The sequence below is a fragment of the Bacillus taeanensis genome (assembly GCF_003318295.1).
Lineage (GTDB): Bacteria > Bacillota > Bacilli > Bacillales > UBA6769 > Maribacillus > Maribacillus taeanensis.
Genome location: NZ_QOCW01000031.1, coordinates 1 through 57,671 on the forward strand (window position 1 = coordinate 1; position 57,671 = coordinate 57,671).

Here is a 57,671-nt window from a genome sequence, read left to right on the forward strand (position 1 = left end):
GTGGAAACCGCAAAAAACGAAGCCATCGAATGTATCATTGTCCATGCGGGTATAAGGAACACCGTGATCTTCATGGCGCAAGGAACATCCTCACCAAACATCTGTATGGGAAAATGATTTATTATCCCCTCCATGATCCCATGTATATAAGACCAACGTATCTACGACCTGCAGTTTCAGCTTAAGAAGACCTTTTTCTGCTGGAAGGAAGTAGTAGACGGGCAGAACCGCCCCTTGTTCGTTGTGAAACGCACAAGTTGCCTACGGTGGCAGTTTTCTGTCGGGAGACACGAAACGGAAAGACCACTATCCTCAAAAGGGATGTTTGGTTCCAAGCACAAAGGCAGTGTTGATGACACTTGTTCCAGCTGGGACGGCTTTTGGACTTGGAAACTTCAAACAGGAAACCCCTTCCTCAAGCGCGAAGCGGTAGGGAGGGGAGGTTCATGTTTTTCTAGTAAGTCTTGTCAAAAAGAATAATAAACACTTTGCCGCTCTCACACAAAAGTGAGGGCGGTATTTTTATTGAAAGATTTCAACATAAGGTATCTTCTTCAATTAAGTTAGTATCTTAAACAATTGCGAATAAATTCCAAATAAATGAAAAAACTAATTATAACATCTTTCATTGGACAGGAGGCATAAATGATGAAGAAACTTATTCTCTCAAGCGTACTTGGTTTGGCTGCTTTATTTGCAGTGATGCTTTTCAATTATGGAACAAATGATGTTCATGCGGAAAATGGGCAAGCTGTTTTTTCTGGAGTTAACCTTTCTTGTGAAGGGTGTGAACTGCAGGTAAGGGATGCTTTACAGAACATTGTTGGGATCCAAGACTTTCATTTAGATTCTCAAAAAGGGTTAATCACTGTCAGTTACAATGAAGCTGTTATGAAACCGGAATGGGTTGAAAAATCTCTTGAATCTTTTGGTTTTCATTCCATAGAATTAGAATGAAGACTAAAGTCTATAAACACTATTTGTAAAAAAAGATTGCAGCCAGCCATTAGGAGCTTCCTGCAATCTTTTTAAATTTAACTTACAAAAAAGTTAAAAATGGTTGACAAAAAAATGAAATAATATTATTATCAAAAGTGATAATAATGAATAAAATATAGTAAGTGTAAGGGTTCTATTTTTTTACTCTAATATTATCAAAAATGATAATATTAGAAAGGAGATATTCATATGGATAAATTGAAAGTGATGATGCATCCAGAGCGAATCAAAATTCTTCAAGAATTAATTGGAGGTAAGAAGTTAACGCCGTTAGAAATTTCGAAAAGACTAAAAGGAATTTCGCAAGCAACCTTGTATCGCCATATTAAAAAGTTAGAAGAAAACAGCATTATTACGGTTGCTGAAGAGAAGCAGGTAAGAGGAACGGTTGAAAAATATTATGTTGTAAACGAAAAAAACGCGAATTTAACAGAAGCAGAACTAAGAGTAATGTCTAAAGAGGATCATATGCAGGTGTTTATGATGTTTTTAATCAGTCATATGAAAGATTATGAACAGTACATTCAAGATGATGATGCAGACCTTTTAAAAGATGGTGTGTCGTTTCGTCAGGCTGTCATGTATATGACAGGTGAAGAGTTTATAGAGTTTGCTCACGATTTAAAGGAAGTGTTTATGAAGCATCTTTTTAATGAGCCGAGTAAAAACCGCAAAAAAAGAACATTTACAACGATTACCTTTCCGTTAGATCAAGGAGATGAGAGGGAAGAATAGGGGGAAATAGGGATGAAAACGATGATTGAAAAAGAAGTCGTATTAAAAGGGGATGTAAACATAACAGGGACGCTTACGGTTCCAGATAAAAGCAGTGAAAAATTTCCTGCTGTATTACTAATTGCTGGGAGCGGTCCTTTAGATCGAGATGGAAATGGTCCAAAAGGGAAGTTTCAGTTAAATCTTTATAAAGAGCTTGCAGATTTTATTTCATCACTCGGTTTTGTGACGTTTCGCTATGATAAACGAGGCACAGGTAAAAGTGAAGGAAACTGGCATGAAACAGGGATGTGGGATTTAGTAGAAGATGCAGAGCGAGCGGTCGATTTTTTGAAAAATGAAGCGTGTGTTGATCCTGAAAAAATTATTTGCGCAGGTCACAGTGAAGGAAGGGTTATTGCGACAGCATTAAATGAGAAAGTAGATTTAGCTGGTCTTATGCTGTTATCAGGTGGGGTTGATAATATTGAGCAGGCGTTAATCCACCAGCGCCAAAATGCTTACGGTGAATTAAAATCGCAACCTGGGCTAAAAGGATGGGTGAACAATAAGCTGAAAATTGATAAAAAAGGAGAAAAAGCGGCCGCTAAAATGCTTAATAAAGCAATAAATTCAAATAAAGATGTGATTCGCTACAATTTTGCGAAAGTAAACGCTAAATGGTTTAGAGAGCACTTTGCATTTAATACGAGAGAATCATTGAAAAAGGTGGCGATTCCTGTTTTTGTGATTCATGGCGATAAAGACGCGCTCGTAAATAGTGACGTTTTACTAGAATTAGAGCATTTAGTGCAGGGTAAAAGTGAGTATCATATTATTCAAAACATGGAGCACGGTTTAAAAGAACAAACCCATGAAAAATCGATTTTAAAAGCGAAGAAGCTCATGAATGAAAGCATTGGCAAACCGCTTCACAGTGAAGCAAAAGAGGTTATGGAAAACTGGTTAAATCAGTTTAAAACAGCAAATCAAAATAAAAAAATTTTAAGATAATAAATTCATTCAAAAGTAAAGAGTCAAACTAGATCGAGCAGTTGACTCTTTTTGTTTTTTAGAAATCGTTTATAATAGTTGAGAAACCGTTAATGAAAAGAGGTATGAAAGTGAAAACATTATGTATTGATATGGATTCTGTTATATGTGATTTAATGTCAGATTGGCATAAGCGCTATAACAGCGACTATGATGATGATTTATCCTTTGAAAAATTAAAATGCTGGAATTCTGAAAAATATGTAAAGCCTGAATGCGGGATGAAAATTTATGATTACTTAAATGAACCTGGCCTTTTTTTACATTTAAATCCATTACCAAACGCACTAGAAGTATTAGAAAGGCTGCATCACAAGTATGATCTTTTAATTGTAACAAGCAGTGTGTCTACTGCCTTTCGGGAAAAGGAAAGATGGATTGAAAAACATCTTCCGTTTATAGGAAAGCGCAATTTAATTTTCTCTCACCGTAAAAATATGATCTGCGGTGATTTATTATTTGATGACGCCCCGCACAATTTAAGAGAATTTTCCGCAACAGGTCGACTCGCCGTTGCAATGGATTATCCTTATAATAGAGAGGTAGATGTGCCGAGAGTAAAAAACTGGTTGGAATTCGAAAGCGCCTTAAACGATAAAAGCTGGGGAATATGAACCTCCCCTCCCTACCGCTTCGCGCTTGAGGAAGGGGTTTCCTGTTTGAAGTTCCCAAGTCCAAAAGCCGTCCCAGCTGGAACAAGTGTCATCAACACTGCCTTTGTGCTTGGAACCAAACATCCCTTTTGAGGATAGTGGTCTTTCCGTTTCGTGTCTCCCGACAGAAAACTGCCACCGTAGGCAACTTGTGCGTTTCACAACGAACAAGGGGCGGTTCTGCCCGTCTACTACTTCCTTTCAGCAGAAAAAATGCTTCTTAAGCTGAAACTGCAGGTCGTAGATACGTTGGTCTTATATACAAGGGATCATGAAGTGGATAATCGATCATTTTCCCATACAGCTGTTTGGTGAGAATGTTCCTTGCGCCATGAAGATCACGATGTTCTTTATACCCGCATGGACACTGATACGTTCGATGGCTGACTTTTTTGCGGTTTCCACAAACGGGACACGTTTGGGATGTAAAATGCTCGTCAACTTTTTCAATGGTTATGCCTCTTGCTTTTAGTTTATAGACAAGAAGGACATACAGCTTTCCAAACGACCAGTTGGACAGCTTTTGATTCGTCTTTTTGTTTTTTTTCTTTTTCGTGTTTCGCTGGACCCCTTCTACATCGCCGATTACTATATGATTGACGTCATGTTGAAGACACCAGTCCACGAATTGTTTTGTTGTTTTATGAAGCGCGTCCTTTAGTTGTTCCTCACTTTTAGACAGCACATATTTTTTGGCACGGTTGTATTTTCTCCATTGTCTGGATCCTTTTTTACAGCGGCTCATCAGCTTCTGCAGTTCTTTTACTTTTTTATTTCGTAAACGATGGATGCTTCTCAGATAGCGGCCGGTGATGACAAGGCTGTCACCGTTTTCGGTTACACTGGCAATGGTATGAATTTCTCCGGGGTCGATACTTGCGGTTATCCCTTGTTTAGGGGGTTCTTCTTGGATGTTGGTTTCATACGAAAGACAAATCAACCATTTTCGATCATAGACTAATTCGACTTCTTTTACGTTTCCTGGAGGGACTTTAGGGAGTTTAAGTGTTAATTTCGGCTGACGTTTGCCATTCCATATTCCTAATGAAAGAGTGATTTTCTTTCCTTGGAGTGTAAACGATTGTCCGACCCATTTGGGGTTGAATACAAATTTATGCTTCCAAAGGTAGCGGACATTGAATCCTGCTTTTCTCGCTTTTTGCGCCCCTTCTCTTGCTTGAAGGAATTTATGAGCGACAGCTTGAATCGTTTGACTGTGAAGACAATAGAGACCTTTTAGTTCCTTTTGAAGATCGCTTTTGGTGATCCAACCACCACCAAGCCGGTAATAATAACGAGCGATTTGGGCACAATCATTCCAAACAACGGCACAAAGACGGCGGATTTCAAACAACTTTTGAATGACAGCAACAGAAGCAGAAAACGGGACTTTCATTGTGCGATACATGGGTTTCACCTCCATACTTCTATTTTACTATCAAGAACAAAAGTTCGCCTATAGGAAGATGTGATTATTTTTTATTTTCAAACACCAAAACAAAAACGCCATTCATCCCCCACCTAAAATGCCATTGAATTTTTGAGGAAGGGGACTTCTGGCTGAATTTCGTTAAAACAGTCAAGTCAAACTAAGGAGTTTAAATCATGCTTCAAACAATGAACAGTTATTTACAAAAAGCAATGCCGTTTATTACACCGTCTGCGGTAGCAATTGGGGTGCTGTTGGCCGAATCGCTTCATACATACGTTTATTTAGTACCGTGGATATTTGCGTTTATGACGTTTTCAGGAAGTCTCAGCTCAAACTTTAGTGATTTTAAAAAAGTACTTCAGCATCCTCTGGCTATGATTACTTGTTTAATTGTGCTTCATGTATCAATGCCGCTTTTAGCACTAGGAATTGGAAGTCTTGTATTTAACGACGAACCTTATCTTGTGATCGGCCTAATCTTAGCATTTTTAATTCCTACGGGGATCACAAGTCTTATTTGGGTATCGATGTATAAAGGAAATGTGGCGCTTACACTTTCCATTATTCTTATTGATACATTGCTGTCCCCTCTTATTGTGCCGTTTTTTCTGCAGTTTTTTGTTGGAACAGCCGTTGAAATGAACGAAATTGAAATGATGAAAGGTCTTTTATGGATGATTGTGCTTCCTTCTTTAGCGGGAATGATCCTTAACCAAGCAACAAAAGGAAGAGTAAAGGAAACGCTCGGTGTAAAGCTTGCCCCGTTTTCAAAAATTGGTCTTGGGTTTGTTGTCGCCGTTAACAGCTCAACCGCAGCGCCATATTTTAAAAATATAAATGGTCAATTTATATTGGTTGCGAGCCTTGTTTTGCTTATTGCGATCATCGGTTATATGAGCGGCTGGCTTGCTGCTAAGTTGTTAAAAGCAGATAACTCTTCCACCGTTTCATTAATCTATAACAGCGGAATGCGAAATATTAGTGCAGGCGCCGTTATTGCGATTGCTTACTTTCCACCGCTTGTTTCTCTTCCTGTTATTATCGGCATGCTTTTTCAGCAAGTGCTGGCCGCGTTTAGCGGTTACTTACTGGAGAAGTATTACGCTTCTTCTGAGACAAGAAGTGTAATAAGAAAAAGAGCCTAAAGATAGAACGGCAGTTTACGCCGTTCTAAGAAATATCTTGCCCTTTTTATTTCATGATACAAGCAGCTTTTCTTTAACTTCGATTTGTTTCAAACACCGTATAAACCTCTCCCACTTACCTACAGTAATAGACTCATAAATTTTCAAACTATCAAATAAGGAAAAATATGTTAATATATAATTAGAAAAGTATAAAAGATAGTCTTATTAAATTTGAAAGGTGAGATGGTTATAAGAAAAAGTTTTTGAAACTTTTTTTAATTTGTTCTCGTTATGTATAGTGAGGAAAAAATAGGGGGTTGAGGTGTTGAAAAAATACATAATACAGCTATTTGTCATCAGTGTTCTTTTATTTTCACTGCTGCCGGGCTGGGGACAAACAGCCGCAGCTGACACAAAAAATCGGTTAGACATAAAAATAGAAGCTGGATTAAAAGGAAAAGCTCAATATCAAAGGGGATTTCCGGTACAGTTAACGATTACAAACAATGGAGAAGATTTTGCTGGTGATTTAGCAGTTACCATTCCTAAAAGCTACGGCTCAGTTGGAAACATGATTATCCCAATTGACATTGCCTCTGGAACAACGAAAACCATTTCATTTTCTATTCCATCAATTGAACGAGATTTTTTGCAGTCACAGAGTAATAATCAAAATGTTGAGATGTTTCATTTATATGAAGGAAGCTGGAAAGATGGAAAAGAGGTTACCATTGATTCTAAATTAGATCTTCTGCCAAACTATTTACCTGAAGATCGCTTAGTGCTTGGTGTATTAAGCACAAATCCTGATTCATTGAATTATTTAAAATTAAGTTCCCATCTAGGAAATAGTCCCGAACTTATTCAGCTTGATCAAGAAGATTTGCCAAAACAAAGTACCGGCTTTGAAGTGCTGGATGTGTTAGTTGTCCATGATTATTCAATTGCTTCGCTGGATCAGGATGTACAGCAAGCGCTGATGAAATGGATTGAAGAAGGCGGCCGCCTTGTTGTTGGTGATACGCCGAATTTATCTTCCAAATTAGGTGAATTAGCGAATTACTTGCCGGTAAATGTTACGGAAACGAAACCATTAACCTCTTTCACAACTTTAGAACAGCTCGGCCAAGAACCTTTTGGAGGTGCGGCGTTAGAAGCGGCTTTTGGAGAACTGCAGGAAGGAGCGGAGGTGTTATTTTCAGAGAACGATCTTCCTCTTATTTCTTCACTGCCGGTTGGCGAGGGTGCGGTGACCCAAATCGGTTATGATTTAGGAAGCAGTAAAATCATCGATTGGAAAGGTAACAAAGCATTATGGAACACATTGTTTGCGAGTATTATAACCGCTGGAGCACAAGATCCGAAAGCACAGCATATGTATGAAGACTTTTCACAGCAGCTTTCTGACATTACAAGTATGTTTCAATCACTAGCAAATATTCCATTATCAGTGCTTGTTCTTTTATTTGTCCTTTACATTGTGGTTGTGGGAATTCTTCTTTATTTCGTATTAAAACGCTTTGATAAACGGGAATGGAGCTGGATCATTATTCCGGTTATTGCAATTTTATCAAGTGTGTCTCTTTATATGGTGGGCGCAAAAGATCGAATTGGTCAAATTCAAACGAGTACAAGTGCGGTTGTATCGTTAAATGGAAGTGGTCAGGGAAGCGGTCATGGCGGTGTGTCGATGCTGTCTAATGATGCGGGCACTTATACGATGACAATTGATTCAAATCTTCATCCTTTTCCAACTGGGGCAAGACATCACTTTGCTCCTGGATCGGAAGCTTTTTATGATAGTGTGCCAATAATTGAAGTGAAGGAACAGCAAACTGTAACGTCATTTCGTGATGTTGAATTTTGGACACCACGAAGTCTCGGTTTTACCCTTCCGTTTGAGGAATATGGCGCGTTTGAAAGCAGCCTTGTTTTTGACGGTGCTTCAATTAGCGGCACAATTACGAACAATACACGGTACAGCTTTGATGAATTAATTGTTTTAAATGGGCCGAGTCACTTTAAAATTGACGCTCTTGAAGCTGGTGATTCAAAAGAAGTTTCGATAAAGACTTCAAAAACGAATTTATTTCAGCCGTTAAATGAACAAACAATCTTTTCTCTTTACGGTTATAACGGCGGACCATTTCTTGGAAACAGAGAAGAAGAAGCCAAGCGCCGTCTGCTTGAAATGAGCTTTTGGTCAGGGTTATTAAGTAATAATAATTCCGAAGGTCAAGCAGGATTATTTGTGATTGGTTTTACGAAAGATCATTTAGTCGATGTTTCAGTTAACAGTAAAGAAACAAAAGAAAGTAATCTGCACTTGTTTGCTCAGGCGCTTTCATTTGAGCTTCCTGCTGATCAAAGCATTTCTTTAAATGTTGCGCTTTCTCATCCTGATGTTAACGTCATCACTGGGCAGCTTCATTTTAATGGGGTATTACGAGGCGAAGGGTTTATTGATGGAACAGCAGGAACGTATGAATTTAATTATGAGGTTCCAAGTGTACTTCAAAAACGAGGGTTTGAAGTAAAAACATTTAAGCTTTCAAACCAAAGTTCTCATGGCAATATTGCATCCTATCAAATATTTAATAGAAAAACAAGCGCATTTGAACCGATTGAAATTAGTTTTGGAAATAACATCACAAAAGAACAAATCGATGCATTGATCGCCGAAAACAGGCAAATTCGTCTGCGCGCTGTAACGACAACAAATAATGGTCCAATTGCTGTACCGGCAGTAACGATTGAAGGGGTGACAAAACCATGATTGAAATTATCAATTTAACAAAACAGTACGGATCGTTTACGGCATTAAATAATTTGTCATTAAAAATTGGTAAAGGGACAGTGTTTGGCTTTGTCGGTCCTAATGGTGCCGGGAAAACGACAACTTTTTCGATTTTGTCAACCTTACTTGCCCCAAGTTCAGGAACGGCGTATGTAAACGGCTATGACGTGACAAAACAGCCAAAAATGGTTAGAAAACACATCGGCTATATGCCTGATTTCTTCGGTGTATATGATCAGTTTAAAGTTCATGAATACTTGGATTTTTACGGAGCGAGCTATGGTATTCCGCGCGCTGAGCGGGAGGCGTTAATGCCCCAGCTGCTTGAACTTGTTAATTTAAGTGCGAAAAAAGATGCTTACGTTGATTCGTTGTCGCGCGGAATGAAGCAGCGTCTCTGCCTGTCAAGGGCATTGATTCATGACCCAGATGTACTCATCTTAGATGAACCGGCTTCAGGACTTGATCCAAGAGCGCGGATTGAAATGCGAGATATTTTAAAAGAATTAAAACAGATGGATAAAACAATCTTAATTTCTTCTCATATCTTGCCTGAGCTTGCGGAAATGTGTGATGAAATTGGTGTGATTGAAAATGGTGAACTGCTTGCACACGGCAACGTAAAAGAAATTGAACAAAAGCTGCAGGGGAATAAAATAATTCGTGTAAAAGTGAATGATGAGCTCGAAAAAGCAGCAGCCTTTTTTAAAGAAGATGCTTCTGTTTATAATGTCGAAGTTGATGAGGAAGAAGAAGGTGTTCTTCATCTCACATATAATGGGACGAATGAAGAGCAAGTCTATTTATTAAAACGAGCGGTAGAAAACGGGCTTTTGATTTTAACCTTCTCACAAAAAGAAAGCAATTTAGAAGATATCTTTATGGAAATTACGAAAGGAGCGGGTTAAATGTCAAAGCTGTCAGCATTTTTTATTAATCCGATGTTAAATAAAGAAATAAAGCTGAGGTTTCGTTCTTTTAAAAGCTTTCTTGGTCTTTTCTTTTATTTAGCTGTGCTCGGTGCGGCGGCACTTGGTTTTATTTATATTGAAACCGGCTTTGGAATGGACTTTTTTCGTGCCGAAGACAGCAGAATCTTATTTATCGTGCTTTCTATGGGGCAGTTAGGGCTGATTTTATTTATGACGCCAGGCCTTACAGCAGGCATTATCAGCAGTGAGCGCGAAAAGCAAACACTGAACATTTTGCTTACAACAGAACAGTCATCTTTATCGGTTATTTTAAGTAAGTTAATTTCTTCGCTCGCCTTTTTAATCTTAATGGTATTTGCGTCACTTCCGCTTTACAGCATTGTCTTTTTATATGGAGGTGTTTCGCCAAATCTTGTTTTTATTACGTTTGGCATTTATCTTGTCACAATGCTTGCGGTCGGGAGTCTTGGTATTATGCTTTCAACGCTGCTTCGAAAAACAATGACAGCGACCATTACGACGTACGGGATTACCGCTGTTGTTGTATTAGGGATTGTCTTTTTGTTTCTCCTATTTCAAGAAGTTATGTTCGGTTATATTCCAGGACAGCAATCTCCAACAGAAACACCTTTACCATATTTATTAATGATGCTTAATCCGCCTGCAGTGCTCGTGTCCGTTTTAGAGCCGGGGTTTGAACAAGAATTTTTACGAAATTCATCAATTAAACTGCCGCTTACAACGGGATTTGTCATTACGTATTTAAGTGTTAGCGTGATTACGTTAGCGGTTAGTATAAAAAAGCTTCGTCCATCAATGAAAAAAGGTAGAAAAAAAGCATGAACCAAAAACAGCAATTTTTTACGTTGTTAGTAAAAATGCGAAACCGAATTTGGCTGCAAAATATCGTAATTTCTGCTTATGCTGTGCTTTTTACAGTAAGTGCTCCAGCCTTTCTTATTGTTATTTTTAGCCGCTTTGTTGTTGTAACACATCTTTCTTTTAAACTGCTGCTGCTCATACCAGTAGCGGTTCTCCTTTTTATTGGTTTAATTTTTTATCGGAAACCATCATTTACCGAGACAGCGAAAGCTTTTGATGTGTTCGTTTTAGGAGACCGTGTTATTACCGCATTCGAACATATCGATTCCGATCAAAAAATGATGAACATGCAGCGTGCTGATGCGATAAAGCGCATGAAGGAAGCAATGTCGGAAGTTCGCTCGCAAAAGGTTCAATTTTTCTATCTAAAAAAGCTAACTGCTTCTGTTGTATTAAGCAGTGTCATTGTGCTTAGCTTTCTGTTTCCAAACAGCATGATGGAAAAAGAAGAGCAGCTTGAAAGAGAAGAGACAATTGCTGTTGAAACGAAAGAAAAAGTTAAAAAACTTGTTGAGGAACAAAAGCCTAAACTAAATCAAGAAGCAGAAGAGGCACTTCAAAAATTAGAAGAAAATGTGAAGGAAACGAAAGATGCCGAAAAAATTCTTGAAAAGCTTCTCGAAACAGAAAAAAAGCTTGCTGAACTTCAAAAAGAAGCGCTGAACGAGAAAAACAACCTCCAGGAGCTTGCGCGTTCATTACAAAACCAAAAACTTAACGATACCGCGTCTTCACTAAATGAGTTAAATAAAGAAAAGCTTCAAAAAGCACTAGAAAAACTTCAAAAAGAGCTGAAAGAAAGTAACCCTGAAAATCGCAAAGAACTGCTGGCTGATTTACAAAAGCTTATGAATGCTGTAGGAGCAGAAAATCAGCCTTCATTAGAATCATTAAATGATGAACAGTTAAAAGAAGTACTCGTCGCCCTTGAGAAACAGCTGCAGGGAAAAATCGATCAAGCGGCCGCTGCAGGAGCGCTTGCAGATGCAAATTCCGAGCTTCTGGGATTGGCAGAAGGATTAAATAATGAAATGATTGCTGCCAATTTATCAACTGGTGCATTAACATTTTCAAACAATCCTTCTTCTCCAAATGGCAGTAATGGCGGGCAGCCTGCTGGTAATACAGCGGCCCCCGGAAACGGGAGACAGCCTAATTCCGGTCAAAATCCAAGTAATGGCTCAGGGAACGGGAGCGGACAAGGAAATGGATCAGGAAGCGGCTCTGGCCAAGGTTCTGGTTCAGGAAGCGGTTTTGGAGGAGGAACTGGTGGAACTGGTGCAGGCAGCGGACAGGGAGAACACAGTTTGTTAACCGTCCCAAAGCAGCTTGACGGAAAGCAAAATAGTGAAAGAGACGGCGGTCAATTAAACAGCGGTGACGGTGAACTGCAGACAGCGCCAAACTCGCCAATTTTACCAGGAGAAGCAAGAGAGTATGAAAGTGTATACGGAAACTATGAAACAACATATAGGGAAAGCATGGAACGAATGGATCTTCCTAATCATTTAGAAGAAGTTGTGAAACAATATTTTTCAGATTTAGAGCCTAGAGAGGAGTAAGGAATATGACAGAACGAAACGAAGAGCAGCTTGATATTCAAGACATTACCGAAAGAGCAGCATTGATTAAAGAAGAGCTCGGCAAATTTATCGTCGGCCAAAAGGATGTGATCGATTTTATTCTTTTATCAATTTTTGCCGGCGGTCACGTCTTACTCGAAGGACTGCCGGGACTTGGTAAAACGATGCTCGTTCGAAAAATTTCTGAAGTGATGGCACTTGATTTTTCAAGAATTCAATTTACACCAGACTTAATGCCGACAGATATTACCGGTACAAACATAATTCAGCCGGGCGAACGAGGAGAGCAAACCTTTGTTTTTCATAAAGGACCGCTATTTGCAAACATCGTGCTTGCTGATGAAATTAACCGGGCAACCCCGAAAACGCAAAGCTCTCTTCTTGAAGCGATGCAGGAGCAAACCGTCACAACGATGGGAGAAGTGAAACAGCTTCCGAAGCCATTTTTTGTTTTAGCTACACAAAATCCAATAGAGCTTGAAGGAACATATCCGCTTCCTGAAGCACAAATGGACCGTTTTTTATTAAAAATAAATGTAAGCTACCCAACGCGAGAAGAATTAAAAGAAATCGTCCAAAAAACGACGAGTTCCTCTAATGAGCAGCTTGAAAAAGTTTGTGATGGTGCGTTTATTAGAGCGGTTCAAAGCCAAGCACGCGATATTTTACTTGCTGATTCGGTGCTTGATTATGCGGTAAAGCTTATTATGGCGAGTCATCCTGACGATGAAAATGCTCCTGAGCGTGTCAAAACATATGTCCGTTATGGTTCAGGACCACGTGGACTTCAAAGTCTTATTTTAACAGCAAAAGTAAAAGCGCTTCTTGATGGGCGATACAATGTGTCAACTGCGGACTTAAATGATATGGTAAAGCCTGTTCTTCGTCACCGCATCTTTTTAAACTTTGAAGGAGAAGCTTCTGGGATTTTAACAGACAGTTTAATTGATAACATCATCGAAGCGGTACAGAAAAAGGAAAAAGTATCATGAGTGAACTGCTGTCACCAGCGATTTTGAAGCAGTTATCACGATTTTCATTTGCGGCACCGCCCTTTATTCGCGGAACCAATAAAGGCGAGCACCGTTCAACAAAACATGGCTCTTCTTTAGAGTTTTCTGATTTCAGACTTTATTATCCCGGCGATGATCTTAGGCAAATTGATTGGAATACGTACGCGCGCACGCACAAACATTACATTAAACGTTTTTTGGATGAAAAAGAGCTTACGGTAAGTGTTTATGTAGACGCGACTCGTTCAATGGGAGCACATGAAGAAAAATGGCAGCGCACCAAACAATTAGCAGCAGTTTTTTCGTTTATTACGCTTATGAACAATGATCGCTTAAGCTTGAAAGTACTCTCAAACAGCAATCAAACCTTTCATCCAATCATAAAAGGGAAAGCTGCTGTTCATAACATCTTCAATATGATCGCAAAGTTTGAGACATTGGCTCACGAGGAGTCTTTTGCTTCTGTTCTTCAGCATACGGTAAAAAATAGTAAAGGACATGAAGGAATTAGCGTCATGATTAGTGATTTTCTTGAAGCGCCTGAGCCAATCTTTGAAGGCATTAAACTGCTTCAGGCTCGTAAACAGAAGATTTTACTGATGCAGGTACTGCTTCCTGAGGAAAAATCACCAGCATATGCAGGTGATCTTAAATTAATTGATATTGAAAACGGCGCATCGCGTGATGTGTCGATGAATCGAGCTGTATTAGAAAGTTATGATCAACGGTTTCGCGAGCACGAAAAAACGATTCGAGCTTTTGCAGGAAAACGAGGAATTGGTTTTGTATCCTCTTTAACAAACGAACCGCTCGAAGAAGTTGTTTTTTCTCGTATCGCTGCGAACGGTTTTATGATGGCGAGGTGAAGAGATGGGCTTTTTATCACCATTTTCATTTTTATTTTTAAGTACGGTCGCTGTTTTAATCTCTTTTTACTTTTTTAAAAAGCAATTTGATCGGCAGACAATTTCTTCAATTTATTTATGGAATCAAACGGTGAAAGACTTTGAAACGAACCGCTGGCATAATAAATTAAAAACAAATTTTTTACTTTTCCTGCAGCTCCTATTTATGATTGCTTTAGTTTTTGCCCTCGCTCGTCCTTATGTAACGAGTGAAGGAATTAATAGTGATCATCTTGTCATAATTGTCGATACATCAGCAACGATGGCTGCAGCAGAAGAAAACGGTACACGCTTTGAACTTGCAAAAGAAGCAGTCGAAAAGATCGTGAATTCATTAAACAATGAACAGGTTGTTACCGTTATTGAAGCTGGAAGAATACCCGAACTTTTAACTGTGAAAGAAACCGATCAAGGAAAAATAAAAAGACTTCTAGATGAGCTGTCAATGTCGTATGAAGAGGCTGATATCAAAGAGAGTGTAAAGCTTGCACAATCGATGCTTCATAGTGCAAGCGGTGAAATTCACCTTTTTTCAGACAGCGTTCAAAAAGAAATGATGCAAAAGCTGACGTTAAGTCACTCAATAACCGTACATAATTTTGGAACAAACAATCGTAATATCTCCCTTCAATCGTTTGGAGTAAAGGCAGAAAGTGACAGCGTAAGCGGAGTTGTAACGATTTTAAATGAAGAGAAAAGTTCTAAAACCGTTTCATTAACAATTTCAAGTGATGAAAAAAAGCTGAAAGAGTTATCGGTAGAGCTTCCGCCGAACGAGGTAACGGTTGTTCGCATCAATGATCTTGCAAAAGAAGCAGTTTATGAAGCAGTGATCGCTGAAAAAGACGGTTATCAACTCGATAACAGAAAGTATGCTTTTTTAGGAAAACAGGAAGCACCAACTGTTTATGCGGCTGGCAATGTGAATTCTTTCGTTATAAAGGCACTGCAGGCGTTTGGAACAGAAGTTGTATCTGTATCTAAAAACGGTGCTGATCGTTACGTGTTTTCAGAAGAAGAGGAAGGAAGTATTTATCTTCTTTCAGGAGTTCCAGCGGAGCAGTGGCCAAGCGGACCAAAGCTTATCTTTTCACCAACAGAAGGAGGACCGCTTAAAATCGAAAGTAAAAAAGAGCTCTCGGTAACGTTAAGCGGAAAGAGCGATCCGCTTTTAGATTATGTGGATGTAAACTCTTTCTATCTAGCAAAAAGCTATCCGATTAGAGAAAGTGCTCATTTACAGTCTATTATTACAAGCGGAGACGAAACAATTGTTGCAAAAGGAACATCAGCAGGCGCACCGCTCGTGTTATATTCGTTTGATATGGAAGATTCTGATTGGCCGCTTCATCCTTCTTTTCCAGTACTTTTAAATAACAGCATCACTTACTTAGCTGAGCACCAGCAAGCGTTAGGAACCTTTTTACCGGGGAAAAGCGAAGAAGTAACATATTCTTCATCAACGAGTGAAGCATTTATTACGAGGGATGGAGAAAAGCTTATGGAAATAAATCTTTCAGATAGGTCTCTTACTCTGCCAAAGCAGCCTGGCTTATATGAGCTGCAGGAAGAAACAAAATCAGGAACACTATCACGTTATTTTGCTGTTGAACTTTCGAATAATGAACGGACAGCGCGAGTTGAGCCTTCTTTTTCATTATCTATTAATCATGAAGAAAACAGCAGTGCAGGATTTTCGCAGCAGGACATTTGGCACTGGTTTGCAGTCCTCGCATTAATCGTGCTTTTTATCGAATGGGAGGTGTATCGCTATGGGATTAGAGGTCGCTAACCCGTTATGGCTGTTTGCTTTCATTCCAGCGCTTTTCGTTTTAATACTTTATTGGAAAGAACAAAAAACAGCACGGAAATCTAAGAAATTAACAATTCTCGTTTTGCGTTCACTCGTTTTTACATTCCTTATTTTAGCGCTCTCCGGACTGCACGTGCTTTGGTCTGTAAAAGACGTCTCGACCGTCTTTGTTGCCGATACGTCCTACAGCATGAATGGACAGGAAGAGGAAGTGCGGTCTTTTATAAACAAGGCAGTTACAGGGAAGGATGAAAGTGATAAGGCTGCTGTGATTGCGGCAGGTGATGAAGCGATCGTTGAACGTCCTCTTACGAAGCGAGAGTTATCCATTCAAGAGTTTCAAACAGAGATCAGCTCTCACTATACAAATCTTGCCTCAGGTTTACAGCTTTCAAGCAGCTTGTTTTCTGCTGAAGATCGCGGTCGGGTTGTGTTACTTTCAGACGGAAATGAAAATATCGGTGACGCAAAAAAACAGGCAAGCTATTTAAAAGAGCAGGGCTATACGGTTGATGTTGTGCCGTTTTCACCCCTGAAAAGTGCGGATGTTTCACTCGAAGCACTTCACGTGCCGCGAACGATGTATACCGGAGAAAACGCAAAACTAACGATTGAAATGATGAGTAATATTGAAAGTAACAGCCGCCTTATTCTTTATGAAGATCATGAGGCGATTTTAAATGAAGAAATTAAAATAACGAAAGGGAAAAATAGCTTTACATTTCCTCACCTTGTTACTAATTCAGGATTTCACACCTATAAAGCAGAAATCGTCTCAAAACAAGATACAGTGATTGAAAACAATGTAAGTTATGCTTTTTCTGATAGTAGAGGATTACCAAGCATATTAATTGTCGAGGGAAACGAAGGAGCTGCCGAAAATTTAAAGCGAGCACTCGATGCTTCTTTCGCAAACACTGATGTGATTTCACCAGAGCTTTTACCGTCAGAGCTTAGTGCTTATCTAAACTACAACGCAATTGTATTTAGTAATGTTTCTGCTCCTGATGTAACCGAAACACAAATGCTCTTAATCGAAGAAGCGGTGAAAAATTTTGGTGTTGGTTTTATCATGACAGGCGGTAATGAAAGCTACGGACTTGGCGGTTATTTTAAAACACCGATTGAGCGGCTTCTCCCTGTTCATATGGATGTAAAAGGAAAGAAGGAGCTGCCGTCATTAGGATTAATGATTGTGCTTGATCGTTCAGGAAGTATGGCTGGTCATAAAATTGAACTTGCTAGAGAAGCAGCTGCCCGTTCAGTAGACCTGCTTCGCGAAAAAGATACGCTCGGTGTGATTGCTTTTGACAGCGAGCCGTGGCAAATCGTTGAAACAGGTCCGATTAAAGAGAAACAAAAAGCAATCGACCAAATTCGCTCGATTACTGAAGGGGGCGGAACAGATATCTTTCCGTCACTTTCAATGGCATACGATCAGCTTAGCGATCTTACGCTTAAGCGAAAGCATATTATTTTATTAACAGACGGCCAGTCATCGACAGCACCAAACTATCAAGGAATGATTCAACAAGGAAAAGAAAACGGCATTACGCTTTCAACCGTTGCAGTCGGCCAAGGTGCTGATGTTGCGCTGTTAGAAGAATTAAGCGGTCTTGGCGGCGGACGCTTTTATAACGTCCATGATGCTTCAACTATACCGACAATCTTTTCAAGGGAAACAGCACTCATTACACGAACATACATTGAAGACGACCCGTTTATCCCCAGCCTTGTTAACGGCTATGAGTGGGACCGTTTGTTTACAAATGGTGTGCCGCAGCTGAATGCCTATATCGCAGCCTCTTCAAAAGGAAGAGCACAGCAAATTTTTGTTAGTCATAAAGAAGATCCTGTTCTTGTGCGCTGGCAGTACGGCTTAGGTAAAACGATTGCTTGGACGAGTGATTTAAACGAGTGGGCAGGAAGTTGGCCGGCTTGGGAAAATTGGTCACCGCTTTGGAATGAAATGGTTTCATGGACATTTCCGCAGTACAACAAGCAGCAGTATGATGTAAAAGAAACGATGAACGGAAATACAATGACTGTCGAGATTTCGGCTGTTGATTCGAGTGCAGGAGAGGTGGAGGCTGGTCTTTTAAACAGTGAAGGAAAGCCTCTTGATTTTTTTCTTCACATGAAAGCTCCTGGTGAATACGAAGGAACGTTTACAGCAAATGAGCCGGGTGCTTATTATTTACAGCTTTCTGAAAAAGAAGGGGAGAACATTACCGGCACATTTAAAACAGGCGTTGTTGTACCATATTCCGAAGAATACAAATTTCAAGAACAAAACATGAAGCTGTTAGAAGAAATTGCATCAGCAGGGGGAGGGAAGGTTATTGAAAATCCAGAAGAAGCTTTTTCAAAAGATCTTCCAAAACACTATGAAAAACAAGACATCTTTTACCTTCTCCTCGTATTCGCACTGCTTCTTTTCCTGCTTGACGTGGCAGCAAGGCGGTTTGAACTTTCATTTGCATTTCTAACTAAAATGAAACGAACGGTTGAAAAGCAAAATGAAGAAAAGAAAAACGTCATCCAAAACAAGAGCTCACAGCTTGAACGATTAAAAAAAGCGGCAGGAAGTCATACGGAAAGTGTAAAGAAAACGCCAACAGAATATGCTTTTAAACGAGAAAAATCAGAAATTGAAGCTCCTGAGCGAAAAGAACAAAAGAAAGAAGGATCAAAACAAAAGGACATTACAAAGAAAACGCAAACTCAAGAAGAACGAAATGAGCGGATGAATCGTTTATTAAATGCGAAAAATCGGCGTAAATAGAAAAAAGTGGAGGGGGGAATCCTCCGCTTTTTTAATACTTAATATGGCTTAGAAGCATGGCCCATTTCTTCTGCCTGCTGCACTGCTTCTTCCATTTTATTGTCATTATCCGCCATTTCTAAACCATCCACAACTCGTTTATCATAAATCTTTATCACATTGTGTAAAGATATCAATTCATGTGAATCTGACAGATTTTCGTTGTCTTCATTTTGCATCCTCCTTTTTCATAACTTTGGATTATTACCCGAATTTTCCTTGGGATATTCATGTTAAAAGTATAATTATTGGTAATAATAATTTTTGCGTGCTAAATTCTTATTGTAAGATTAAAAATGAAGAGGAGTTGAAAGATGTATGGAATTACAAAACGTGCTTAATAAACAAATTGCCAATTGGAATGTCTTGTATGTAAAACTTCACAATTATCACTGGTATGTAAAAGGTGAACAGTTTTTTACGTTACATACGAAATTTGAGGAACTTTACACAGAGGCTGCCGTACATATTGATGAATTAGCGGAACGTCTTTTATCAATCGGTGGTGAACCAATCGCGACAATGAGAGAATACATTGAAACTTCTTCTGTAGAGGAAGCAACAGGGGAAGAGGAAGCACAGCAAATGGTGCAGTCAATTATCAGTGATTTTTCAACAGTGATTGAAGAATTAAAAGCAGGTATGGCACAAGCTGAAGAAGCCAATGATGAAACAACGGGTGATATGCTGCTTGCGATCCATTCTAGTCTTGAAAAACATGTCTGGATGTTAAAAGCATACTTAGGTAAATCTGTATAATATAATATTAAAAGTGCTGTCTCAAAATTGGGATCTGATCCCAATTTTGAGACAGCACGATTTTTACTACCATAAAACCTTTAAAATTTCGCCTTTAAATAGATTTGTATCAATATTACACGCTTTGGCGTCAATTCCGTACTGCCAGCCTGCTGTTAGTGAACCTTCAGGTGATTCCGGTTTGTACTCGGGGGCATTCGCTTCTGTCGTAACTCCAATGTTTGGTGCTGCTGTCCAGATATAGGTATTCTTTTTTATGTTTTCGTTATTTTTAGCTGCCGCATTGAAAGCTGTAACTAAAGCTTTTTCTGAATCAAAAATCCCGTAAATGCCTGGTTTATAAGGTGAAGCTGATATAACGTCATACCAGCCGTTAATAAAGGCCGAATCGACAGGGTAACTAGGCTCGATATCTGCAAAAATGGCTACATCTTCAGGAACTCCTAAATTTTCGGCGAGACGAATCGCTTCATTTGCTTCCGTTTTTCCTTTCTCATAGCCGATCGCTTCTGTAAAATGATTAAAAATTAGCAGCACTTTAGCTCCCTTATTGTGGATTAATTGTGCTTCTTCTTTTGAAATTCCTTTTGAGACATCCTCTTTCGTCCCTAAATAACGTCCCCAAACAGATGGTGTTCCGAAGTTTTCTTCCACACAAGCACACATCTCTTCAGTCGTCACACTTGCAGAATCGACACCCCAAACGAGTTCAGGGAAGTTTTGCTGTTTTTCATTTTTTTTTTCATCATTATTGTTTTGATTTTCGGAGTTTTTATTAGAGTTGTTGTTTGAACTGCTGCTTTTTTCGCTGTCCGTGGAGCTGTTTTCTTGTTCATTGCTTTTTACATTATTTTTAATGTTATTTGAGATAGAAACATCCACATTTACTTCAATATTATTTTTAATATTGTTGTCGATTTCGTTTTCGCCATTACTATCAATGTTGTTTTCAATTGAATTGTCTATTGAACGATTTCCATTTCCATCAACGTTATTTTCCACATGATTTGAAATGCTATTTTTTTCTTCAGTATCTTCAGCCGATTCGTTTGTGTTTTCACTTACGTTGGATTGGACAGCTTCCTGCATATGAAGCAGCGTGGACTTAATAGTATTTAATTGATTATACGAAGAAAAAGTAATTATTGAAATGAACAATAAGAAAGTTAAACCAACAATTGTCGTATACTTTCCCCATTTCATCTTCTCACAACCTTTCCTGCTGTACGTTTGCAGTCTATGTGAGAAGATAAATGGCTGTGTGGGCGTTTTTCTATTTATTAAGGGAGAAAATGGTAATCATAACTAATAGAGGGCTTTTGTTAAATCGCTGTATAGAATTTCTTCTTTCGAGGCAATATACATATTTTTAAGTTAAAAGAGGAAGGGGGAAAACTGAAAATGTTAAAAAAGCTGCTGGCTGTGTTACTAGCTGTTTTTCTTTCTGTAAGTGTCGCTGCCTGTGACGATGCACCAGGTGAGGATGAAATCGGTGATGGAGAAATTAATGATGAAGAATAAACATGAAAAACGGGCTAATTAGAAGTATCAAAGGTTCTAATCAGCCCGTTTTATTTAGGATACAGCCGCTCGTCAGCCTATTATTTCACCAGGATTCACATTATTTGTGACAATAGTACCCGCTTTAATGACAGCACCTTTTCCAATTTGTATTCCTTCCATAATGACAGCATTTGGTCCAATGATAACATCATCTTCTATTATGACAGGAGAAGCGTGGGGAGAGGAGATTACGCCTTTAATGACAACACCTGCACCAATGTGACATCTTTTTCCGATTGCAGCACGGCCGCCAATTACCGCATTCATATCAACAAGGGTTTTTTCTCCAATCGATGCGCCAATATTAATGCATGCGCCCATCATTACGACTGCATCACCTTCAATTGTTACACCTTCACGAATAACGGCGCTCGGTTCAATGCGTGCGTTAAGACCTTTTGTATCCAATAAGTCAATCGCAGAATTTCTACGGTCATTTTCAATGTAGTAATCTTCAATGAGTTCGGCATTGTTTTCAAGTGCTGTTTTAACATCATCCCAGTTACCGATAACGACGCCTCCCGCACCCATATTGATTACTTTACTCGTCTGTCCAAAGTTAATTTCGGAAATGTTCCCTTGAATATAAGCTTTTACAGTTGTTTTCTTTTTCGCATTTTTAATTAAATTAAGAATATCAGTATTGTCCATGTTTCCTCCAATAAAGGTTGTAATAATAAGTAATTAAATGATGTAAAAATAAAGTGAATGAAACCACAGCTAATATCATATTATCAGATCGAAAATGAACAAAGATACTATTAAATAGAAAATTTTTATAAGAGATAGAAAAAGGAGAAGCGGCTGATACTTCTCCTTTCATTCATTGAAATTAAATTTATTTCAAGTTGTAGTTACGATAAAAATTCATTCGGATTTAGTTGCAGTTCATGGCATATTTCACTTACAATCTGCTGTTCACGAGGCTCAAAGTGCCCATCGGCAAAACCGATTGCAATGCAGTAGCGGACAACTAAACGAGCGATTTCTCGTTTATCATTTACTTTCCCGACAGCCCTCATTGCTTCACCTTTTCCGACAATCGGATCAAATTCGAGCTTTCTAATAAAATCATTAAAGCGCTGAATGACAAGATTTGTATCAAAAACACGCAGCTCATCGCTTTGATGAATAAAGTCCATCATTTTTTGCCTTTCTGACGGATCTAAACGTCCATCTGCCATGCTGACAAGCGCGCATCCAGCTACTACGGCATCTAAGACGTCTTGACTTTTATAACGTTTAAAAAGAGTCATGGCTTTTTCTTTTTGTTCATTGGCAAGCTTCATAAAATCGGTTTGATCAAGCGACCATTTGTAGGAGCAGGAGGTGCAGGTAAACTGCATTTTTTTACTGCCAACAAATCCTCCCAATAGCCCAACAGGACCTAAAATAAGTCCGCCAATTGCTGCTTTTCCAATGCCAAAGCCTTTTTTTCCAGAAGTAATATTTGTTGATTGACAGCGCGGACATTGAACGTCACCATTTCCAGTATGAGGGTAATTTCCTTGATTCATAGGAGAAGCAGGTTGACTAAATGGCTGTGAGGGCTGTTGATTGTTTTGAGTTTGCACGTAACTCTGGCTATTCAACTGTCCGCTGTTTTGTGTTTGAAAAGGAGCCGCAGCGGCTTGACTATAAGACGGACTCGGAGCGGCAGAATTGGTGGATGGGCTTGCTACCTCTAATCCAAAATTTCTGCATAAAGCTTCTAAACCGCCTTGAAAGCCGCTTCCAATCGCATTAAATTTCCATTCTCCATTATGTCGGTATAATTCTGCTGCAACGATAGCTGTTTCAACTGTAAAAGTTTCTCCTAAATTATAGCGTATTAATTCTTCTTGGGAATTTTCATTGAATACGCGCACATAGGCATTTGAAATTTGACCAAAATTTTGTCCTTTTAGCTGTGCATCGTGAATAGTAATTGAAAAGGCAACTTTTTCTATGTAAGAAGGGACGGATTGTAAGGAAATATGAATTAGTTCATCATCATGATGTCCAGCGCCAGTTCTATTGTCTCCGCTGTAAAGTACAGAGTTATTAGCACCTTTTGGGTTGTTATAAAAAATAAAATCTTGATCATTCCGGACTTTGCCGCTGCCATCTAACAAAAATGCAGAAGCATCTAAATCATAGTTGGCACCAATACCTTGATTAACGTCCCAGCCTAAACCTACACCAACTGTATGTAATCCAGGATGTGTTTTTGTTAAATCTACTTTTTGTCCTTTTTGAAGAACAACTGCCATTGCATGACACCTCCATAATAATCTAAACTTTTTCTTCATTTTGTGGTAGTTTATGGTTCATAATAATAGTATAACATTTTATGGGCGATCACATAGTCTATCAAAACCTATCTATAATAATTTTAACATTCGCACGAATGAGGCAAAATCAACACAGACATGTTCCACTAGCGCATTCTAAAGGTGAATCTATATACAACTAGGAGAATGATAACTTGAAAAAAGGAAGCGTATGCAAAGTTTTAAAAGGAAACAAATAGAAACTTATCGAAGTAAGAAGTAGTTAACATATTTATCGTTGATATGGAACTTTTATAATAGAAGTAATTTTTAAATCTTAAAAAAAGTAGTTAATAATTAGTTGTTAATAGAAAGGAATGAAAACATGCATAGCGGAGATGAAGTTTATATTACAAAAACAGGGAAGTATTATCATTATTTAGATGACTCTTGCCTCATAACAGCAAGAATAGTAAAAGGAAACATGAAATCAAAGAAAGTTTTAGAAACAGAAGCACAAAGGCTTGGCTATACACTTTGTCGTCAGTGTGCAAAAAACATGAAAGAGGATACGACTTTGGTAGAAAAGCAAAAAGATAATTCTAAGACTGCACCGCTCTTATTAATGGAGGCTGGATTATCTTTTTATCTTTTTTCTTATAAACTAGTTAGCGGTGCTTTCTATAAACGAGAGAAGTAATATCTTTATAAAACCCAACATAATAGATATATTTTTATTAAGTACATTTTTATGCCAAAGAGGTTGACTCTAATGAGTCAACCTCTCCTTTTTTATGAAACTTATTTATCTTTCATTATAACTAGAAAGTAACGCCTATATATAATACAGCAGGCCAATTTGCGGCTGTTTTACTTTACATGAAACTCTTCAGGATCTGGGCCGATACGTTGATTACGATCTAATGAATCAATTTTTTTAATCTTCTCGTTTACTAGAATTTCTAATGGGGTAAGAGTGTTATGTATTTGTTTTACATAAATTTCTTACAGAGAGGAAGAATGGAATGAGCGATCATAAAGAAAATAAAAATAGTAAAAATGAGCAGTTAGAACAGTTTCGAGTGGATGACCGCCACAAAAAACTGACAACGAATCAAGGAGTAAAGGTAGCAGAAGATGAATTTTCTTTAAAAGCAGGTTCACGCGGCCCAACGTTAATGGAAGACTTTCATTTTCGTGAAAAAATGACGCACTTTGACCATGAGCGTATCCCAGAACGTGTCGTGCATGCACGTGGTTTTGCAGCTCATGGCGAATTTCAAGTATATGAATCTATGAAAAAATATACAAAAGCAAAGTTTTTACAAAATCCTAACGTGAAAACGCCTGTTTTTGTTCGTTTCTCCACAGTTGCAGGTTCACGCGGCTCTGCTGAAACTGTCCGTGATGCGCGCGGTTTTGCGACAAAGTTTTATACAGAAGAAGGAAACTATGATTTAGTTGGCAATAATATCCCGGTTTTGCAGGGACGTTTGTTTTCTTATACAGATACACAGCTAATTCGTCTAGGCGGTCCAAATTTTCATGAGCTTCCGGTAAATAGATCGGTTTGTCCGTTTCATAATAATCAGCGTGATGGCTATGGACGTCAAACCATTAATAAAGGACAAGTTAGCTATCATAAAAACTCGCTTGCAAATAATACCCCTACTCCAGCAAGAGAGGTTGAGGGCGGCTATACTCATTATCAAGAAAAAGTCGAAGGACGTAAAATTAAAGCCAGAAGTGAAAGCTTTAACGATCATTTTTCTCAAGCCACTTTATTTTGGAACAGTATGAGTAAGCCTGAAAAAGAGCATATGATTCAAGCGTTCAGCTTTGAGCTTGGAAAAGTAAAAAATAAAGCTGTCCAAAAACAGGTTGTTGAGATGTTCTCCAATGTAAGTTTAGAATTAGCATCATCGTTTGCGAAAGCTGTTGGTATAATCCCATCTGAAAAAGGGTCTTCAAATGTAACAAAATCTTCTCCAGCACTTAGTCAGGAAAACACAGCGAAAAAGGCAGCTTCTCGTAAGGTTGGTGTGATTATTTCTGACGGATTTAATGAAAAAGAAGTAATGGCTGTATTTGATGCATTAAAAGAAGAAGGCGTCATGGTTGAAACAATAAGTAACCAGCTTGGTACAGTAAAAGGAAGTGATGGTACAGAGCTTGAAATTGATCATACTTTCTTAACGGGTGAATCGGTACTATTTGATGCTCTTTATGCGGTAGGAGGAAATAAGGAAGATAACAAGTTTATTAGCGATGCATCTTATTTTATTAATGAAGCATTTTCTCACTTTAAGCCGATTGGTGCTACCCATGAAGGCATAAAATGGATTGAACAAAATAATATTGAAAATAGTCCTGGTGTTATAAAAGGTGATAGCATGAAAAGTTTTGCCGATAACTTTATTAAAGCGATTGCTGCTCATCGCCACTGGGATTGTCAAGTTGTTTAAAACACTAAAAAAAGGGCTCCAGAAAATCAGTTTTCACAGATTTTCTGGAGTCCTTTTTATTTTTCTTACTTATTTATAAAAAACACATAAAAAATCGTTCCATTAGGGACTTATCGGATAGCCCCTTTATTTATATATAAAGATAATAGTAATGAAGCCGATTTTTTATAAGAAAAGGGAAGGGGGATATGATAAAATATGATTTGGAATAAAAGGATAATATGATAAGTAGGCAGTTTTTCACTTACATAAAATATTTCCTTATAAGTGAAAGGAATGAGAAGTCATGCATGTTTCAAAATCAGAAATACAAGTACGCTATGCGGAAACAGACCAAATGGGGGTTGTGTATCACACAAACTATCTCGTATGGTTTGAAATTGGGCGTACACAGTTAATAGAAGACCTAGGTTTTAGCTATGCAGGTATGGAAGAGGAAGGGGTGTTATCTCCAGTACTTGATATTCATGCATCCTACAAAAAACCAGTACGTTATGGTCAAAAAGCAGTTATTCATACTTGGATTGAGAAATATGATGGACTACGAGTCGCTTACGGCTACGAAATATATGATGATCAGCAGGATTTGTGTGTGACTGGGACAAGTTCTCATATTTGTGTAAAAAGAGAGAATTTTAGACCTATCTCAATTAAAAAATACTTTCCAGATTGGGACAAGGCCTATCGTTTGGCAAAAAAACAAGATGCTATTTAGAGGAGAGTGAACATGGCATTCGGTCTTTCGAGAGCAGAATTAAATCAATGGAAGAAGAAAGTAAAAGCAGGAGAAATTGCTTTTATAACACATTATTGGCTTCATCCAAAAGACCCTTCTATTCGCACGGTAACAAAGGTAGGGTGCAGTAATCTAACACGTCTTACTGAGTGGGGAAACCAGTACGGCTTAAAGAAAGAATGGATTCATCAGCGCGATTTTTTTCCTCATTATGATTTAGTTGGGCATAGACAAAAGGAAATATTAATTCAGGAAAACCAATGGGAGCAATTAAAACGTTTTAAAATAAAGTAAAGTCGGAATATATCCGACTTTACTTTATTTTAATAGGTGATAAACGCTTCCTATCAATTTTGATATTCAAATTCAATTTCATCTTTATTTCGGCTGTATTTTACTTTTAAATCATGACCGTCAAAAAACCAAAGATCGCTTTCTTCTACATAAAACGTAATATCATCGATTGTTTCGCTTACACCAATTTCTTTTGGTTCTCTAACAGCTACACCAAGAGAAAAGCCGCTTTGTACGGTGCTGCAGCCGCCGAGCCGTACAAAAAACCTCACAAAGTCACCATTTTTCACATCCATTTCACGTTTATAATATTGAAGAGCTGGTTTTGTTACAACTATATTCATTGCAAGGACTCCTTTCATCATGAACGCCTTTCTATTATCTTTATCATACCATTATTTCGATAGCGAGGAAAATACTAGTGTTTTAAAACTTTTTAATAGTGGTAAAAAATTATAAAAAGTACTAGTTAGAGGTTTCTTTTATTAAATTTTATACTACAATAAAATAAGATAGACTTTTTTCTAGGAGGCAACATAATGAAGGTAAGGCTCCAAAAATTCATTATTGGATTATTTATATTAATTGTATGTTCTATTATCTTATTAACATATTTTCAAGTTCAAGAAGGAAAACGATTAAATGAAATGCTGTTAAAAGATACAATTATTAATCAAGAAATGCTGTTAAATGAAGAAACGGTTTATGAACAGACAGACAACAGTGATAAAAAAACATTAACAGAGGAACTTAAAGCAGAAAATCAAAAAAATGAAAAAAAAGATAAGCAAACAGAAACAAAAGAGGAAGTAGCAGCGGCTGCTGTACCATCAGATATTACTATTGTAGGATTGGGAGATTCTTTAACGAAAGGAGTCGGGGACCGTAATAAGCAAGGTTATATTGGAATGGTAAAAGATAAGCTTACTGAAAAATTAGGAAATGAACCTATTTTAAAAAATTATGCAGTAAATGGGAACCGTACTGATCAATTAATTAAAGTACTCCGCAAAGATGAAGTAAAAGAATCTTTACAAGAAGCAGATTATGTATTTATTACAATTGGCGGAAATGATATTTTGAAAGTATTTAAAAGCCATTTTCTTGATTTAGATGTAGGCTTGTTTCAGACGGAAAATAAAGATTATGAAAGAAGATTGCATGTTATTATGCGCTTAATCCAAGAAGAAGCGCCTAATGCCCAAATTTACTTTACAGGTTTGTTTAATCCTTTCTTTCAATATTTTAGAGATATTGTTGAATTTGAAGAAGTATTACAGGAATGGAATGAAAGCAGCCAAATTGTTTTAGGAGAATATGAAAATACACATTTTGTTTCCATTTCTTCGTTATTTGAAACATATGATGAACAATTGTTGTATAAAGATAATTTTCATCCAAATGAGCGGGGTTATGAATTAATTGCCAATGCTGTTTACCAACAAATTATGATTAATGAAGGGAAAAGCGAAAAGAGTGAAAAAGAATTAAAGGAATAATGTTAGAAAAGCTGTTATAAATAAAATATAATCAACAACCGAAATAATAGTGGATTTTTAAGGTTGATCCACTATTATTTCGGTTGTTTAGTGTATAAACGTATAGATGGAAAAGATTGATAAAGGTTATGGGAAATCATGTCGGGAATTGTCTAAAAATAATTGAAAGAATTTTAAGTTTTTTATAGAAGTAATATAGTACAGAAGAGAGGAGTGTGCAGCAATGAATCGATATGAAATTCACGAGAAAATTACACATTTAAAAAGCAGATTAGAGCAGGGGGAATATGGGTTTCTAAATGCCAACGATCCTATTATTCATTCATTGGTAAAAGTAAAATTATCTGAAGACGGCATAATCGACCTGGATACGGTTGATACTTCTATTATTTCTGCTTTAAATTCTTTAAAATAAAGATAAAAATTAATGATAAAAAGCACAGCAGTTGTATGCTGTGCTTTTTATCATTAATAATACTTACGAAACATCGTGTCACTTTCATCATGATAATGATTTTTATCATAAGCAATTAATACAATGTTTCCATTTGTTTGTTCATTAATTTCTTGTTCAAGGTGCTTTATCTTTTGAAGAACATCTCCTTTTAAATCGGCAGGAGCATAGCGTTCATCCATTTTTTCATCACCCCAGATTAGATAAAATGCTGTTACATATCAATAGTTTTACATTTACCATATGAAAATATACTTTATAAAAAAACACCTTCGCAAATTTCATATACCGTATGTAAAAAAATAAAATCCAGTGCACCACACACTGGATCAAACAGAATAATCACGGTACTTGTCCGCACGTATTCTTTCTATAGCAATCATATATGAAACTTTATTAAGCTTCAATACTTAAATAATGGAGATAAAACCAAATAGTGGGGTAAAAAAAGTTGTTTTTGTATGTTTAAAATTAAACAACAGTAGAACAAAATTTTACATAATAAGATTCTGGCTTTTCTGCACCTTGTTTATGTAGTTCATTAAATAAGAAGTAATACTGTTTCAAACAATATTCTCCGCTAACATATTGTTTTTGTAGAAAGTCTAATAGTTCATTGGGATTTGTTGGTTGCTGCTGTTTTACATTAGAAAATTGATCAATTAATTGCGATAATAACATAATTAGATCCCCCTTATTAGTTACTTTTCTTAATTTAAGAGTAACATAAAAAAGTTGTTTTTTATTATTTTAGAAAATTGAAACTTCCGACAATTATTTACAAGTTTCTTATAATTTCACGTACCGTATTTAAAAATAAAAATTAGGATAAGTTTTTGAAACACTATATAAAATAAGATAAAATAAAATAAGATAAGATAAAATAAAGAAAGCAGGAAAATAATGATTTCAAAAGATTATTACCATCAAATTATTGATAAACTAAGCATAAATTTTAGCGTAAACAGTTTATTAACACAGCAATCAGATTTTATTTTTATTCTGGAATCACCTCATGTTCAAGAATTAAAACATGGAGTACCAGTTGCAGGAACTTCAGGAGGGACAATGTCTAAAAACCTATTCGGAGAACAATTTAATAAACCATTAGGATTATTATTAAAGAAAAACTTAGAAGAAACTAAAAATCGTCCTACATTAAATCGAATTGGTTTAGTAAATGTCAGTAATATTCCAATGCAAAAAGCGGCTTATCATGATAAAAACATTCAAAAAGAGTATGCTCCATTTTTTGAAATGCTTGAAGCTATTCGAACAAGCAATCAAAAAGATACATATAAAGATGAAGAGTTAAATTTACTACAACATGTATTAATCGAACGATTTAATGATCATTTAAAACCAATCATAAATCGTAAATGTACTATTATACCTTGTGGAAAGTTTGCTCAAAAATTTTTCAGGCTGGCAAATGTAAAAGGGGAGAATTGGAACATTATCGATGATGTTCCACATCCGTCGTATAATTCTTGGAGTCGAGAGCGATATGCTGCTGTTATTCAAAAAGTAAAAGATGCTCTTTATAACTAATATTCTCTAAATCAAAGTTCACAATAACATGATTATGTAAACTTTGATGATGTAAAAATAAGTTGTATAACTTTACATTAGAATGAAAAAATACTTTTATAGATATACTATAGGGTGAAAATCAAGTTGCAATCTATGGTATTAAGTGTTAATGTTAGTAAGTTAAATAAAATCTAAGTTATTGTGATTATAACTGAATTAAGCTTAAGGAGATTGAAAGCATTTGAAAACATTTTATGAATTTGGTTTACAAAACAAAACCGTTAAAGCACTAAGTGGTATGGGATTTGAAACGGCTACTCCGATTCAAGCAGAAACAATTCCTGTTGCTTTAAGTGGAAAAGACCTTATTGGACAAGCACAAACTGGTACTGGTAAAACAACAGCATTTGGCGTTCCATTAATTGAGAAAGCTGATGTTGAAGCACCATTTGTACAAGGCCTTGTCTTAACACCAACTCGTGAGCTAGCTGTGCAGGTAGCTGAAGAGCTAAACAGAATTGGTCAACAAAAAGGCGTACGCACACTTCCTGTTTATGGAGGACAAGATATTAACCGACAAATTCGTGCGCTGAAGAAGGTTCCACAAATTATTGTTGGAACACCTGGGCGTTTAATTGATCATATTAAAAGAAAAACCATTAAATTGATGAATGTTCAAACTGTCGTTTTAGATGAAGCAGATGAAATGCTAAACATGGGATTTATTGAAGATATTGAAATGATCCTTCAAGAAGTACCATCACCGCACCAAACGCTGTTATTCTCTGCGACAATGCCTAAACAAATTCAAGCATTAGCAGAAAAGTTTATGCACGAACCAGAAATCATTAAAGTAAAAGCAAAAGCATTAACGGTGAAAAATATTGACCAACAATATATTGAAGTTCAAGAACAGAAAAAATTCGATGCATTATGTCGTTTACTTGATATTCAATCACCAGAACTTGCAATTATTTTTGGTCGTACAAAAAAACGTGTTGATGAATTGTCTGAAGCATTAATGAAACGCGGCTATTCTGCGCAAGGAATTCATGGTGACCTTTCACAAGCAAAACGTGATCAAGTAATTCGTCGTTTTAAAGAACAAACAATTGAAATTATGGTCGCAACTGATGTTGCCGCGCGTGGTTTAGATATCTCAGGTGTCACACACGTTTATAATTTTGATATTCCTCAAGATCCTGAAAGCTATGTTCACCGTATTGGACGTACAGGGCGTGCCGGTAATAAAGGATTAGCTGTTACATTTGTAACACCAAGAGAAATTGATCATTTACGTACAATTGAAAAAGTTTCTAAAACAACAATTGATCGTCAACCAGTTCCTTCTTATCAAGACGTAATTGTTGAAAAACAGCAAGAAGTTGTTGGTGATATGATTAAGGCAATTGAAAAAGGAAGCATGACAGAATATAAAGGGACTGCAGAGCGTCTACTAGAAGAATATGATTCTGTATCACTTTTATCTGCTGCCTTAAAGATTCTTACAAAAGAGCCTAATCAAACGCCTATTAGACTAACAGAAGTTGCACCTTTACGAAGTAAAAAATCTCAAAATAAATCGTTCGCATCGAAACGTAAAAATGATCGCAAATACGATCGTAAAAACGACCGTAAAAATGATCGTGATCGCGATCGAAATAAACGATTTAGAGCGAAGCGCAGTAAAACTAAATAATATTTATTAAAAGACTAATTTCATTTGAGATTGGTCTTTTTTATTTAATTTTTTATAAAAATCAGTTCTTTCAGTTTATAATTCACTTTTAAAACGTTATGATAATAAGTATAATAGAAAATTGCAAAGGATTGGAGAACGAAAAATGAGTGCTAGCACTGTCCCGCTTTCAAATGAACAGTTAAAAAATATCCGTTCAACCAAAGAATGGATAGGTCGCCTTTCTTTACTGTACAATTATATGAACAGCAATGGAGATGAGAATACAAGTCAGAAAGTCCTGCAGTATATTCATAAACTTCAAAGAAATGAATTTTCCTTAGCATTTTGTGGACATTTCTCAGCTGGAAAATCAAGTATGATTAATGAACTTTGGGGAATTGATCTTTTACCATCAAGTCCAATACCTACAAGTGCAAACTTAGTAAAAGTAAAGACAGGACAACCTTATGCGCGTGTGTATTTTAAAAATCAAGATCCTATCGAATTTGCTTATCCATACGATATTAATAAAGTAAAAGGGTATTGTATAAATGGAGATGAAGTAGAAGCTGTGGAAATCAGTCATCCTACAACTCTTTTTCCTGAAAATGTTGTGGTGATGGATACCCCGGGCATTGATTCCACAGATGATGCCCACCGCGTTTCAACAGAATCGTCTCTGCACCTTGCCGATGTTGTTTTTTATGTAATGGATTATAATCATGTACAATCAGAACTTAATTTTCATTTTGCCAAACAGTTACAGCAGCAAGGAAAAAAAGTGATTTTTATTATCAATCAAGTAGATAAACATAACGAAAGCGAAGTTCCTTTCTTTGCATATAAAGAAGGTGTAATTGAATCATTTTATAATTGGGGTATTGAACCAGAAGGGATATATTATACTTCCTTATTTAATAAAGAGCATCCTTTAAATGAACTGCAGCAGCTAAAAAAGGTGATTCAATCCATTATTAATGAAAAAGAACGCCATCAAAGCGAAAGTGTCATGCATGCTGTTTTATCTTTAATTGAAGAACATTATAAATGGTTCCTTGAAGAAAATGAAGCAATGAGAGAAACGTACGAAAAGAAGCTTTCTTCCATGAATGATAATGAACGCCAATCACTTTATTCTCATTTTCAAGAATGGAAAGAGAAAATGGAACACTATCAAAGATTAGATCAAGTTGTTCAAGCGTCTTTTCAAGAAGAATTAAACCAACTTCTTAAAAGTGCCATATTAACTCCTTTTGAAATTAGAGAGCTTGCGAAACAGTTTTTAGAATCTCAACACCCTAAATTTAAAGTCGGTGTTTTCTTTTCAACAAAGAAAACAAATGAAGAAAAAGAACGACGATTGCAGCAATTTTTTGAGGCATTTTCAAAACAGGTAGAAACACAGTTGTCTTGGCATCTAAAAGAACTGTTAAGTAAATATGCTAAAAAACATACGATTGATCATCCTGATCTGTTACAAGCTGTTTACAATGATGAACAGAAATTGATTACAAGAGAAACCCTTAAAGAGACAATTAAAAAAGGGGCCGAAATAAACGGAGAATATGTGTTAAATTATATGAAAGACCTTTCAGAACATGTGAAAAGTATCTATAAAAAAGAAGCCCTTCTTAAATTGGAACCGTTCACTCAAGCTTTAATAGAACAAACAGCTAAGAAAGTGGAACGCTTAACAATAGAAGGGGAGGAACTGAAGCGAAAAGTGAAAGCTTTTGAAGGGATGAAACATTTAAAACATAAAGAAGCTGTTGTAAAAGAAGAAGCTTTTGAAATTCTGTTAAAGCATTTAAAAAGTGATGAAATCGAAGAGACGATATCGCATCTTCCAAAAGAAAGAAAGCCTAAAGCAGCAGCCATCATTGACGACGCTCAGTCATCTAAAGAAGAAAGCGTGGAAAACGAAGAAGAAGACAACCAGGCTGTTTCAACTGAACATTTAGAGAAGCAATCATTCTCTCATCATTATAAAGAACGCCTTTTGGATACAGCAGAAAGATTAAGAAAAACCGCACATGTATTAAAAGAGTTAAAAGGAATGAAGCGTACTGCAGATGAAATGAATGCTAAAGCAAACCGACTGCAAACAAGAGAATTTACGGTTGCGTTATTTGGTGCATTTAGTGCTGGTAAATCGTCCTTTGCAAACGCCTTAATTGGGGATCTTGTTTTACCTGTATCGCCTAATCCGACAACAGCAACCATTAATAAAATCAAGCCGGTAACAGATACTTATCCGCACGGAACAGTAAAAGTAAAATTAAAAACAGAACAGGCTCTCCTTCATGATTTGAATATGTCGCTAAAATATTTTGAGTATTCCATTCAGACGATTTCTGAAGTGAATGCGGCTTTTGAAAAGATTAATGTGAGTGAAATTGAGCCAAAAGCTAAACCACACTATTCCTTTTTACATGCTGTCGTAAAAGGATATGAATTATACAAAGATAAAAGCGGAGAAGAACTAATTGTTGGTCTAGAGCAGTTTAATGATTTTGTAGCGAAAGAAGAAAAAGCCTGCTTTGTTGAATGGATTGATTTATATTATGATTGTCCACTAACAAAGCAGGGCATTACACTTGTTGACACACCTGGAGCAGACTCTATTAATGCACGTCATACTGGTGTAGCATTTGATTATATTAAAAATGCAGATGTTATTCTTTTTGTTACGTATTATAATCATGCCTTTTCAAATGCGGACCGTGAGTTTTTAATTCAGCTTGGTCGTGTAAAAGATGTATTTGAAATGGATAAAATGTTTTTTATTGTCAATGCGGCAGATTTAGCAAAAGATCATACTGAACTGCAGCTCGTATTAAAACATGTGGAAACAAATCTTTTAGAATATGGAATTCGAAATCCTAGAATCTTTCCAGCTTCTAGTCAACTTTCTATATTGGCTAAGCGCAAACAAAAAGAGCGATTGTCAGATGAGGAAAGGGAAAGACTTCGTTCATTTTTACGATTACCTGCAGAGAATAAGCTGCCTTCAAGCGAAGAAATTCTGAAAACAGCGGGAATTCTCAAGTTTGAAAAAGCATTTTTACAATTTACAATGGAAGAACTTACTGAAATGGCTGTAAAATCAGCATACCGTGATATTAAAAAAGCGGTGCAGGTATTGTCAGAATGGATTTCTGCTGCAAATGAGAACATAGAAGAAAAAAATAATAAGAAAAACCAAATTGAACTTATACAAGAAGAGGCAGCAAACATTGTAAAAAATAGTGAAACGATTTCAAGTGAAAAGGCGCTTTCACAAGAAGTAACTGAACTGATTCATTATGTAAAACAGCGGGTTTTCTTACGATATAATGACGCCTTTTATGAAATTTTTAATCCCGCAGCATTAAAGCATGATAAACAAAGTATAAAAAAGAAACTAGAGCAATGCTTAGAGGAGCTTATAGAGTTTCTTCGTTTTGATATGATCCAAGAGATGCGCGCTACTTCATTAAGAGTTGAAAAATATGTGAACCAACTTTTAAAAGATCAGGAATTACGTATACATGAAAAGCTATCGACTGTTCATCATTCATTCGACTTTATTGAATTTGAAGGACAAAAAAAGGAACTGCCAAGCTTTCACGAAGAGTTCGATACATTAAAACGCGAAAAACTTACACAGCTTTTTAGCATGTTTAAAAATCAAAAGCAGTTTTTTGAGCAAAATGGAAAAAAAGAAATGCGCGAAGCTTTCCAGCACGTTCTTGAAGAACCTATTGCTCATTACTTACAATTAAATCAAGAAAAGCTTTATACTCATTATAAAGAGGCTTATGACAAGGAAATGAAGAGATTAAAGACTTTCTTGATCAATGAAATAAACGACTATATTGATGGCATGCTTGCTGCATTATCAGTTGATGTCAATGTTAAGGAATTAAAAGAAGCGCATGCAAACCTTCAAGAATATTTAAATTAAAAGAAGGAAGGGACACCCTTCCTTCTTTTAATAAGAAAAAGGAATTTACATACAAACCTAGAATAACACTATGATTTGTTAAAGGAGGGCTGGAAATGGTACAAGCTTTTGTAACAACAAAATGGCTGCATACTCATCTCCATGATAAAAATCTTGTTATTTTTGACTGCCGCTTTGATTTAAGTGATTCTGAATTAGGAAGAGAATTATTCGAAAATTCCCATCTTCCAAATGCGCGCTATTTGCATTTAGAAAAAGATTTATCTGGTCCTAAAGAAAAACAAGGGGGAAGACACCCGCTTCCAGATCTTCACGTATTTAGTGAAAAGCTGGGTCATGAAGGGATAGATAGAACAAAGACTGTTATTGCTTATGACGATCAAGATGGAGCAATGGCCGCAAGATTATGGTGGTTGCTTCGTTTTATCGGTCATGACAACGTATTGATATTAAATGGAGGATTTTCTAAATGGGTTCAAGATGGTTATCCTGTCACTAAAAATGTACAGCAGCCAAAACAAACAGTCTTTACCCCGGCTGTACGGAAAGAAATGCTCGTTTCAATGGAAGAAGTAAAAAAGAAGCTGGGGGATAAAAAAACGGTTCTTATTGATTCACGTGACCCTGAGCGTTATAAAGGAAATGTTGAACCAATTGATCCAGTTGGTGGACATATCCCACATGCTGTTAATTTATTTTGGAAAGAAAACATTGATGAAAACGGCATTTGGAAAAGCGAAGAAATCCTTCGTGATCAATTTTCTTCAGTCGATAAGAATAAAGAATTAGTCGTTTACTGTGGTTCTGGTGTAACCGCATGCGCCAATATTATAGCTCTTTACTCGGTTGGACTGGAAGCGAAATTATATGCGGGAAGCTGGAGTGATTGGATTAGTTATGAAGAAAACCCTATTGTAAAAGAAACAACCGCTGACAAGTAATGTCGGAGGTTGTTTCTTTTCTTTATTCAATTAAAAACTGATTCATTCTCTAATTGATTTATAAATGTTTCAAGACGATTCAGCCCTTTTTCTAACAATTCCATTGAATAAGCGAAAGATAGACGAACATAGCCTTCCCCAAAGCTTGAAAAAGCATCACCAGGTACGACGGCTACACCTGCTTCTTTGACTAATTTTAACGCAAAATCAAAGGAAGACATTTGGTATTTTTTAATAGAAGGAAAAATATAAAAAGCGCCATTTGGTTTTTCTACCTCAAAGCCCATTGCCTTTAAACGCCCGTAAACATATTCCATACGCTCCCCATAAGCCTTTTTCATTGGAAGTGCATCATCAATGCCTTCTGTTAATGCCGCTAATGCTGCATGCTGTGTAATATTAGAAGCGCATGTTACATTATATTGATGGACTTTAATCATATGTTTGGAAAGATAAGCAGGTGCAAATGTAAGTCCGATGCGCCAGCCTGTCATTGAATGTGACTTTGAAAGACCGTTAATAACGATTGTTTTTTCACGACATTCAGAAAACGATGCAATAGAATGATGTTCTCCTTCTAATACAAGTTCACTATAAATTTCGTCTGATAAAATAAACAGCTCTTTATCTTTTAATAGCTCCGCAATTTCAGCCACATTGTCTTTACTCAATGTACAGCCTGTTGGATTTGAAGGATAAGGAAGTACCACACAGCGTGTTTTATCTGTAAGATGTTTTTCAATTAAAGCAGCATTTAACTGAAAATTATGCTCCCTTGTATCAACATACACTGGTTTAGCTCCGCAAAGTTTAATAATTGGTTCATATCCAGGGTAAACCGGTCCAGGTAAAATAACTTCAGAGCCTTCTTCTAAAATCGTTCGAAATGCAATATCAATTGCTTCACTTGCTCCGCTTGTGACAATCACTTCGTCTTCGGGGTTATATGTAAGATTATATTTTTTCTTTACAAAATGGGCTGCTGCTGCGCGAAGTTCGATTAACCCTGCATTATGTGTATAGGTTGTTTTATTTTCATCAATTGCACGTTTTCCTGCTTCTTTTACATGCTGTGGTGTATAGAAGTCAGGTTGACCAATGGTTAACGAAACAACATCCTCATATTCTGCTACCATATTAAAAAACTTTCGAATTCCTGATATTTCAATATTGCGTACACGATTATTGATTAAGTGTTCCATTTTTTCAATCCTTTCAAAAACTTCATTCCATAGTAATAGTGTGAGTGTAATAAAGACATTCTATCATAGCTTTTCAAAAGGCGCCCAATGGAATTAAAAAAATTTATGATTTTCTTAATATGGAGGAAGAAAGACATTTTAATGGAATAACAATTAGTAAGGGGGGGAACGACATGAACAGCCAACCAGTTGATTACGAAATAAAAATTGAAACGAGCGACAATTATACGATCACCATGTACATTGATTATTTTAACAGCCGCCTTCGTATAGATGATTATCGCGGAAATTTAGCAGCAATTGCCGAAAAAGTAAAAGCGCTTAGTAAACACTATGCATTTTCAAAAATCATTTGGAAAGCAAGAGAACATGACTGGCCCACTTTAATGCAGCAAGGTTATGTATTAGAAGGTATTTTTAAACACTATTTTAATGGTGATCATGCTTATAGTATGTGCTGCTATTTAGAACAATCTCGAAAAAACAGCAATCATTGGTTAAAAGAAGACGAAATCATTACGAATATTTATGGGCTTGACATACAGGGAGAACAGTCAAACCTTAATGAGGATTATATAATCCGGCATGGAACGTTAAAAGATGTACAGCAGCTTTCTGTTTTATATGATACGGTTTTTAAAGTGTATCCAACCCCTATGAATGAACCGGATTATCTCAAAAAAATTATAAAAGAAGGAACTGTTTTTTATGCAGCAGAGTATAAAGGGAAAATTATTAGTGCTGCTTCAGCGGAGATTAATTACACCTATCATAATGCGGAATTAACGGATTGCGCCACATATATCGAGCACCGCAAAAACGGCTTAATGAAACATTTAATCCTCCAGCTTGAAAAGGAGTTAAAAAAGAAACAGATTTATTGTGCCTATTCATTATCAAGAGCGCTCTCATTTGGAATGAACCAAGTTTTTTATCAATTGGGCTATCAATATAACGGCAGATTAATAAATAACTGTTATATCTTTGATAAATTAGAAGATATGAACGTATGGGTGAAAGATTTATCGCACTCATAACTGCCAAATTTTCGGCATGTAACTGACGAAAATTTGGCAGCTTTAAAAAACATATGGGGGCGAGAAAATGTTTATTCAAACAGATAATGCCCATAGTATGCTTGAGTCTATATTAGAAAGTATTGATGAAGCCATTCATGCAGTTGACGAAAATGGCATTACCATTTTTTATAATTCTGTTGCCGCTAAACATGATGGTGTTACGATTGAAGAGGTATTAGGCAAGCATTTTTTAGAAGTGTTTCCTTCGTTAACGAAAACAACAAGTACCTTACTTCGCGTTATTGAAACGGGGAAGCCCATTTATAATGAGCAGCAAACTTATAAAAACATACGCGGTAAACACATTTTAACCGTTAATACTACACTGCCAATTAAGGTAAAAGGAAAGCTTGTTGGAGCAGTAGAAATAGCAAAGGATGTTACAAAAATAAAAGAGCTTTCTGAAAAACTGGTTGATTTACAAGTGAAAATGAATAAGAAACAAGTAAATAAAAAAACGAAAACTGAAGAAAACGCAAAATATTATTTTAATGACATTCTTACTGAAAATCCCCATTTGATATTTGTAAAAAATATGGCTTGTAAAATAGCAAGAACAGATTCTCCGGTGTTGGTATATGGAGAAACAGGTACAGGAAAGGAACTTCTCGTGCAATCGATTCATAATGCCTCACAGCGAAAAAACCAACCATTTATTGCCCAAAATTGCGCCGCCCTTCCCGCTCCTTTGTTAGAAAGTATATTATTTGGCACTGTTAAAGGAAGTTTTACTGGAGCAATTGATAGGCAGGGTTTATTCGAATTAGCGGACCAAGGCACCCTGTTTTTAGATGAAATTAATTCAATGCCGCTTGAATTACAAGCAAAACTGCTGCGAGTTATTGAAGAAGGAACATTAAGAAGAGTTGGAAGCAATAGAAGTTTTTCAGTAGATGTACGGATTATTACCGCTATTAATGAGACACCTAAGAAAATTCTTGAGGAAAACCAGTTAAGAAAAGACCTTTACTTTCGCTTGAATGTTGTTTACTTACAAATTCCTCCTCTACGTGAAAGAATGAATGATCTCTCTCTTCTTGTTCACCATTTTATTAAAAAATATAATCAAAAATTTAAAAAAGCAGTTACACATATAGATGAAAAAACACTTTTATTATTTGAAAGCTATCATTGGCCGGGCAATGTAAGAGAATTAGAACATGCGATTGAGTCAGCGATGAACATTGTCGATGGGGATACAATTGATAGTGACCATGTCCCCTCTCATTTAATGGTATCCAATTATACAGCGACATGTCAAACATCCAAACATCCTTCTCTCAAACCTTTACGTAAAACGTTGGAAGAAGTTGAAAAATCATTAATTCATCAAGCTTTATATGAAACAAATGGAAATATTCAACAAGCTGCTAATCTCCTCGAAATACCAAGACAAACACTTCAATATAAGCTAACAAAACGAAAAAAACACCAGCGCTGATTTTTCGGCAGCTGGTGTTTTTAAGTACTTTTAAACCTCTGCAAGTGTTGCTGTTACATGATTGTGGGCATCATCAAAATTGGCATAGATCTTGCATTATATAGTAGGAGAAGAAAATAAGGAGGAAATGTTATGATATCTGTTTATAAACCAAAAAGACATTGGAAAGATATAGAATTATGGAAAGATGTTACGAAAGAGCAGTGGAATGATTGGTTGTGGCAGTTAACGAATACAATTCGAACATTAGACGATTTAAAAAAAGTGGTAAATCTTACTCCTGAAGAAGAAGAGGGAGTTCGCATTTCAACAAAAACGATTCCACTTAATATTACACCGTATTACGCTTCACTTATGAACCCTGATGATCCCCGCTGTCCAGTGAGAATGCAGTCTGTGCCTATTTCAAAAGAAATTTATAAAACAAAATATGACCTTGAAGATCCGCTTCATGAAGATGAAGATTCACCAACTCCCGGTTTAACACACCGTTATCCTGACCGCGTGCTGTTTTTAGTAACAAATCAATGTTCGATGTACTGCCGCTACTGTACACGCCGCCGTTTTTCCGGACAAATTGGCATGGGCGTACCGAAAAAACAGCTTGATGATGCCATTCACTATATTCGCCAAACACCTGAAGTAAGAGATGTATTAATTTCAGGGGGAGATGGGTTACTTATTAATGATAAAATACTTGAATATGTATTAAAAAATTTACGTTCCATTCCTCATGTTGAAATTATTCGCATCGGTACTCGTGCTCCTGTTGTGTTTCCGCAGCGTATTACTGAAAATCTCTGTAATATTCTCAAAAAATATCACCCTATCTGGTTAAATACTCATTTTAATACCTCTATTGAGATTACAGAGGATTCAAAACGTGCTTGTGAAATGCTTGCAAATGCCGGTGTTCCTTTAGGGAATCAAGCTGTTATTTTAGCAGGAATTAACGATAGTGTTTCTATCATGAAAAAATTGATGCATGACCTTGTAAAAATCCGTGTACGTCCTTATTATATTTATCAATGTGATTTATCGGAAGGGATTAGTCATTTCAGAGCCCCTGTATCAAAAGGAATTGAAATTATTGAAGGACTAAGAGGTCATACATCAGGTTATGCAGTACCTACATTTGTAGTAGATGCTCCAGGAGGCGGCGGGAAGATTGCGGTGCAGCCAAATTATCTTATCTCACAAAGTACAGATAAAGTCGTGCTTAGAAACTTTGAAGGTGTGATTACCACATATCCAGAACCGGAAAATTATCAGCCAGGTCGTGCTGAACCTTATTTTCAAGAAATATATGGGGAAGAAGCAGTGAAAAAACCAATGATAGGTATTGCTTCTCTTATGAATGATAAAGAATCTTCACTTATACCTGAAGATTTACAGCGGCTTAATCGAAGAAAGCGTTATCAAGAAGATCCAACTCATACTTCATTAAAAGACCGCCGAACAAAGCGTGATGAATTAATTGAAAAAAAATATCAAGCAGAGCAAAAAAAATACGAGTCAAAAGAAGATTAAACAAAAGAATCTTAACATTCTATAGAAATAACATGGAAGGAGGAATATTATTGCAGTGTTTATGGTGTGAAACAGACAGTGCTTCTCATACAAAATTAACAGGATATTGGGAATTGCCGGATGGCAGTCGAGCGATTGAAATTCAATCTATTCCATCCATTATTTGCGCAAATTGCGGAATGGAGTATCAAGAAGATCAAACGGTTGAAGACATTGAAGAACAACTTTTGTTAATTGATACTAAAAAATTACCGAAAATAATAACTTACCAAGGGTTAATGGAACAGCCGAGGCGATTGAAGAAAAATTATTTTGATTTCAATAAATACCCACTTTAAAAAAGAAATTTCTACTAAGCAGCGAGTGAGTGATCGCTGCTTATCTCTAATTTATATTAATAAGTCAAAAAATAGAAATCGCTCATATATATAATGATAAGATTCTAATACAGCGGGGTGAGTTCTGTGACGAAACGAAAAACACACCTTATTAAACCGCTATTAGGTTTAGATTATCCTGAAGTAACTCATGGTAAAGGAATTTATTTATATGATACAGAAGGAAATGAGTATATTGATGCTGCATCTGGAGCTGCAACTGCTAATATCGGGCATGGTGTCATGGAGATCGCAAAAGTAATGTATGAACAGGCAACACGTGTTTCTTTCGCTTACCGTTCTCATTTTACGAGTGAACCTGCCGAAAAACTTGCTGGAATACTGGCCAACTATGCACAAGGTGATTTAAATTGGGTATTTTTTGTAAACAGTGGTTCAGAAGCAACAGAAACGGCTTTAAAAATTGCGCTTCAATATTGGCAGGAAAGAGGAAAACCTGAAAAAAATCATATTTTATCAAGGTGGATGAGCTATCACGGCATTACATTAGGCGCCTTATCGATGTCAGGGCATATCATTCGTAGAAGGCGCTTTGAATCTCTTTTAAAAGATTATCCAGCAGTACCCCCACCATATTGTTATCGCTGTCCCTACAACCTTTCTTATCCGCAGTGCAAAACAGCGTGCGCCTCTGAATTAGAACAAGCCATTTTAAAAATCGGAGCTGACAAAGTAGCAGCATTTATATTTGAACCGGTTATTGGTGCTGCAGGAGGAGCGGTTGTACCTCCTGATGATTATTATAAAGAAATAAAAGCCATTTGTGATAAATATGAGATTTTATTAATTGCAGATGAAGTAATGACAGGAATAGGGCGTACTGGAAAGATGTTTGCGATGGAACATTGGAATGTGCAGCCCGACTTAATCGCACTTGGAAAAGGGATGAGCGCAGGCTATACACCGATGGCGGCGACTATTGTAAGCGATCGTATTATTGAAGTCATTGAGAAAGGATCAAAAGTGATATTAAGCGGTCATACATTTAGCGGTAACCCGCAATCCGCTTCTATTTGTGAAGCTGTATTAGAATATATTGAAAAACATAACCTAGTCCAAAATGCGAAAGAACAAGGCGAACGTTTACTGATGGGATTATCAAACTTAGAAGCAAAGTATTCGCTTGTTGGCCATTCTCGTGGACTCGGGCTTCTTTGTGGACTTGAATTTGTTCGAAATAAAGAGACAAAAGAGCCATTCCCGCTTGAACTTGAAATCACAAACCGAATTATTCAACGCGCGTTTCAAAAAGGATTAATACTCTATAATGCAGCAGGAGGAATTAACGGGAACAGCGGTGATGCTGTCCTTATCGCCCCTCCTCTTACAATTAATCGTGTTGAAGTTTATAAAGTATTAACGGTTTTAGAAGAAGTCATTCGTGAAATTTCTCTTGAACTTAAAAATGAAGGATTGTTAACAAATCGCTCCATTAGCTAATCAAAAATGGAGGTGGGAAAATTGCTGAAAACAAAGGTTGTCGAACTCGATCAAGCGATGATTCATATTAAAAACGGGATGACGATGATGTGCGGCGGCTTTGGAGGTGTAGGGTCTCCGCCAACGATTATCCGTGCCATCTTAGATAAAGGAATTAAAGATCTTACATTTATTTGTAATGATGCGGGGTTTCCGTGGATAGGACCTGGTAAGCTTATAGTTGAAAAACGCATTAAACATTTAATTGCCTCACATATTGGTTCTAATCCTGAAGCGGGAAAACAAATGCATGAGGGGCGCTTAAAAGTAGATTTCTTCCCTCAAGGCACATTAGCAGAAAAAATTAGAGCAGGCGGAATGGGTTTGGGCGGCATACTCGTTGATGTTGGGATAGGGACGATTGCAGAAAAAGGAAAACAAAAAGTAATCGTAAATGAAACAGAATATATGATTGAACCTGCACTTATGGCAGATGTTTCAATTGTTTACGCAAAAAAAGCCGATCCGTATGGAAATTTAATTTATGATAAAACCGCCCGTAATATGAATCCTCATGTGGCCGCAGCTGGGGCGATCACCATTGCAGAAGTAGAAGAAATTGTTTCGTTTAATGAGCTTGATCCAGAATCGATTGTCACACCTGGCGTTTATATTGATTATGTGATTTTAAGTGAAGGGGTGGACTGGAAATGGCCGTGGGAATTACAGAAAGATACTTGATCGCAAAACGAGCTGCACAAGAAATTACCCGAGGGATGATTGTAAACCTTGGTATTGGTATTCCGACATTAGTTGCTGATTATATCCCAAATGATTATGGCGTGATGCTTCATACAGAAAACGGCATATTAGGAATGGGTCCATCACCTGAAACAGGAAAAGAAGATGGCCACCTGTCGAATGCAGGCGGCTTTCCGGTAACAATAAAGAAAGGTGCCTCTTATTTTGATAGCGCGACAGCCTTTGGAATTATTAGAAGAGGATATCTTGATGTTACTATCCTCGGTGCTCTTCAAGTTAGTGAATGCGGAGATATTGCGAATTGGATTGTACCAGGAAAACGAGTTCCTGGGATGGGCGGTGCAATGGAGCTTGCTCAAAAAGCGAAAAAAGTGATTGTCCTTATGAATCACACATCAAAGGATGGATCTTCTAAAATTTTAAAAACATGCACACTGCCGTTAACTGCTGTCAAAAGCGCGAACCTTATTATTACTGAAAAAGCTGTATTTAAAGTTCAAGATGAGCGGCTGTATCTAAAAGAAGTGATGCCTGGTTCTAGTATCAATGATATAGTGAACTCAACAGATGCTTCCGTCACTATTTGTGATTCACTTACGAACGGCAAGTAAGGGGGTGTTTCATTAGAGGCTGACCCCACAACCTCGTACAAGAGATAGATCCGTTTTATAAAACGGATACTATATATGAGGCGGGGAGAGTCTACTCTATGCTTTTGAGATAGCCCCTTACTCTTTATACCCCAAATCTTACATGACTAAGGTGATCGTGTAGTTTTTCTTTTTCAATTCTCTCTAAATACACATTTGTTGTTGAAATATCTTCATGTCCTGCAAGCTGCTTGACAACAGAGAGCGGTACATCGTTTTCTAACAGTGTTGTAATATACGTATGGCGAAACCAGTGCGGAGAAATATGAGGATTTTTCTCCGCATATTTCGCTGCTGTTTTTACAATATGATAAATGTTTTTATAAGACATTCTTTTCTTATGAAAACGAGTTTCCTCATTATAATAAGTGCGAATCGAAAAGAAGAGCGGGGACCTGTCATACGGATCGATCTCAGCTGATTCTTCAAAACTTCTTCTGTATTCAAACAATGCGTTAAGAAAGCGATCATCAATGACTGGTATCGTTCGTTGTTTATTTCCTTTTCCGATCACATCGATATTCACTTCACCGCGCCGGTTATAGCGAAAAGATCCCCAATTTAACGAAACAATTTCACTGGCACGCATTCCGGTTTTATATAATAAATGACCGAGCAGCTCATTCCGTTTCGTTCTCTGGACTCTATAAGCTTTTTGTTTTACAAGTTTAGAAAATAACCCAATCAATTCTTCCGCATCTTGCTGTGAAAGCTCCCGTACTTGGCTGTATGTTTGAGTTTCGGATAAGAGATCGGAATAATGCCCTTTTTTTATCGCGGGTTTTTTAATCCATTCGTAGAGCGGCCCTTTATAAAAATGCGTTTTATAACCAAATGCTAATAAACGGCGGAAGAAATTTAATTTCCGCGCTGCTGATCTTGCTGCGTATTTTTCATTGATGTAACGGTTATACATTCTTACTTCTGGAAAACCAATCCCTTTAAATGTAATCTGATAATCTTCCATAAATGAAAGAAGAGTTTGGGCATCTGTTCGATAAGCTTTAAGCGTCTGAGGAGATAACGGTTTTCCGCGATCTTCATTATTGATTTCCTCAAGAAAGAAAATTTCAAGGAACTCTCGATCTGAACAAGATGATAAGTCCAGCTCACCTCGTTCATTTAATAAACCATTTTTCTCCATCGACATTCTTAGTTTATGTACATAATCACGATCCTGCAGGCTGCTTTGTTTTGGAATTAAATTCACTGTTCATCACCACTTACTTTAGATTAGTTTACAATAATAATATTATGTATACAAATGAAAGTAGATTGCTAGTTTACTTACTTTATTTATGTCCGATAACTGATACTTATCGGACATAAACTTATTTTAACACAAAATAGGACGTAATGAACGGATAAATTAAATATTATATCCATTATTTCCTATTTTTATTACCATTATTAGCTTTTTTCTTTTTTGCAACGAGATGGACAACTTATAAGGAAAGAGGTTTTCGATGCACGTGAGAGTGATTCTCTGCATACCATAAACTGGTTTTTTGTGAATAAAAGATGAAAGGTTTTCTTACAAAATTATTGAAAAATATTGTTGATTTCTATCAATAAGCGCGATAAAATTTAGCTAGTTTAGTTGAACGGTCATTAGAGAAAGAAGGGTACGAAATGGAACATACGTGGGATTTGTTAAACATCATCGGAACCATCGCATTCGCGATCAGCGGAGCCATTGTTGCGATGGAAGAAGATTATGATTTGTTAGGGGCATTTATTTTAGGACTGGCAACCGCTTTTGGCGGAGGAGTTGTCCGAAACTTACTAATCGGTGTCCCTGTTGAAACACTTTGGCAGCAGGATGGTCTTTTAAAGCTGGCCATTATTGTCATCGCGATCGTCTTTTTTATGCCGAACGGCTGGATTAAACATTGGCGCCGTTGGGGGAATTTCTTTGATGCTCTCGGTTTAGCGGCTTTTGCGATCCAAGGGGCATTATATGCTGCGGACATGAATCACCCAATTAGCGCCGTAATGGTTGCGGCGGTATTAACAGGCTCAGGAGGCGGGGTTATTCGCGATGTACTAGCGAGAAGAAAACCGACCGTACTTCAGGCGGAAATTTATGCGGTTTGGGCAATGCTTGCAGGTCTTGTAATCGGCTTAGGAATTGCTACTGATATATGGCACTTTTATGCACTATTTATTATTGTTGTGGCGCTTCGGATGTTTTCTGTTATGTATAATTGGCATCTTCCTAGACGTTCACTACGAATTTAGTAACAAATAAAAAAACAGGCTGCGATTTTGCAGGCTGTTTTTCTTTATAAAAAACAACGTGATACTTAGAAATTAGTTAAGAATGTAGATATTTTCTTTAAATAGTAAATTTAAAAGAATTTTCAGAAAAAACAAAAAAATATATTGAAATATATGAATATACCATTTATAATAGGAAAAAGAGCACCGAGGGGGAAGCCAAAATGAAACATGAAAATTTTTATAAAGAGAACATGAAGCAATCTGCAATGAAAAAACAAAAAAGTTCAGAGAGTTTTATTTTGGAAATGTATACTCAAATGGTCATTGATGAATCATTATTTAAAATGAGAAAAGCAACACTGCTGTCAGCAATCGACTCTGCCTTAGACAATAGAGATAAGGGGTTATTTCAAACATTATCGACAGAATATAATAAACTTGTTCGTGCAGTTAGTTGACTTAAAGCTGTACGATCACAAAAAAGGAAGCTGGGATTAAATACAGCTTTCTTTTTTTGTGTTTTTCGGTAAAATATGTAGAAAAGCAAGTTTTTCAGAAAGGACATGGAAGCCTATTGAATTACATAGAATCCACAAACTATTTAAAACAATTTTATTCAAGAACCACTAACCGTACTGCTAATCATCACTTGTCTATTATGGAGGAACTCTTTCATTTATTTCATTTGAATGAAAGTCAATTTGATATTGTCCAGGTAACGGGTTCGTGCGGAAAAGGAAGTACCGTTACGTACATTTCGCACATTTTATTACAAAATAACATTTCTCACGGTGTATTTACCGGACCTCACTTATTACGGTACGAAGAACGTTTTGCTGTAAATGGAAGCCTCATTTCTTCTCATGACTTTTGTGAAATAGTTACAACGATTGCGCAAATATTAAAAAATTATCCGAAAGAAAATGAAGTTGGTCATATGCACGTGATGACCTTACTTGCATTTTTGTACTTCCGGAAACTGGGGATAAAGTTAGTCATTTTCGAAAATGGTTCTGGCGGCCTATCTGATCCGTCCAATATTCTAAATCCCGTTATTGCTGTATTCACTGAAATCACCTTTGATCATACACACTTACTCGGAAATTCTATTGAAGAAATCACACGTAATAAAGCAGCCATTATTAAAAATCGGACAAAATATGTCGCGGCAGGGATGCGAAATAAGAAGGCAAGAACGTTACTTAAAAGCCTTGCAGCAGCAAAAAATGCTTCCTTTCGATTTATTGATGAACACTATAAAAGTACTTACAAAAAACAGTTATTTCATTATAGAGGGTTTACAGAATGGATCTTACCCATGTCATTTCCTGCTGAATATCAACAGCAAAACTTTACAAATGCCGTTTGCGTTATGGAGCTGCTGCAAAAAATAAGATATCCTATCTCACAGTATTCCCCTTTCAATACGGGGGATGTGCTGCTGCCTGGACGGATGGAATGGACGGAGATCTGCGGGGAGGAAATTCTGCTTGATGGTGCTCATAATGAATACGAGCTGGCATCATTAAAAAGAGAAATAGAGAAACAAAACTTGAAAAATCCACTGTTTTTTATGGCTTTTTCTTCTAATAAAGATATCGAAAAAATGGTAAAATCAATTGCATTAAAAGAGGCTTTTTACATCATTGTTCCTTCCCCCTTTCATGAGCGAAGAATCAATCATAAAGTGGTGGAATCGGTCTTTCATTCTCTTCAATTACCTTATACTTATCATGAAAATATTGAGAGGGGATTACAAGACTTTTTAAGGCGAAATAACAATCAATCGAAAGTGATTACAGGTTCTCTTTATCTTATTGGTTTTATTAAACAAAAACAAAAAGAGGGGTTTATAAATGACACTTACAACACTGAAACAAGCTGAGAACCTGATCTACCAATCATACATGCGTGCTGTACCAAACATCCTCCATGAACAGGATGATATTGTGAAAAAGCCTGAGTTAACAAGATCCCTTCTTGACGATATCGGAAAACCAGATCAAAACGGGACAAATATTTTAGTAACTGGAAGTAAAGGAAAAGGCTCTACTTCAAAGATGATCGCTTCCCTTTTAGGACACCTTGGATATAAAGTGGGTCTTTTCACTTCTCCTCACATCCTTCATTTTACTGAACGCATTCGAGTGAATGGAAAGTCAATTTCTGAAGGTGATTTTATTCGCTTAGCCAATCAGGTTGCTCCATCTTTTAATGAAATTGAAAAAACACTTCCGCCACACCATTATCAAGGTCCGATCGGAGTGGCTTTATCGATTGCATTATTATATTTTAACGAACAAAAAACCGATGTAAATATTATTGAGTGCGGTAGAGGCGGGAAATATGATGATACAAATGTAATTAATAATGAGCTTGCTGTTATTACACCTATTATGGAAGAACATTTAAACCACCTAGGTCCAACACTTGAAGATATTATCATTCATAAGCTGGGAATTGTAAAAGAAAAAACAAAAAATGTTGTCATTAGTAAACAATCTCCATACGTTCAAGAAGTTATTAAAGAGAAATTAAACACAAACAATGTTCACGCTTTTTATGACAGCACTCATTTTCACGCATTTAACATTCACATAACTCAAGATGGAGTATCGTTTTCTGTGGAAACAAATGAATCAAACTATAGTAATATATTTTTATCTTTATTAGGAGAATTCCAAGCGAATAATGCGGCTGCCGCTTTAAAAACATGTGAAGTTTTCCTTAATAAAACACTTCCTTTAAAGGATGTTAAGAAGTGTTTTCAAAAATTAAAATGGCCAGGAAGATGTGAAATCATTGATCATTCACCTTCCGTTATCGTTGATGGCGCCATTCACCGAGAAAGCGCAAAGTATGTAAAGAAAATTTTAGATGAAAGTGGATTTAAATCTATTGTTTCTATTCTTGCTGTTCCAGAGGATAAAGATTACAAAGGCGTTATAAAAGAAGCAGCATCCTTTTCAAAACAGATTATCATTACAAAGCCCTCTGTTAGTCATAAAACATTTCCAAAGGACGCATTAGCTGTATCAGCCGCTTATCTTTCAAACAGCATTGAAATCTATCCTCTTGAATCAGCTGTTCAAAAAGCTAAAGCTAATCCAAGGATAGATTGTATTGTTATTCTTGGTACGCAAACGTTTATTAGCGATGTAAAAAGAATATGGAAACAATCTTTAGCTGACCTTGGGATTTAACAAACAAGTTAGCTCTTTCAAAAGAGCTAACTTGTTCTCATTAGTTCGTGAAAAAGCGATTCACTTCTTCGCGATCCTCTATTTCTTTTTCTTTTGAAAGATAGGGGTTATTTTCGGTATTGTTTTTTATGTCTAGGTTTGTTTTTGCGCCGATTGATGGGCTGGAGCTTGCATTTAAAATTATGCGATCATTTAACTCCTTAAAATCGGGCATGTTCGTTTGCTTTTCCATGTTTATCACCTCCTAACTATAGCATCGGCGGGGATTGCTTTTACTATGTATAGAAAGAAGATTTATGAATAGCCTTTACATCTAAAAATAAAGCGTGCTATATTTGGTGTTTGAAATAAAAAATAAAAACAATAAAAAGGATGGACTATGAACAAAGAAAAATTATTGTTAATTGATGGATTTAATTTATTAAGCAGGTGTTATTTTGCGACTGCATATGGACGAAGCGAAGAACAGCTCCAATCACATAATGGCTTTTATACGAATGCGATTCGTGTAATGCTTCAAAAATTACAAAACCTCTGGAATACTTATCAGCCTACACATTTTGCCATTGCATGGGACGTAAAACGTGAAGAGACGATTCGAAAACAGCGCTATCAGGAGTATAAAGCAACAAGAGGAGAACTTCCTTTTCCGCTCATTCAACAATTCGAAACATTACAAACCTTATTCAACCAGCTGAGCATCCCTCAGCTAACTATTCCTCAATATGAAGCAGATGATATCATCGGAGCTCTTTCGATGAAATGGAAAGCTGAAAGAAATGAACCTTGCTATATATACAGCAATGACCGCGATCTGCTGCAGCTGTTAGATGAGAATACATCCCAAATTATTTCAGTAAAAAAACAAGGCGATGTTCTTTATACACTTGCTGATTTTAAGAATGACTATCAAATTACACCAGCACAATGGATAGATGTAAAAGCATTATTAGGAGATAAAAGTGATAATATTCCGGGTGTAACGGGAGTAGGAGAAAAAGCAGCGCTTCCGCTCGTACAAATGTATGGTAGTATTGAAAATATTTATAATCATTTAGACAGCTTAGACCCAGTATTTAAACGTTATACAAAAAAACTGTTAGCCGGAAGAGAAAGTGCTGTTTTTAGTAAAGAACTTGTAACCATTTATCTAGATATCCCAGCCCTTGATGAATTAACTTGGGATTTGCTGCGCTTTTCAATAGATAAGGAAGTACTAAAAAAAGCAGTAGAACCATTTGATATAAGGCTTAAATAAACATAAACAACGCAAAGCATCATGCTTTGCGTTGTTACTTTATTCCCAATCAAAAGGTGTTTCTTGGTATACATAGTAATTTAGCCAATTTATAAACAATAAATTTGCGTGCGAACGCCACGTATGAAGCGGTCGTTTCGTTGGGTCATCATTTTGAAAATAATTGATTGGCTTTTTAATTGATGCCCCTTTATTTATATCGCGTTCATATTCTTGTTTTAGTGTCCCAACTTCATATTCTGGATGTCCTGTTAAGAATATTTGTTTTTCATCTTTGCTGATCACTAAATTCACGCCTGATTCTTCTGATTCTGATATAATATCCACTTCGTTTATATTCTCAATATCTTCACGCCGCACTTCTGTATGGCGAGAATGCGGAACGTTAAACAGGTCATCAAAGCCTCGCAGCAACTTCACGTTTTCTTTAGAAATGGTATGCGGGAATATACCAAAGCATTTTTCGTTAAGAGGACGCTTATTTACTCCATAATGATGAAAAAGCCCAGCTTGTGCTCCCCAACATATATGAAGGGTGGAAGTAACATTTGTCTTTGTCCAATCCATTATTTCTTTTAATTCATCCCAATAAGTAACCTCTTCAAACTCTAAATGTTCAATCGGTGCTCCTGTAATAATCATTCCATCAAACTTGCGATGTTTAATATGCTCAAATGTGGTATAAAAAGACTCTAAATGAGCTTGCGCTGTGTTTTTTGGATTATGAGTTTTTGGGATTAATAACGTAATATTTACTTGCAGCGGTGAATTTCCCAGCAAACGCATAAATTGTGCCTCTGTTTTTTCTTTTTCCGGCATTAAATTGAGAATTACGATATTTAAAGCGCGAATATCTTGAGAATATGCACGACTATCATCCATCACAAATATATTTTCTCTCTCTAAAATTTCTTTTGCAGGTAAATCATTCGGAATATTAATCGGCATACGCAAACTCCCTCTAATAATATTTTGACTTTTTACTATTATAAGAATATTGTCTGTAATCTTCAATCCTTTTGATCAATTTATTTCAGGTCAAACTGTTATAACTTCTTCTTATTGGAAAGGGACTCATTTATAAAACGCCTTCATGTTTGGCATTCCTTATGAATAGGGCTTTTTTACTATTTAATCCTTTATAAACAAAATGAACAAAAAAGAACTAAAATTTTTAATAAAGAATATCATGAAAACGCTTTACAGAAGGGAGAATTGGATATATACTGAAGGAAAAGTTTCATTAACTACAAAATCAGCTAAATTTCCCGAAAATAATTGAAATATTTACTTCATTTTATTATGGGCGAATCTATTAATCTAATATTACATATGAAAGAAGCTTCTTAATCAAAAAAGATTAAAACAAGAGTCGTCAGTATGAAGTTCTTTTATAGGAGATTGGTTTTTTTACTATCAATTATGGGAAAGCATTTAGTAAAACAGTAAGGAGGGAGCATCTAATGTCGTCCAATACCAACCAAAAACCGTGGGGGAAATTCCATGGACCAAACCTAGGTTATGTAATTGAACAATATGAGAAATACGAAGAGGATCCAAATTCAATTGATGAAGAACTTCAAGAGTTTTTTAGAACATGGGGAAGCCCAGCATCAAATGCTCAGCTTTCAAAATCTGAAACAATTTCTGAGCAAGAGACGATTCCAGCTCCAGCTATTGAGAAGATTGTAAATGCAGTAAAACTGTCAGATGCAATTCGCACATATGGACATTTAGCTGCTAGTATTTATCCATTAAGTGAAGAAAACAAAAATATGAGGTTGCTTGATCCTCATACGTATAACTTAAGTGAAGAAGATCTGAAAGCGATCTCGCCAAAAATTGTTTGGCAAGATGCTCCAGAACATATCCAAACAGGGTTAGATGCGATTAACGCCTTAAAAGAAATTTATACACAGTCTTTAGCATTTGAATTTAGCCACGTCCACACAGAGGAAGAAAGAAAGTGGTTGGACCGCCGCGTAGAAACGGGTATTGTAAACCAAGAGATTTCAAAAGAAAAGAAACGTGAGCTTCTTAAAAGACTAACAGAAGTAGAAGGATTTGAAGCATTTATTCATAAAACGTTTGTTGGTCAAAAAAGATTTTCAATCGAAGGTGTCGATGCTTTAGTACCAATGCTTGATGAAATTATTCGTTCAAGTGTCTTAGATGGAACGAAAGATATTATGGTTGGAATGGCTCACAGAGGGCGTTTAAATGTGCTGGCACATGTTCTTCAAAAACCATATGAAATTATTTTTTCAGAATTTCATCATTCACCAAATAAAGATCTTATTCCATCTGAAGGATCAAAAGGAATTAACTACGGTTGGACAGGTGATGTGAAATACCACCTTGGCGGCAATCGAGCAATTGGTGAATCACAAACAGCACAAGCCTGTTTAACGCTTGCTAACAATCCAAGTCACTTAGAATTCGTAGATCCAGTCGTTGAAGGGTATGCGAGAGCGGCACAGGAAGACCGCAAAGAAGCAGGTTTTCCAAAGCAGGATACGAGAAAAGCATTTTCAATCTTAATTCATGGAGACGCAGCCTTCCCTGGTGAAGGAATTGTAGCTGAAACACTGAACCTCAGTCAGCTAAAAGGATACCACACAGGAGGAACTGTACATATCATTGCAAATAATAGACTTGGCTTTACAACAGATAGTGAAGATTCACACTCAACGAGATATGCAAGTGATCTGGCGAAAGGGTATGAAATTCCAGTTGTACACGTGAATGCAGATGATCCAGAAGCCTGTCTTAAAGCGATGTGTCTCGCTTATGAATATAGAATGCGCTTCAATAAAGACTTTCTTGTTGATCTCATTGGTTATCGAAGATTTGGTCATAATGAAATGGATGATCCTTCTACGACCCAGCCTAAACTATATGAACTTGTGAAAAAGCATCCAACAGTACGCGCCTTATACGCAAAACAGCTGCGGGATGAAAAACTTGTTAGCGCTGACGAAGTAGAAAACATGAAAAATGAGTTTGAAGGGATGCTTCAGAAAAAATATGAAAGCGTAAAAGCGGTTGGGGAAGAAGATGACGTAAAAGAGGTTGAAGTACCAGAAGAAGTGTTAAATGGGCTTCCTGAAGTCGATACAAGAGTTTCGAAGGATATCCTTCAAAATATTAATCGTTCATTACTAACATTTCCTAGCGATTTTCATGTGTATCCTAAATTAGAAAGAATTTTAAAGCGACGCAATGACATGCTTGCGGAGAATGGAAAGGTAGATTGGGGATTTGCTGAAACATTGGCGTTTGCCTCTATCTTACATGATGGCACACCAATTCGATTATCAGGACAAGACTCAGAGCGTGGGACATTTGCACAGCGTCACCTCGTTCTTCACGATAGTGAAACAGGAGAAGAATATTTACCGCTTCACGGCCTTCCTGAAGCAAAGGCATCATTTGCTGTTCATAACAGTCCATTATCAGAAGGTGCTGTACTTGGCTTTGAATACGGCTATAATGTTCACGCTCCAGAAACGCTTGTACTTTGGGAAGCACAGTACGGGGATTTCGCGAATGCCGGACAAGTGATTTTTGACCAATTTATTTCTGCGGGACGAGCAAAATGGGGACAGAAATCAGGTCTTGTTATTTTACTGCCGCACGGTTATGAAGGACAAGGACCAGAGCATTCAAGCGGAAGATTAGAGCGCTTTTTAACATTAGCTGCTGAAAGCAACTGGACAGTAGCAAACGTAACGAGTGCCGCTCAATACTTCCATATTTTAAGAAGACAAGCGAAGATTTTAAATAAAAAAGAAGTTCGACCGCTTGTAATTATGACACCAAAGAGCCTGCTTCGTAATTCGCTTGTTGCTTCAGAGCATCAGCTGCTTAGTGAAGGGAATTTCCAAACCGTTATGGAACAGTCTGGTTTAGGTGAAGAGAATGAACGTATTAAACGTTTAGTGTTATGCAGCGGAAAAATAGCGGTGGATCTAGCTTCAGAGCTTGAATCAAGCGATAAAGACCTAGATTGGCTGCACATCGTGAGGATGGAACAATTGTATCCATTCCCTAAAAAGAAGCTCCAAGAAATTGTGAACCGCTATCCTCATTTAAAAGAAGTGGTTTGGGTACAGGAAGAGCCGAAAAACATGGGTGCTTGGACATTTATGGAGTCCAAAATCAATGAGCTTGTATCTAAAGATGTTGCGGTTTCTTATATTGGACGTGTTGATCGATCAAGTCCAGCTGGAGGAGATCCAATCGTTCATAAAAAAGAACAAAAACGCATTATAACTGAAGCTTTTGAACCATCATTTTCTGAAGGAGGCCAAGACAATGATTGAAGTGAAAGTACCAGAACTTGCAGAATCGATTACAGAAGGCACAATTGCACAATGGTTAGTAAAAGTAGGAGACAAAATCCAAAAAGGTGACTATATCGTTGAACTTGAGACAGATAAAGTAAATGTTGAAGTGAGCGCAGAAAACGATGGCGTTATTAAAGAGCTTTTAAAATCAGAAGGCGATAATGTGGAAGTGGAAGAAGTGATTGCACTTCTTAGTGAAGGAATTGAAGAAGATCTAAAAGAATCCGAACAACAAGCTCCTCCGGCAAATGAAGAAGTGAAAGAAGAAGCAAGCACACCAACAGCAGCGGAAGAGCGAAAAGAAACTCCTCAAAATCAGAAACCGATCGCTTCACCGGCAGCAAGAAAGCTTGCAAGAGAACTGTCCATTGATTTAAATCAAGTAAGTGCTCGTGACCCTTTAGGGAGAATCCGACCAGACGATGTAAAAGCACATGCTGAAAAAGATTCAGCTCCAAAAAGTGAGCAAAAAGAAACAACAGCAGCACCGAAAGAAACAAAACAAAAAGCATCTGCTGAAGCTGCTGATCCGAATAAACCGGTAGAACGCATTAAAATGTCGCGCCGCCGTCAAACAATTGCGAAACGTCTAGTAGAAGTCCAGCAAACGGCAGCGATGTTAACGACGTTCAATGAAGTCGATATGACAGCGATTATGGACGTCAGAAAGCGTCGAAAAGATTCTTTCGCCAAAGAAAATGATGTGAAATTAGGCTTTATGTCTTTCTTCACAAAAGCGGTTGTAGGCGCACTTAAAAAGTTCCCAGAGTTAAACGCAGAAATTCAAGGTGACGAAATGGTGCTTAAAAAGTATTATGATATCGGAATCGCTGTTGGTACTGATGAAGGTCTCGTTGTTCCTGTTGTACGCGATGCAGACCGACTCAGTTTTGGCGACATTGAAAAGGAACTTGGCGAACTTGCAAACAAAGCAAGAAATAATAAACTTACCCTTAAAGAACTGCAGGGCGGCACATTTACGATTACAAATGGTGGGATCTATGGTTCAATGATGTCTACACCAATCTTAAACAGCCCGCAAGTTGGAATTTTAGGAATGCACAACATTCAATGGCGTCCTGTTGCAATTGATCAAGAACGGATGGAAAACCGTCCAATGATGTATATTGCTCTATCTTATGATCACCGTATCGTAGACGGAAAAGAAGCGGTTAGCTTTTTAGCGAAAGTAAAAGCACTGCTTGAAGATCCGGAAGCACTGTTATTAGAAGGATAATCCAGTTTACCATTGGAGAAGTTTACGGGAAGAGACGAATTAGCTCTTTTCAGCTCTCTTCCTTTTCTTC

Annotated in this window: 51 protein-coding genes; 39 read left to right on the forward strand and 12 right to left on the reverse strand. The window is 36.9% G+C overall.

Annotated features, from left to right (window positions below; all coding sequences use genetic code 11):
• The 5 genes from DS031_RS24320 to DS031_RS20585 form a co-directional block, all read left to right on the forward strand.
• A partial coding sequence (locus DS031_RS24320) for a transposase (RefSeq protein ID WP_245947455.1) occupies nucleotides 1–185 on the forward strand: 185 nt, incomplete at its 5' end.
• Nucleotides 186–648: 463 nt separating this feature from the next.
• A complete protein-coding gene (locus DS031_RS20570) occupies nucleotides 649–957 on the forward strand; it encodes a heavy-metal-associated domain-containing protein (protein WP_181833270.1) in 309 nt (102 codons plus the stop codon).
• A 231-nt stretch (nucleotides 958–1,188) separates the two neighbouring features.
• On the forward strand, nucleotides 1,189–1,734 hold the full coding sequence (locus tag DS031_RS20575) for a helix-turn-helix domain-containing protein (RefSeq protein WP_113808079.1): 546 nt from the start codon (nucleotides 1,189–1,191) through the stop codon (nucleotides 1,732–1,734).
• Nucleotides 1,735–1,746: 12 nt separating this feature from the next.
• Nucleotides 1,747–2,727, forward strand: coding sequence for an alpha/beta hydrolase family protein (locus DS031_RS20580; RefSeq protein ID WP_113808080.1), 981 nt, complete (start codon nucleotides 1,747–1,749; stop codon nucleotides 2,725–2,727).
• Between the two features lie 110 nt (nucleotides 2,728–2,837).
• Complete coding sequence (locus DS031_RS20585) at nucleotides 2,838–3,380, forward strand: 5' nucleotidase, NT5C type (RefSeq protein WP_113808081.1); 543 nt, start codon at nucleotides 2,838–2,840, stop codon at nucleotides 3,378–3,380.
• A 259-nt stretch (nucleotides 3,381–3,639) separates the two neighbouring features.
• Here DS031_RS20585 and DS031_RS20590 read toward each other — a convergent pair whose 3' ends face one another.
• Nucleotides 3,640–4,827: an RNA-guided endonuclease InsQ/TnpB family protein gene (locus DS031_RS20590; protein WP_113808082.1), complete on the reverse strand. Its 1,188-nt coding sequence runs from the start codon at nucleotides 4,825–4,827 to the stop codon at nucleotides 3,640–3,642.
• A 197-nt stretch (nucleotides 4,828–5,024) separates the two neighbouring features.
• Here DS031_RS20590 and DS031_RS20595 point away from each other — a divergent pair, with 197 nt between their 5' ends.
• From DS031_RS20595 to DS031_RS20635, 9 genes are all read left to right on the forward strand, one after another.
• Entirely contained in the window at nucleotides 5,025–5,996 is a 972-nt protein-coding gene (locus DS031_RS20595; protein WP_113808083.1) for a bile acid:sodium symporter family protein, read from the forward strand.
• Nucleotides 5,997–6,303: 307 nt separating this feature from the next.
• Nucleotides 6,304–8,754 (forward strand): hypothetical protein, encoded by a 2,451-nt coding sequence (locus DS031_RS20600; RefSeq protein ID WP_113808084.1) that lies wholly within the window; start codon nucleotides 6,304–6,306, stop codon nucleotides 8,752–8,754.
• The gene (locus tag DS031_RS20605) at nucleotides 8,751–9,683 is read left to right on the forward strand and encodes an ABC transporter ATP-binding protein (protein WP_113808085.1); all 933 of its coding nucleotides are present in this window, start codon (nucleotides 8,751–8,753) and stop codon (nucleotides 9,681–9,683) included. The genes DS031_RS20600 and DS031_RS20605 overlap by 4 nt, the downstream gene beginning before the upstream one ends.
• On the forward strand, nucleotides 9,684–10,550 hold the full coding sequence (locus DS031_RS20610; protein WP_113808086.1) for an ABC transporter permease: 867 nt from the start codon (nucleotides 9,684–9,686) through the stop codon (nucleotides 10,548–10,550).
• Nucleotides 10,547–12,151 carry a coiled-coil domain-containing protein gene (locus DS031_RS20615; RefSeq protein WP_113808087.1) on the forward strand — a complete coding sequence of 535 codons (1,605 nt, stop codon included), beginning with the start codon at nucleotides 10,547–10,549 and terminating at the stop codon, nucleotides 12,149–12,151. Before DS031_RS20610 ends, DS031_RS20615 begins: the two co-directional genes overlap by 4 nt.
• Before the next feature lie 5 nt (nucleotides 12,152–12,156).
• A complete protein-coding gene (locus tag DS031_RS20620; protein WP_113808088.1) occupies nucleotides 12,157–13,164 on the forward strand; it encodes an AAA family ATPase in 1,008 nt (335 codons plus the stop codon).
• Nucleotides 13,161–14,051: a DUF58 domain-containing protein gene (locus tag DS031_RS20625; protein WP_113808089.1), complete on the forward strand. Its 891-nt coding sequence runs from the start codon at nucleotides 13,161–13,163 to the stop codon at nucleotides 14,049–14,051. Before DS031_RS20620 ends, DS031_RS20625 begins: the two co-directional genes overlap by 4 nt.
• 4 nt (nucleotides 14,052–14,055) lie before the next feature.
• Nucleotides 14,056–15,882 (forward strand): vWA domain-containing protein, encoded by a 1,827-nt coding sequence (locus DS031_RS20630; RefSeq protein WP_113808090.1) that lies wholly within the window; start codon nucleotides 14,056–14,058, stop codon nucleotides 15,880–15,882.
• The gene (locus tag DS031_RS20635; RefSeq protein WP_113808091.1) at nucleotides 15,863–18,688 is read left to right on the forward strand and encodes a VWA domain-containing protein; all 2,826 of its coding nucleotides are present in this window, start codon (nucleotides 15,863–15,865) and stop codon (nucleotides 18,686–18,688) included. The genes DS031_RS20630 and DS031_RS20635 overlap by 20 nt, the downstream gene beginning before the upstream one ends.
• Nucleotides 18,689–18,726: 38 nt before the next feature.
• Here DS031_RS20635 and DS031_RS20640 read toward each other — a convergent pair whose 3' ends face one another.
• Nucleotides 18,727–18,906, reverse strand: a complete 180-nt coding sequence (locus DS031_RS20640) for a hypothetical protein (RefSeq protein ID WP_113808092.1) — start codon at nucleotides 18,904–18,906, stop codon at nucleotides 18,727–18,729.
• A gap of 139 nt (nucleotides 18,907–19,045) precedes the next feature.
• On the opposite strand from DS031_RS20640, the gene DS031_RS20645 reads away from it, so the two are divergent.
• Nucleotides 19,046–19,486 carry a Dps family protein gene (locus DS031_RS20645; protein WP_113808093.1) on the forward strand — a complete coding sequence of 147 codons (441 nt, stop codon included), beginning with the start codon at nucleotides 19,046–19,048 and terminating at the stop codon, nucleotides 19,484–19,486.
• 66 nt (nucleotides 19,487–19,552) lie between these two features.
• Here DS031_RS20645 and DS031_RS20650 read toward each other — a convergent pair whose 3' ends face one another.
• The 3 genes from DS031_RS20650 to DS031_RS20660 form a co-directional block, all read right to left on the reverse strand.
• Complete coding sequence (locus DS031_RS20650) at nucleotides 19,553–20,689, reverse strand: glycoside hydrolase domain-containing protein (RefSeq protein WP_113808094.1); 1,137 nt, start codon at nucleotides 20,687–20,689, stop codon at nucleotides 19,553–19,555.
• Nucleotides 20,690–21,079: 390 nt separating this feature from the next.
• Nucleotides 21,080–21,700 carry a 2,3,4,5-tetrahydropyridine-2,6-dicarboxylate N-acetyltransferase gene (gene dapD / locus DS031_RS20655; protein ID WP_113808095.1) on the reverse strand — a complete coding sequence of 207 codons (621 nt, stop codon included), beginning with the start codon at nucleotides 21,698–21,700 and terminating at the stop codon, nucleotides 21,080–21,082.
• Between the two features lie 203 nt (nucleotides 21,701–21,903).
• Nucleotides 21,904–23,301: a TerD family protein gene (locus DS031_RS20660; protein WP_113808096.1), complete on the reverse strand. Its 1,398-nt coding sequence runs from the start codon at nucleotides 23,299–23,301 to the stop codon at nucleotides 21,904–21,906.
• Nucleotides 23,302–23,686: 385 nt separating this feature from the next.
• Here DS031_RS20660 and DS031_RS20665 point away from each other — a divergent pair, with 385 nt between their 5' ends.
• The 4 genes from DS031_RS20665 to DS031_RS20680 all read left to right on the forward strand — a co-directional run bounded on the left by DS031_RS20665 (nucleotide 23,687) and on the right by DS031_RS20680 (nucleotide 26,796).
• Nucleotides 23,687–24,001: a hypothetical protein gene (locus DS031_RS20665; protein ID WP_113808097.1), complete on the forward strand. Its 315-nt coding sequence runs from the start codon at nucleotides 23,687–23,689 to the stop codon at nucleotides 23,999–24,001.
• 325 nt (nucleotides 24,002–24,326) lie between these two features.
• Entirely contained in the window at nucleotides 24,327–25,766 is a 1,440-nt protein-coding gene (locus DS031_RS20670) for a catalase (protein ID WP_113808098.1), read from the forward strand.
• 286 nt (nucleotides 25,767–26,052) lie between these two features.
• On the forward strand, nucleotides 26,053–26,481 hold the full coding sequence (locus tag DS031_RS20675; protein WP_113808099.1) for an acyl-CoA thioesterase: 429 nt from the start codon (nucleotides 26,053–26,055) through the stop codon (nucleotides 26,479–26,481).
• Nucleotides 26,482–26,493: 12 nt separating this feature from the next.
• Nucleotides 26,494–26,796 carry a hypothetical protein gene (locus tag DS031_RS20680; protein ID WP_113808100.1) on the forward strand — a complete coding sequence of 101 codons (303 nt, stop codon included), beginning with the start codon at nucleotides 26,494–26,496 and terminating at the stop codon, nucleotides 26,794–26,796.
• A 53-nt stretch (nucleotides 26,797–26,849) separates the two neighbouring features.
• Here DS031_RS20680 and DS031_RS20685 read toward each other — a convergent pair whose 3' ends face one another.
• Nucleotides 26,850–27,140, reverse strand: coding sequence for a HesB/YadR/YfhF family protein (locus DS031_RS20685; RefSeq protein ID WP_113808101.1), 291 nt, complete (start codon nucleotides 27,138–27,140; stop codon nucleotides 26,850–26,852).
• Between the two features lie 195 nt (nucleotides 27,141–27,335).
• Here DS031_RS20685 and DS031_RS20690 point away from each other — a divergent pair, with 195 nt between their 5' ends.
• Together DS031_RS20690 and DS031_RS20695 are read left to right on the forward strand one after the other, a co-directional pair.
• A complete protein-coding gene (locus DS031_RS20690) occupies nucleotides 27,336–28,295 on the forward strand; it encodes a GDSL-type esterase/lipase family protein (RefSeq protein ID WP_113808102.1) in 960 nt (319 codons plus the stop codon).
• 223 nt (nucleotides 28,296–28,518) lie between these two features.
• Nucleotides 28,519–28,710: a hypothetical protein gene (locus DS031_RS20695; protein ID WP_113808103.1), complete on the forward strand. Its 192-nt coding sequence runs from the start codon at nucleotides 28,519–28,521 to the stop codon at nucleotides 28,708–28,710.
• A gap of 53 nt (nucleotides 28,711–28,763) precedes the next feature.
• On the opposite strand, the gene DS031_RS23900 is transcribed toward DS031_RS20695, so the two are convergent.
• Entirely contained in the window at nucleotides 28,764–28,931 is a 168-nt protein-coding gene (locus DS031_RS23900) for a hypothetical protein (RefSeq protein ID WP_181833271.1), read from the reverse strand.
• A gap of 289 nt (nucleotides 28,932–29,220) precedes the next feature.
• Nucleotides 29,221–29,430: a YppF family protein gene (yppF, locus tag DS031_RS20700; protein ID WP_113808104.1), complete on the reverse strand. Its 210-nt coding sequence runs from the start codon at nucleotides 29,428–29,430 to the stop codon at nucleotides 29,221–29,223.
• A 222-nt stretch (nucleotides 29,431–29,652) separates the two neighbouring features.
• On the opposite strand from yppF, the gene DS031_RS20705 reads away from it, so the two are divergent.
• The 4 genes from DS031_RS20705 (at nucleotide 29,653) to DS031_RS20720 (ending at nucleotide 36,850) form a co-directional block, all read left to right on the forward strand.
• The gene (locus DS031_RS20705) at nucleotides 29,653–30,300 is read left to right on the forward strand and encodes a hypothetical protein (RefSeq protein ID WP_113808105.1); all 648 of its coding nucleotides are present in this window, start codon (nucleotides 29,653–29,655) and stop codon (nucleotides 30,298–30,300) included.
• Nucleotides 30,301–30,523: 223 nt separating this feature from the next.
• The gene (gene cshA / locus DS031_RS20710) at nucleotides 30,524–31,981 is read left to right on the forward strand and encodes a degradosome RNA helicase CshA (protein ID WP_425452001.1); all 1,458 of its coding nucleotides are present in this window, start codon (nucleotides 30,524–30,526) and stop codon (nucleotides 31,979–31,981) included.
• 145 nt (nucleotides 31,982–32,126) lie between these two features.
• Nucleotides 32,127–35,909, forward strand: coding sequence for a dynamin family protein (locus DS031_RS20715; protein WP_113808106.1), 3,783 nt, complete (start codon nucleotides 32,127–32,129; stop codon nucleotides 35,907–35,909).
• Between the two features lie 95 nt (nucleotides 35,910–36,004).
• On the forward strand, nucleotides 36,005–36,850 hold the full coding sequence (locus DS031_RS20720; RefSeq protein ID WP_113808107.1) for a sulfurtransferase: 846 nt from the start codon (nucleotides 36,005–36,007) through the stop codon (nucleotides 36,848–36,850).
• 26 nt (nucleotides 36,851–36,876) lie between these two features.
• Here DS031_RS20720 and DS031_RS20725 read toward each other — a convergent pair whose 3' ends face one another.
• Nucleotides 36,877–38,052, reverse strand: coding sequence for an aminotransferase A (locus DS031_RS20725; protein ID WP_113808108.1), 1,176 nt, complete (start codon nucleotides 38,050–38,052; stop codon nucleotides 36,877–36,879).
• Nucleotides 38,053–38,225: 173 nt separating this feature from the next.
• On the opposite strand from DS031_RS20725, the gene ablB reads away from it, so the two are divergent.
• From ablB to DS031_RS20760, 7 genes are all read left to right on the forward strand, one after another.
• Complete coding sequence (gene ablB / locus DS031_RS20730; protein ID WP_113808109.1) at nucleotides 38,226–39,089, forward strand: putative beta-lysine N-acetyltransferase; 864 nt, start codon at nucleotides 38,226–38,228, stop codon at nucleotides 39,087–39,089.
• Between the two features lie 67 nt (nucleotides 39,090–39,156).
• Nucleotides 39,157–40,572 (forward strand): sigma-54 interaction domain-containing protein, encoded by a 1,416-nt coding sequence (locus tag DS031_RS20735; RefSeq protein WP_113808110.1) that lies wholly within the window; start codon nucleotides 39,157–39,159, stop codon nucleotides 40,570–40,572.
• 132 nt (nucleotides 40,573–40,704) lie between these two features.
• Entirely contained in the window at nucleotides 40,705–42,102 is a 1,398-nt protein-coding gene (kamA, locus tag DS031_RS20740; RefSeq protein WP_113808111.1) for a lysine 2,3-aminomutase, read from the forward strand.
• Between the two features lie 50 nt (nucleotides 42,103–42,152).
• Nucleotides 42,153–42,440 carry a YokU family protein gene (locus tag DS031_RS20745; protein WP_245947586.1) on the forward strand — a complete coding sequence of 96 codons (288 nt, stop codon included), beginning with the start codon at nucleotides 42,153–42,155 and terminating at the stop codon, nucleotides 42,438–42,440.
• Between the two features lie 117 nt (nucleotides 42,441–42,557).
• Nucleotides 42,558–43,940, forward strand: a complete 1,383-nt coding sequence (locus tag DS031_RS20750; protein WP_113808113.1) for an aspartate aminotransferase family protein — start codon at nucleotides 42,558–42,560, stop codon at nucleotides 43,938–43,940.
• 6 nt (nucleotides 43,941–43,946) lie between these two features.
• Nucleotides 43,947–44,660 carry a CoA transferase subunit A gene (locus tag DS031_RS20755; RefSeq protein ID WP_113808114.1) on the forward strand — a complete coding sequence of 238 codons (714 nt, stop codon included), beginning with the start codon at nucleotides 43,947–43,949 and terminating at the stop codon, nucleotides 44,658–44,660.
• Nucleotides 44,630–45,292 carry a 3-oxoacid CoA-transferase subunit B gene (locus DS031_RS20760; RefSeq protein ID WP_113808115.1) on the forward strand — a complete coding sequence of 221 codons (663 nt, stop codon included), beginning with the start codon at nucleotides 44,630–44,632 and terminating at the stop codon, nucleotides 45,290–45,292. The genes DS031_RS20755 and DS031_RS20760 overlap by 31 nt, the downstream gene beginning before the upstream one ends.
• A gap of 124 nt (nucleotides 45,293–45,416) precedes the next feature.
• On the opposite strand, the gene DS031_RS20765 is transcribed toward DS031_RS20760, so the two are convergent.
• Nucleotides 45,417–46,541, reverse strand: a complete 1,125-nt coding sequence (locus tag DS031_RS20765; RefSeq protein WP_113808116.1) for a tyrosine-type recombinase/integrase — start codon at nucleotides 46,539–46,541, stop codon at nucleotides 45,417–45,419.
• 422 nt (nucleotides 46,542–46,963) lie between these two features.
• On the opposite strand from DS031_RS20765, the gene DS031_RS20770 reads away from it, so the two are divergent.
• The 4 genes from DS031_RS20770 to DS031_RS20785 all read left to right on the forward strand — a co-directional run bounded on the left by DS031_RS20770 (nucleotide 46,964) and on the right by DS031_RS20785 (nucleotide 50,757).
• Entirely contained in the window at nucleotides 46,964–47,572 is a 609-nt protein-coding gene (locus DS031_RS20770) for a trimeric intracellular cation channel family protein (protein ID WP_113808117.1), read from the forward strand.
• A gap of 203 nt (nucleotides 47,573–47,775) precedes the next feature.
• Nucleotides 47,776–48,012 (forward strand): IDEAL domain-containing protein, encoded by a 237-nt coding sequence (locus tag DS031_RS20775; protein ID WP_113808118.1) that lies wholly within the window; start codon nucleotides 47,776–47,778, stop codon nucleotides 48,010–48,012.
• Nucleotides 48,013–48,128: 116 nt separating this feature from the next.
• The gene (locus DS031_RS20780) at nucleotides 48,129–49,439 is read left to right on the forward strand and encodes a bifunctional folylpolyglutamate synthase/dihydrofolate synthase (RefSeq protein WP_142675807.1); all 1,311 of its coding nucleotides are present in this window, start codon (nucleotides 48,129–48,131) and stop codon (nucleotides 49,437–49,439) included.
• A complete protein-coding gene (locus tag DS031_RS20785) occupies nucleotides 49,411–50,757 on the forward strand; it encodes a bifunctional folylpolyglutamate synthase/dihydrofolate synthase (protein ID WP_113808120.1) in 1,347 nt (448 codons plus the stop codon). The genes DS031_RS20780 and DS031_RS20785 overlap by 29 nt, the downstream gene beginning before the upstream one ends.
• 40 nt (nucleotides 50,758–50,797) lie before the next feature.
• Here the strand turns inward: DS031_RS20785 and DS031_RS20790 are convergent, their stop codons facing one another.
• Nucleotides 50,798–50,989: a hypothetical protein gene (locus DS031_RS20790; protein ID WP_113808121.1), complete on the reverse strand. Its 192-nt coding sequence runs from the start codon at nucleotides 50,987–50,989 to the stop codon at nucleotides 50,798–50,800.
• 147 nt (nucleotides 50,990–51,136) lie between these two features.
• Here DS031_RS20790 and DS031_RS20795 point away from each other — a divergent pair, with 147 nt between their 5' ends.
• Entirely contained in the window at nucleotides 51,137–52,015 is an 879-nt protein-coding gene (locus DS031_RS20795) for a 5'-3' exonuclease (RefSeq protein WP_113808122.1), read from the forward strand.
• A gap of 39 nt (nucleotides 52,016–52,054) precedes the next feature.
• Here the strand turns inward: DS031_RS20795 and metA are convergent, their stop codons facing one another.
• The gene (gene metA, locus DS031_RS20800; protein WP_113808123.1) at nucleotides 52,055–52,963 is read right to left on the reverse strand and encodes a homoserine O-acetyltransferase MetA; all 909 of its coding nucleotides are present in this window, start codon (nucleotides 52,961–52,963) and stop codon (nucleotides 52,055–52,057) included.
• Nucleotides 52,964–53,478: 515 nt separating this feature from the next.
• Between metA and DS031_RS20805 the strand changes: the two genes are divergently transcribed.
• Together DS031_RS20805 and odhB are read left to right on the forward strand one after the other, a co-directional pair.
• Nucleotides 53,479–56,340: a 2-oxoglutarate dehydrogenase E1 component gene (locus DS031_RS20805; RefSeq protein WP_113808124.1), complete on the forward strand. Its 2,862-nt coding sequence runs from the start codon at nucleotides 53,479–53,481 to the stop codon at nucleotides 56,338–56,340.
• The gene (gene odhB, locus DS031_RS20810; RefSeq protein ID WP_113808125.1) at nucleotides 56,333–57,601 is read left to right on the forward strand and encodes a 2-oxoglutarate dehydrogenase complex dihydrolipoyllysine-residue succinyltransferase; all 1,269 of its coding nucleotides are present in this window, start codon (nucleotides 56,333–56,335) and stop codon (nucleotides 57,599–57,601) included. The genes DS031_RS20805 and odhB overlap by 8 nt, the downstream gene beginning before the upstream one ends.
• Nucleotides 57,602–57,671 lie beyond the last annotated feature (70 nt).

Coding starts and splice junctions, on each gene's coding strand:
- DS031_RS20575 (WP_113808079.1), top strand. CDS start 1,189: ATGGATAAATTGAAAGTGATGATGCATCCAGAGCGAATCAAAATTCTT.
- DS031_RS20605 (WP_113808085.1), top strand. CDS start 8,751: ATGATTGAAATTATCAATTTAACAAAACAGTACGGATCGTTTACGGCA.
- DS031_RS20590 (WP_113808082.1), bottom strand. CDS start 4,827: ATGTATCGCACAATGAAAGTCCCGTTTTCTGCTTCTGTTGCTGTCATT.
- DS031_RS20675 (WP_113808099.1), top strand. CDS start 26,053: ATGCATGTTTCAAAATCAGAAATACAAGTACGCTATGCGGAAACAGAC.
- DS031_RS20715 (WP_113808106.1), top strand. CDS start 32,127: ATGAGTGCTAGCACTGTCCCGCTTTCAAATGAACAGTTAAAAAATATC.
- DS031_RS20795 (WP_113808122.1), top strand. CDS start 51,137: ATGAACAAAGAAAAATTATTGTTAATTGATGGATTTAATTTATTAAGC.
- DS031_RS20725 (WP_113808108.1), bottom strand. CDS start 38,052: ATGGAACACTTAATCAATAATCGTGTACGCAATATTGAAATATCAGGA.
- DS031_RS20645 (WP_113808093.1), top strand. CDS start 19,046: ATGGAATTACAAAACGTGCTTAATAAACAAATTGCCAATTGGAATGTC.
- DS031_RS20640 (WP_113808092.1), bottom strand. CDS start 18,906: ATGCAAAATGAAGACAACGAAAATCTGTCAGATTCACATGAATTGATA.
- DS031_RS20650 (WP_113808094.1), bottom strand. CDS start 20,689: ATGAAATGGGGAAAGTATACGACAATTGTTGGTTTAACTTTCTTATTG.
- DS031_RS20660 (WP_113808096.1), bottom strand. CDS start 23,301: ATGGCAGTTGTTCTTCAAAAAGGACAAAAAGTAGATTTAACAAAAACA.
- DS031_RS20735 (WP_113808110.1), top strand. CDS start 39,157: ATGTTTATTCAAACAGATAATGCCCATAGTATGCTTGAGTCTATATTA.
- DS031_RS20630 (WP_113808090.1), top strand. CDS start 14,056: ATGGGCTTTTTATCACCATTTTCATTTTTATTTTTAAGTACGGTCGCT.
- DS031_RS20695 (WP_113808103.1), top strand. CDS start 28,519: ATGAATCGATATGAAATTCACGAGAAAATTACACATTTAAAAAGCAGA.
- DS031_RS20770 (WP_113808117.1), top strand. CDS start 46,964: ATGGAACATACGTGGGATTTGTTAAACATCATCGGAACCATCGCATTC.
- DS031_RS20785 (WP_113808120.1), top strand. CDS start 49,411: ATGACACTTACAACACTGAAACAAGCTGAGAACCTGATCTACCAATCA.
- DS031_RS20760 (WP_113808115.1), top strand. CDS start 44,630: ATGGCCGTGGGAATTACAGAAAGATACTTGATCGCAAAACGAGCTGCA.
- DS031_RS20595 (WP_113808083.1), top strand. CDS start 5,025: ATGCTTCAAACAATGAACAGTTATTTACAAAAAGCAATGCCGTTTATT.
- DS031_RS20610 (WP_113808086.1), top strand. CDS start 9,684: ATGTCAAAGCTGTCAGCATTTTTTATTAATCCGATGTTAAATAAAGAA.
- DS031_RS20625 (WP_113808089.1), top strand. CDS start 13,161: ATGAGTGAACTGCTGTCACCAGCGATTTTGAAGCAGTTATCACGATTT.
- DS031_RS20615 (WP_113808087.1), top strand. CDS start 10,547: ATGAACCAAAAACAGCAATTTTTTACGTTGTTAGTAAAAATGCGAAAC.
- DS031_RS20705 (WP_113808105.1), top strand. CDS start 29,653: ATGATTTCAAAAGATTATTACCATCAAATTATTGATAAACTAAGCATA.
- kamA (WP_113808111.1), top strand. CDS start 40,705: ATGATATCTGTTTATAAACCAAAAAGACATTGGAAAGATATAGAATTA.
- DS031_RS20670 (WP_113808098.1), top strand. CDS start 24,327: ATGAGCGATCATAAAGAAAATAAAAATAGTAAAAATGAGCAGTTAGAA.
- DS031_RS20790 (WP_113808121.1), bottom strand. CDS start 50,989: ATGGAAAAGCAAACGAACATGCCCGATTTTAAGGAGTTAAATGATCGC.
- DS031_RS20580 (WP_113808080.1), top strand. CDS start 1,747: ATGAAAACGATGATTGAAAAAGAAGTCGTATTAAAAGGGGATGTAAAC.
- dapD (WP_113808095.1), bottom strand. CDS start 21,700: ATGGACAATACTGATATTCTTAATTTAATTAAAAATGCGAAAAAGAAA.
- ablB (WP_113808109.1), top strand. CDS start 38,226: ATGAACAGCCAACCAGTTGATTACGAAATAAAAATTGAAACGAGCGAC.
- DS031_RS20690 (WP_113808102.1), top strand. CDS start 27,336: ATGAAGGTAAGGCTCCAAAAATTCATTATTGGATTATTTATATTAATT.
- DS031_RS20665 (WP_113808097.1), top strand. CDS start 23,687: ATGCATAGCGGAGATGAAGTTTATATTACAAAAACAGGGAAGTATTAT.
- DS031_RS23900 (WP_181833271.1), bottom strand. CDS start 28,931: ATGGATGAACGCTATGCTCCTGCCGATTTAAAAGGAGATGTTCTTCAA.
- DS031_RS20720 (WP_113808107.1), top strand. CDS start 36,005: ATGGTACAAGCTTTTGTAACAACAAAATGGCTGCATACTCATCTCCAT.
- DS031_RS20680 (WP_113808100.1), top strand. CDS start 26,494: ATGGCATTCGGTCTTTCGAGAGCAGAATTAAATCAATGGAAGAAGAAA.
- metA (WP_113808123.1), bottom strand. CDS start 52,963: ATGCCGATTAATATTCCGAATGATTTACCTGCAAAAGAAATTTTAGAG.
- DS031_RS20620 (WP_113808088.1), top strand. CDS start 12,157: ATGACAGAACGAAACGAAGAGCAGCTTGATATTCAAGACATTACCGAA.
- DS031_RS20635 (WP_113808091.1), top strand. CDS start 15,863: ATGGGATTAGAGGTCGCTAACCCGTTATGGCTGTTTGCTTTCATTCCA.
- DS031_RS20570 (WP_181833270.1), top strand. CDS start 649: ATGAAGAAACTTATTCTCTCAAGCGTACTTGGTTTGGCTGCTTTATTT.
- DS031_RS20805 (WP_113808124.1), top strand. CDS start 53,479: ATGTCGTCCAATACCAACCAAAAACCGTGGGGGAAATTCCATGGACCA.
- odhB (WP_113808125.1), top strand. CDS start 56,333: ATGATTGAAGTGAAAGTACCAGAACTTGCAGAATCGATTACAGAAGGC.
- DS031_RS20685 (WP_113808101.1), bottom strand. CDS start 27,140: ATGAATATAGTTGTAACAAAACCAGCTCTTCAATATTATAAACGTGAA.
- yppF (WP_113808104.1), bottom strand. CDS start 29,430: ATGTTATTATCGCAATTAATTGATCAATTTTCTAATGTAAAACAGCAG.
- DS031_RS20755 (WP_113808114.1), top strand. CDS start 43,947: ATGGAGGTGGGAAAATTGCTGAAAACAAAGGTTGTCGAACTCGATCAA.
- DS031_RS20775 (WP_113808118.1), top strand. CDS start 47,776: ATGAAACATGAAAATTTTTATAAAGAGAACATGAAGCAATCTGCAATG.